Annotated in this window: 62 protein-coding genes and 1 tRNA gene (1 of these 63 running past the window's edge); 42 read left to right on the top strand and 21 right to left on the bottom strand. The window is 76.1% G+C overall.

Going from position 1 to position 54,857, the window contains the following annotated elements; all coding sequences use genetic code 11:
- A protein-coding gene (locus tag ACI79V_RS14090) for an alpha/beta fold hydrolase (RefSeq protein WP_456890243.1) crosses the window boundary here: on the top strand, positions 1–440 show its 3' end. Its footprint begins 790 nt before the window's first position; only the last 440 of its 1,230 coding nucleotides appear in the window; its start codon lies beyond the left edge, outside the window; it ends in the stop codon at positions 438–440.
- A 14-nt stretch (positions 441–454) separates the two neighbouring features.
- Here ACI79V_RS14090 and ACI79V_RS14085 read toward each other — a convergent pair whose 3' ends face one another.
- Positions 455–1,012, bottom strand: a complete 558-nt coding sequence (locus ACI79V_RS14085; RefSeq protein WP_456890242.1) for a TIGR04222 domain-containing membrane protein — start codon at positions 1,010–1,012, stop codon at positions 455–457.
- A 105-nt stretch (positions 1,013–1,117) separates the two neighbouring features.
- On the opposite strand from ACI79V_RS14085, the gene ACI79V_RS14080 reads away from it, so the two are divergent.
- The 7 genes from ACI79V_RS14080 to tsaD are packed head-to-tail and all read left to right on the top strand — an operon-like array spanning position 1,118 to position 5,242.
- The gene (locus ACI79V_RS14080) at positions 1,118–1,747 is read left to right on the top strand and encodes a uracil-DNA glycosylase (RefSeq protein ID WP_456890241.1); all 630 of its coding nucleotides are present in this window, start codon (positions 1,118–1,120) and stop codon (positions 1,745–1,747) included.
- The gene (gene tsaE / locus ACI79V_RS14075; RefSeq protein ID WP_456890239.1) at positions 1,744–2,193 is read left to right on the top strand and encodes a tRNA (adenosine(37)-N6)-threonylcarbamoyltransferase complex ATPase subunit type 1 TsaE; all 450 of its coding nucleotides are present in this window, start codon (positions 1,744–1,746) and stop codon (positions 2,191–2,193) included. Before ACI79V_RS14080 ends, tsaE begins: the two co-directional genes overlap by 4 nt.
- The gene (locus tag ACI79V_RS14070) at positions 2,190–2,699 is read left to right on the top strand and encodes a GNAT family N-acetyltransferase (protein WP_456874263.1); all 510 of its coding nucleotides are present in this window, start codon (positions 2,190–2,192) and stop codon (positions 2,697–2,699) included. The genes tsaE and ACI79V_RS14070 overlap by 4 nt, the downstream gene beginning before the upstream one ends.
- On the top strand, positions 2,696–3,118 hold the full coding sequence (locus ACI79V_RS14065) for an NUDIX domain-containing protein (RefSeq protein ID WP_456890238.1): 423 nt from the start codon (positions 2,696–2,698) through the stop codon (positions 3,116–3,118). Before ACI79V_RS14070 ends, ACI79V_RS14065 begins: the two co-directional genes overlap by 4 nt.
- 11 nt (positions 3,119–3,129) lie before the next feature.
- Positions 3,130–3,768, top strand: a complete 639-nt coding sequence (gene tsaB, locus ACI79V_RS14060; protein WP_456890236.1) for a tRNA (adenosine(37)-N6)-threonylcarbamoyltransferase complex dimerization subunit type 1 TsaB — start codon at positions 3,130–3,132, stop codon at positions 3,766–3,768.
- Positions 3,765–4,211: a ribosomal protein S18-alanine N-acetyltransferase gene (gene rimI, locus ACI79V_RS14055; RefSeq protein WP_456890235.1), complete on the top strand. Its 447-nt coding sequence runs from the start codon at positions 3,765–3,767 to the stop codon at positions 4,209–4,211. The genes tsaB and rimI overlap by 4 nt, the downstream gene beginning before the upstream one ends.
- Positions 4,208–5,242 (top strand): tRNA (adenosine(37)-N6)-threonylcarbamoyltransferase complex transferase subunit TsaD, encoded by a 1,035-nt coding sequence (gene tsaD / locus ACI79V_RS14050; protein WP_456890233.1) that lies wholly within the window; start codon positions 4,208–4,210, stop codon positions 5,240–5,242. The genes rimI and tsaD overlap by 4 nt, the downstream gene beginning before the upstream one ends.
- On the opposite strand, the gene ACI79V_RS14045 is transcribed toward tsaD, so the two are convergent.
- Genes ACI79V_RS14045 through ACI79V_RS14035 form a run of 3 tightly spaced genes read right to left on the bottom strand, consistent with a single transcriptional unit; the run spans position 5,232 to position 7,215 of the window.
- Complete coding sequence (locus tag ACI79V_RS14045; protein WP_456890231.1) at positions 5,232–5,726, bottom strand: Clp protease N-terminal domain-containing protein; 495 nt, start codon at positions 5,724–5,726, stop codon at positions 5,232–5,234. The two genes, tsaD and ACI79V_RS14045, sit on opposite strands and share 11 nt — an antisense overlap.
- On the bottom strand, positions 5,726–5,968 hold the full coding sequence (locus ACI79V_RS14040) for an RNA polymerase subunit sigma-70 (RefSeq protein WP_456890230.1): 243 nt from the start codon (positions 5,966–5,968) through the stop codon (positions 5,726–5,728). Before ACI79V_RS14040 ends, ACI79V_RS14045 begins: the two co-directional genes overlap by 1 nt.
- A gap of 32 nt (positions 5,969–6,000) precedes the next feature.
- Complete coding sequence (locus ACI79V_RS14035; protein ID WP_456890229.1) at positions 6,001–7,215, bottom strand: THUMP-like domain-containing protein; 1,215 nt, start codon at positions 7,213–7,215, stop codon at positions 6,001–6,003.
- Positions 7,216–7,397: 182 nt separating this feature from the next.
- On the opposite strand from ACI79V_RS14035, the gene groES reads away from it, so the two are divergent.
- From groES to ACI79V_RS13960, 15 genes are all read left to right on the top strand, one after another.
- Entirely contained in the window at positions 7,398–7,706 is a 309-nt protein-coding gene (groES, locus tag ACI79V_RS14030; protein ID WP_110005357.1) for a co-chaperone GroES, read from the top strand.
- A gap of 151 nt (positions 7,707–7,857) precedes the next feature.
- On the top strand, positions 7,858–9,501 hold the full coding sequence (gene groL, locus ACI79V_RS14025; protein ID WP_456890227.1) for a chaperonin GroEL: 1,644 nt from the start codon (positions 7,858–7,860) through the stop codon (positions 9,499–9,501).
- 440 nt (positions 9,502–9,941) lie between these two features.
- Positions 9,942–10,631 (top strand): vWA domain-containing protein, encoded by a 690-nt coding sequence (locus ACI79V_RS14020; RefSeq protein WP_456890225.1) that lies wholly within the window; start codon positions 9,942–9,944, stop codon positions 10,629–10,631.
- Positions 10,631–11,245 (top strand): cob(I)yrinic acid a,c-diamide adenosyltransferase, encoded by a 615-nt coding sequence (gene cobO, locus ACI79V_RS14015; protein ID WP_456890224.1) that lies wholly within the window; start codon positions 10,631–10,633, stop codon positions 11,243–11,245. Before ACI79V_RS14020 ends, cobO begins: the two co-directional genes overlap by 1 nt.
- Positions 11,246–11,318: 73 nt before the next feature.
- Entirely contained in the window at positions 11,319–12,701 is a 1,383-nt protein-coding gene (locus tag ACI79V_RS14010) for a cobyrinate a,c-diamide synthase (protein WP_456890222.1), read from the top strand.
- Entirely contained in the window at positions 12,688–13,383 is a 696-nt protein-coding gene (locus ACI79V_RS14005; protein WP_456890220.1) for an energy-coupling factor ABC transporter permease, read from the top strand. The genes ACI79V_RS14010 and ACI79V_RS14005 overlap by 14 nt, the downstream gene beginning before the upstream one ends.
- Positions 13,380–13,688: an energy-coupling factor ABC transporter substrate-binding protein gene (locus ACI79V_RS14000; protein WP_456890218.1), complete on the top strand. Its 309-nt coding sequence runs from the start codon at positions 13,380–13,382 to the stop codon at positions 13,686–13,688. Before ACI79V_RS14005 ends, ACI79V_RS14000 begins: the two co-directional genes overlap by 4 nt.
- Entirely contained in the window at positions 13,685–14,419 is a 735-nt protein-coding gene (cbiQ, locus tag ACI79V_RS13995; protein ID WP_456890215.1) for a cobalt ECF transporter T component CbiQ, read from the top strand. The genes ACI79V_RS14000 and cbiQ overlap by 4 nt, the downstream gene beginning before the upstream one ends.
- Positions 14,416–15,270: an energy-coupling factor ABC transporter ATP-binding protein gene (locus tag ACI79V_RS13990; RefSeq protein ID WP_456890214.1), complete on the top strand. Its 855-nt coding sequence runs from the start codon at positions 14,416–14,418 to the stop codon at positions 15,268–15,270. The genes cbiQ and ACI79V_RS13990 overlap by 4 nt, the downstream gene beginning before the upstream one ends.
- The gene (locus ACI79V_RS13985) at positions 15,261–15,608 is read left to right on the top strand and encodes a cobalamin biosynthesis protein (protein WP_456890213.1); all 348 of its coding nucleotides are present in this window, start codon (positions 15,261–15,263) and stop codon (positions 15,606–15,608) included. The genes ACI79V_RS13990 and ACI79V_RS13985 overlap by 10 nt, the downstream gene beginning before the upstream one ends.
- Positions 15,605–16,705 (top strand): Rv2231c family pyridoxal phosphate-dependent protein CobC, encoded by a 1,101-nt coding sequence (cobC, locus tag ACI79V_RS13980; RefSeq protein ID WP_456890212.1) that lies wholly within the window; start codon positions 15,605–15,607, stop codon positions 16,703–16,705. The genes ACI79V_RS13985 and cobC overlap by 4 nt, the downstream gene beginning before the upstream one ends.
- Positions 16,706–16,715: 10 nt before the next feature.
- Positions 16,716–17,975 carry a uroporphyrinogen-III C-methyltransferase gene (cobA, locus tag ACI79V_RS13975; protein ID WP_456890210.1) on the top strand — a complete coding sequence of 420 codons (1,260 nt, stop codon included), beginning with the start codon at positions 16,716–16,718 and terminating at the stop codon, positions 17,973–17,975.
- Positions 17,976–18,052: 77 nt separating this feature from the next.
- On the top strand, positions 18,053–18,982 hold the full coding sequence (locus tag ACI79V_RS13970; RefSeq protein ID WP_456890208.1) for an ABC transporter ATP-binding protein: 930 nt from the start codon (positions 18,053–18,055) through the stop codon (positions 18,980–18,982).
- On the top strand, positions 18,979–19,833 hold the full coding sequence (locus ACI79V_RS13965) for an ABC transporter permease (protein WP_456890206.1): 855 nt from the start codon (positions 18,979–18,981) through the stop codon (positions 19,831–19,833). The genes ACI79V_RS13970 and ACI79V_RS13965 overlap by 4 nt, the downstream gene beginning before the upstream one ends.
- Entirely contained in the window at positions 19,830–20,105 is a 276-nt protein-coding gene (locus tag ACI79V_RS13960; protein ID WP_456890204.1) for a helix-turn-helix transcriptional regulator, read from the top strand. The genes ACI79V_RS13965 and ACI79V_RS13960 overlap by 4 nt, the downstream gene beginning before the upstream one ends.
- A gap of 115 nt (positions 20,106–20,220) precedes the next feature.
- On the opposite strand, the gene ygiD is transcribed toward ACI79V_RS13960, so the two are convergent.
- Complete coding sequence (ygiD, locus tag ACI79V_RS13955; protein ID WP_456890202.1) at positions 20,221–21,072, bottom strand: 4,5-DOPA-extradiol-dioxygenase; 852 nt, start codon at positions 21,070–21,072, stop codon at positions 20,221–20,223.
- Positions 21,073–21,106: 34 nt separating this feature from the next.
- Positions 21,107–21,613, bottom strand: a complete 507-nt coding sequence (gene soxR / locus ACI79V_RS13950; RefSeq protein WP_456875391.1) for a redox-sensitive transcriptional activator SoxR — start codon at positions 21,611–21,613, stop codon at positions 21,107–21,109.
- 48 nt (positions 21,614–21,661) lie between these two features.
- Here soxR and ACI79V_RS13945 point away from each other — a divergent pair, with 48 nt between their 5' ends.
- Positions 21,662–22,357 carry an SDR family NAD(P)-dependent oxidoreductase gene (locus tag ACI79V_RS13945; protein ID WP_456890200.1) on the top strand — a complete coding sequence of 232 codons (696 nt, stop codon included), beginning with the start codon at positions 21,662–21,664 and terminating at the stop codon, positions 22,355–22,357.
- A complete protein-coding gene (locus ACI79V_RS13940; RefSeq protein WP_456890198.1) occupies positions 22,354–23,379 on the top strand; it encodes an S-adenosylmethionine:tRNA ribosyltransferase-isomerase in 1,026 nt (341 codons plus the stop codon). Before ACI79V_RS13945 ends, ACI79V_RS13940 begins: the two co-directional genes overlap by 4 nt.
- An 8-nt stretch (positions 23,380–23,387) precedes the next feature.
- Here the strand turns inward: ACI79V_RS13940 and ACI79V_RS13935 are convergent, their stop codons facing one another.
- Positions 23,388–24,050 (bottom strand): response regulator, encoded by a 663-nt coding sequence (locus ACI79V_RS13935; RefSeq protein WP_456890196.1) that lies wholly within the window; start codon positions 24,048–24,050, stop codon positions 23,388–23,390.
- Complete coding sequence (locus ACI79V_RS13930; protein WP_456890194.1) at positions 24,047–25,222, bottom strand: sensor histidine kinase; 1,176 nt, start codon at positions 25,220–25,222, stop codon at positions 24,047–24,049. The genes ACI79V_RS13935 and ACI79V_RS13930 overlap by 4 nt, the downstream gene beginning before the upstream one ends.
- A 235-nt stretch (positions 25,223–25,457) precedes the next feature.
- Here ACI79V_RS13930 and ACI79V_RS13925 point away from each other — a divergent pair, with 235 nt between their 5' ends.
- A complete protein-coding gene (locus ACI79V_RS13925) occupies positions 25,458–26,006 on the top strand; it encodes a hypothetical protein (protein WP_456890192.1) in 549 nt (182 codons plus the stop codon).
- Positions 26,007–26,168: 162 nt separating this feature from the next.
- Positions 26,169–27,341, top strand: a complete 1,173-nt coding sequence (hflX, locus tag ACI79V_RS13920; protein WP_456890189.1) for a GTPase HflX — start codon at positions 26,169–26,171, stop codon at positions 27,339–27,341.
- A 7-nt stretch (positions 27,342–27,348) separates the two neighbouring features.
- On the opposite strand, the gene ACI79V_RS13915 is transcribed toward hflX, so the two are convergent.
- A complete protein-coding gene (locus ACI79V_RS13915; RefSeq protein ID WP_456890186.1) occupies positions 27,349–28,053 on the bottom strand; it encodes a (2Fe-2S)-binding protein in 705 nt (234 codons plus the stop codon).
- A gap of 134 nt (positions 28,054–28,187) precedes the next feature.
- Here ACI79V_RS13915 and acs point away from each other — a divergent pair, with 134 nt between their 5' ends.
- The 3 genes from acs to ACI79V_RS13900 all read left to right on the top strand — a co-directional run bounded on the left by acs (position 28,188) and on the right by ACI79V_RS13900 (position 31,796).
- Positions 28,188–30,155: an acetate--CoA ligase gene (gene acs / locus ACI79V_RS13910; protein WP_456890184.1), complete on the top strand. Its 1,968-nt coding sequence runs from the start codon at positions 28,188–28,190 to the stop codon at positions 30,153–30,155.
- Between the two features lie 190 nt (positions 30,156–30,345).
- On the top strand, positions 30,346–30,849 hold the full coding sequence (locus ACI79V_RS13905) for a phage holin family protein (protein ID WP_456875382.1): 504 nt from the start codon (positions 30,346–30,348) through the stop codon (positions 30,847–30,849).
- Positions 30,846–31,796, top strand: coding sequence for an alpha/beta fold hydrolase (locus tag ACI79V_RS13900; RefSeq protein ID WP_456890279.1), 951 nt, complete (start codon positions 30,846–30,848; stop codon positions 31,794–31,796). Before ACI79V_RS13905 ends, ACI79V_RS13900 begins: the two co-directional genes overlap by 4 nt.
- A 98-nt stretch (positions 31,797–31,894) precedes the next feature.
- Here ACI79V_RS13900 and ACI79V_RS13895 read toward each other — a convergent pair whose 3' ends face one another.
- The 5 genes from ACI79V_RS13895 to nth are packed head-to-tail and all read right to left on the bottom strand — an operon-like array spanning position 31,895 to position 35,674.
- Positions 31,895–33,076, bottom strand: a complete 1,182-nt coding sequence (locus ACI79V_RS13895) for a MarP family serine protease (RefSeq protein ID WP_456890182.1) — start codon at positions 33,074–33,076, stop codon at positions 31,895–31,897.
- A gap of 3 nt (positions 33,077–33,079) precedes the next feature.
- Positions 33,080–33,532, bottom strand: coding sequence for a plastocyanin/azurin family copper-binding protein (locus tag ACI79V_RS13890; protein ID WP_456890180.1), 453 nt, complete (start codon positions 33,530–33,532; stop codon positions 33,080–33,082).
- A complete protein-coding gene (locus ACI79V_RS13885) occupies positions 33,529–34,299 on the bottom strand; it encodes an NUDIX hydrolase (protein ID WP_456890178.1) in 771 nt (256 codons plus the stop codon). Before ACI79V_RS13885 ends, ACI79V_RS13890 begins: the two co-directional genes overlap by 4 nt.
- Positions 34,296–34,901 (bottom strand): TlpA family protein disulfide reductase, encoded by a 606-nt coding sequence (locus tag ACI79V_RS13880; RefSeq protein ID WP_456890176.1) that lies wholly within the window; start codon positions 34,899–34,901, stop codon positions 34,296–34,298. The genes ACI79V_RS13885 and ACI79V_RS13880 overlap by 4 nt, the downstream gene beginning before the upstream one ends.
- Positions 34,898–35,674: an endonuclease III gene (nth, locus tag ACI79V_RS13875; protein WP_456890173.1), complete on the bottom strand. Its 777-nt coding sequence runs from the start codon at positions 35,672–35,674 to the stop codon at positions 34,898–34,900. Before nth ends, ACI79V_RS13880 begins: the two co-directional genes overlap by 4 nt.
- A 92-nt stretch (positions 35,675–35,766) precedes the next feature.
- Between nth and ACI79V_RS13870 the strand changes: the two genes are divergently transcribed.
- Both ACI79V_RS13870 and ACI79V_RS13865 read left to right on the top strand, forming a co-directional pair.
- The gene (locus tag ACI79V_RS13870) at positions 35,767–36,006 is read left to right on the top strand and encodes a hypothetical protein (protein ID WP_456875376.1); all 240 of its coding nucleotides are present in this window, start codon (positions 35,767–35,769) and stop codon (positions 36,004–36,006) included.
- A 140-nt stretch (positions 36,007–36,146) separates the two neighbouring features.
- Positions 36,147–36,824: a Crp/Fnr family transcriptional regulator gene (locus tag ACI79V_RS13865; RefSeq protein ID WP_456875375.1), complete on the top strand. Its 678-nt coding sequence runs from the start codon at positions 36,147–36,149 to the stop codon at positions 36,822–36,824.
- Between the two features lie 75 nt (positions 36,825–36,899).
- On the opposite strand, the gene ACI79V_RS13860 is transcribed toward ACI79V_RS13865, so the two are convergent.
- From ACI79V_RS13860 to ACI79V_RS13850, 3 genes are read right to left on the bottom strand one after another with little or no spacing between them, the layout of a single operon-like run.
- Positions 36,900–37,694: an NUDIX hydrolase gene (locus tag ACI79V_RS13860; RefSeq protein WP_456890171.1), complete on the bottom strand. Its 795-nt coding sequence runs from the start codon at positions 37,692–37,694 to the stop codon at positions 36,900–36,902.
- Complete coding sequence (locus ACI79V_RS13855; protein ID WP_456890168.1) at positions 37,691–38,176, bottom strand: RidA family protein; 486 nt, start codon at positions 38,174–38,176, stop codon at positions 37,691–37,693. The genes ACI79V_RS13860 and ACI79V_RS13855 overlap by 4 nt, the downstream gene beginning before the upstream one ends.
- 10 nt (positions 38,177–38,186) lie before the next feature.
- Entirely contained in the window at positions 38,187–38,360 is a 174-nt protein-coding gene (locus ACI79V_RS13850; protein WP_089406007.1) for a hypothetical protein, read from the bottom strand.
- A gap of 115 nt (positions 38,361–38,475) precedes the next feature.
- Between ACI79V_RS13850 and ACI79V_RS13845 the strand changes: the two genes are divergently transcribed.
- Genes ACI79V_RS13845 through ACI79V_RS13835 form a run of 3 tightly spaced genes read left to right on the top strand, consistent with a single transcriptional unit; the run spans position 38,476 to position 42,903 of the window.
- Positions 38,476–39,465, top strand: a complete 990-nt coding sequence (locus tag ACI79V_RS13845; protein WP_456890165.1) for an ArsA-related P-loop ATPase — start codon at positions 38,476–38,478, stop codon at positions 39,463–39,465.
- On the top strand, positions 39,462–40,697 hold the full coding sequence (locus ACI79V_RS13840; protein ID WP_456890162.1) for an ArsA family ATPase: 1,236 nt from the start codon (positions 39,462–39,464) through the stop codon (positions 40,695–40,697). The genes ACI79V_RS13845 and ACI79V_RS13840 overlap by 4 nt, the downstream gene beginning before the upstream one ends.
- Positions 40,698–40,737: 40 nt before the next feature.
- Complete coding sequence (locus ACI79V_RS13835; protein ID WP_456890161.1) at positions 40,738–42,903, top strand: transglycosylase domain-containing protein; 2,166 nt, start codon at positions 40,738–40,740, stop codon at positions 42,901–42,903.
- 15 nt (positions 42,904–42,918) lie between these two features.
- On the opposite strand, the gene ACI79V_RS13830 is transcribed toward ACI79V_RS13835, so the two are convergent.
- On the bottom strand, positions 42,919–43,371 hold the full coding sequence (locus tag ACI79V_RS13830) for a GatB/YqeY domain-containing protein (RefSeq protein ID WP_456875368.1): 453 nt from the start codon (positions 43,369–43,371) through the stop codon (positions 42,919–42,921).
- Positions 43,372–43,442: 71 nt separating this feature from the next.
- On the opposite strand from ACI79V_RS13830, the gene ACI79V_RS13825 reads away from it, so the two are divergent.
- From ACI79V_RS13825 to ACI79V_RS13800, 6 genes are all read left to right on the top strand, one after another.
- Positions 43,443–44,354, top strand: a complete 912-nt coding sequence (locus ACI79V_RS13825; RefSeq protein ID WP_456890159.1) for a metallophosphoesterase — start codon at positions 43,443–43,445, stop codon at positions 44,352–44,354.
- Between the two features lie 50 nt (positions 44,355–44,404).
- Positions 44,405–44,478 (top strand) — tRNA-Pro (locus ACI79V_RS13820).
- 93 nt (positions 44,479–44,571) lie between these two features.
- Positions 44,572–45,924 carry a hemolysin family protein gene (locus ACI79V_RS13815; RefSeq protein WP_456890157.1) on the top strand — a complete coding sequence of 451 codons (1,353 nt, stop codon included), beginning with the start codon at positions 44,572–44,574 and terminating at the stop codon, positions 45,922–45,924.
- Complete coding sequence (locus tag ACI79V_RS13810; RefSeq protein WP_456890155.1) at positions 45,921–47,051, top strand: hemolysin family protein; 1,131 nt, start codon at positions 45,921–45,923, stop codon at positions 47,049–47,051. Before ACI79V_RS13815 ends, ACI79V_RS13810 begins: the two co-directional genes overlap by 4 nt.
- A 92-nt stretch (positions 47,052–47,143) precedes the next feature.
- Positions 47,144–47,995, top strand: coding sequence for a phytanoyl-CoA dioxygenase family protein (locus ACI79V_RS13805; RefSeq protein ID WP_456890154.1), 852 nt, complete (start codon positions 47,144–47,146; stop codon positions 47,993–47,995).
- Between the two features lie 47 nt (positions 47,996–48,042).
- The gene (locus ACI79V_RS13800; protein WP_456890153.1) at positions 48,043–49,836 is read left to right on the top strand and encodes a prolyl oligopeptidase family serine peptidase; all 1,794 of its coding nucleotides are present in this window, start codon (positions 48,043–48,045) and stop codon (positions 49,834–49,836) included.
- Here ACI79V_RS13800 and ACI79V_RS13795 read toward each other — a convergent pair.
- Genes ACI79V_RS13795 through ACI79V_RS13785 form a run of 3 tightly spaced genes read right to left on the bottom strand, consistent with a single transcriptional unit; the run spans position 49,769 to position 53,351 of the window.
- Entirely contained in the window at positions 49,769–51,013 is a 1,245-nt protein-coding gene (locus ACI79V_RS13795) for a glycosyltransferase 87 family protein (RefSeq protein WP_456890152.1), read from the bottom strand. The genes ACI79V_RS13800 and ACI79V_RS13795 overlap by 68 nt on opposite strands.
- A gap of 14 nt (positions 51,014–51,027) precedes the next feature.
- Complete coding sequence (locus ACI79V_RS13790; RefSeq protein ID WP_456890150.1) at positions 51,028–52,086, bottom strand: aspartate-semialdehyde dehydrogenase; 1,059 nt, start codon at positions 52,084–52,086, stop codon at positions 51,028–51,030.
- Positions 52,083–53,351: an aspartate kinase gene (locus tag ACI79V_RS13785; RefSeq protein ID WP_456890148.1), complete on the bottom strand. Its 1,269-nt coding sequence runs from the start codon at positions 53,349–53,351 to the stop codon at positions 52,083–52,085. The genes ACI79V_RS13790 and ACI79V_RS13785 overlap by 4 nt, the downstream gene beginning before the upstream one ends.
- Before the next feature lie 92 nt (positions 53,352–53,443).
- On the opposite strand from ACI79V_RS13785, the gene ACI79V_RS13780 reads away from it, so the two are divergent.
- Positions 53,444–54,847 (top strand): phospholipase D family protein, encoded by a 1,404-nt coding sequence (locus ACI79V_RS13780; RefSeq protein ID WP_456890146.1) that lies wholly within the window; start codon positions 53,444–53,446, stop codon positions 54,845–54,847.
- Positions 54,848–54,857 lie beyond the last annotated feature (10 nt).

Genomic DNA, 54,857 nt, shown 5'->3' with positions numbered 1-54,857 from the left:
GCCGGCCGGCCTTCGCCGAGCGCACCCGCCGGCTGGCCGCCGACGTCGTCTCGGCGGCCACCTGGTCGCTGTCGTTCGCCTCCACCGACGTCGACCCGCGGTTGGGCCGCTACGTCGACGCGATGATCGCCGGCACCCCGGTCGACGTGATCGCCGAGTTCTACCCGGCGCTGGCCGGCCTCGACCACGCCGGCGTGCTCGAGCCGCTGCGCGCGGTACCGACGCTGGTGCTCACCGGGGACGCGGACAAGCTGATCCCGATGGCGCACAGCGACACCCTGGTCGAGCTGCTGGGCGGGGAGGGGCCGGGGGTCGAGTACGTCGTCGTCCCCGAGGCCGGGCACCTGGTGCCGCTGGAGAAGCCCGAGGAGGTGACCCGCGCGCTGGGCCGGCTGGTGCGCCGGGTGGCCGCCGGGGTCGCCGGGCGCGTCCTGGACTGAGGGCCGCTGCCGGCCTACTGGAGGTGTCCGTCGAGGGCCCGCCCGAGCAGCCGGTCGCGGGTCCGCCGGGCGACGTCGCAGCCGTCGGCGTAGGACAGCACCCACGGGGAGACCCCGCTGTCGGGGAGCACCGGCCGCGGCGGCGGCTCCAGGACCGCCTCGCGCAGCGCGGGGTCGGCGATCCGCTCCCGCCCGTCGAGCGCGACGTGCAGCACCGGCCCGACGTCGGCGGCCCGGGCCCGCAGGAGCACCTGGCGTCCGGCGGCGGTGCGGCGGGCCAGCCGCCCGAGCAGCCGCCGGTCGCGCAGCGCCCGGACGATGCCGGTGACCCGCTCGTCGGCCAGCGCGCGCCAGCGCACCGTCTCGACCGAGCGGCGTCCCCGGCCGCCGACGGCGTCGAGGACGGCGGCCTCGACCGGGTGGCGCCGCCGCGGGTCGACCACCTGCAGCTCCCCGGGCGCGACCGCGCGGACCCGGCCGGTCACCAGCAGCGCCACCAGGGCCGTGTCGACGACCCGCTGCGGACCCCCGGCGAGGTAGGCGACGTCGTACACGTCCGGTTGCGACGTCATGGCGGCTCCTCCCGGCGTGGGGTCCCCCGCGGAGAACGGTGACAGGCCGGGCGCGCACGCGGAAGCCCTCGGGCCACGGCGGGACGCCCGCCGTAGGGTCGGTGCGTGGCCGCTCCCCGTCCGCCCCGGTTCGACGCCACGGCCGAGGAGGTCGCCCGCACCGCCGCGGCCGCGGCCGACTGGGACGCGCTCGCCGCGGCCGCCGCCCCCTGCGTGGCCTGCCCGGAGCTGGCCGCCACCCGGCAGCACGTCGTGGTCGGGGACCCGCCGGCGCGCGGCCGGGCCCGCTTCGCCCTGGTCGGCGAGGCGCCCGGCGCGACCGAGGACGACAGCGGCCGGCCGTTCGTCGGGAGGTCGGGGCAGCTGCTGGACCTGCTGCTCGGCGAGGCCGGTCTCGACCGCGCCGAGGCCGCCGTGCTGAACGTCGTGAAGTGCCGCCCGCCGGGCAACCGCACGCCGAAGACGCCGGAGGTGGCCCGCTGCAGCGGCTGGCTGCGCCGCCAGCTCGAGCTGCTCGACCCGCCGGTCGTCGTCGCGCTCGGGCTGTCGTCGGCCAAGTGGTTCCTCGGGCCGAGGACGGTGCTCGCCGAGGCCCGCGGCCGCCCGCACGACGTCGACGGCCGCGCCGTCTGGGCCACCTACCACCCCTCGGCGGCGATCCGGTTCGGCCCGTCCGGGGCGCCGCGCGCCGGGCTGCTGGCCGACCTCACCGCCGTCGCGGCGAGCCTGCGGTGAGGCGCGAGCACGTCCTGCCCACGGTGGACGACACCCGGGGGCTGGGCGCCGCGCTCGCCGCCGTCGTGGCGCCCGGGGACCTGTTGGTGCTCACCGGGCCGCTCGGCGCCGGCAAGACCGCGCTCACCCAGGGCCTGGGCGTCGCGCTCGGCGTGACCGAGCCGGTCACCTCGCCCACGTTCGTCATCGCCCGCGTGCACCGGGGCGGGCGGCTGCCGCTGGTGCACGTCGACGCCTACCGCCTCGGCGGCGTCGCCGACGTCGACGACCTCGACCTCGATGCCTCGACCGAGGAGTCGGTGACCGTCGTCGAGTGGGGCGCCGGGCTGGTCGAGCAACTCGCCGACGAGCACCTGGAGGTGCGCCTGGACCGGCGCGACGACGACGTCCGCACCGCCGTGCTCGTGCCGCGCGGCCCCGGCTGGGAAGCCCGGCTGGACGCGTGACCCCGCAGGTGGAGGTGCTCGCCCTCTCCGGCCCGGTGTTCACCGCCCTGGCCGACGGCGATCTCGCGGCCGCCGGCGCCGCCGCTCCGGTGCCGCTGCCGCCGGCGTTCGCCGACCCCGACTGGGCGCCGGTCTGGCGGATCCGGGCCGCGCAGGTCGCCGCCGACCCCGCCGTGGCGTCCTGGGTGACCGGCGTGATCTGGGACCCCGCCCGGCGCCTCGCCGTGGGCCGGGCCGGGTTCCACGGCCCGCCGGACGCCCAGGGCGTGGTCGAGATCGGCTATGCCGTGCTGCCCGAGCACCGGCGCCGCGGCTACGCGCGGGCGGCGCTGACGGTGCTGCTCGACCGCGCCCGCCGCGAGCCGGCCGTGCGGGTGGTCCGTCTCTCGATCGCCCCGGACAACGCGGCCTCCCTGGCGGTGGCGCGCCCGTTCGGCTTCGTCGAGGTGGGCGAGGAGGTCGACGAGGTCGACGGCCTCGAGATCGTGCACGAGCTCCCGGTGTGAGCGCTGCGGCCCACTCCGTCGTCGCCGGGGTGCTCGTCCGCGGCTCCGCCGTGCTGATGGGGCACCGGTCACCGGGCCGGCGCTGGTACCCGGGCGTGTGGGACTTCCCGGGCGGGCACGTCGAGCCGGGGGAGGACGAGGCGGCCGCGCTGGCCCGGGAGCTGCGCGAGGAGCTCGGCGTGACCCCGCGGGAGACCCACCGGGTCCTGGTCGTCGACGACGGCGACCTGCACCTCGCGCTGTGGGCGGTCCGCGCCTGGGACGGCGAACCGCGCAACCGCCAGCCGCACGAGCACGACGAGCTGCGCTGGGTGACCGCCGCGGACCTCCCGGGTCTCCGCCTGGCCCACCCGGCCTGGGCCGACGTCGTCCGCGGGCTGGCCGGTGCAGCCGGTGGGTCCGGGCGGACACCGGACTAACCTCGGCGGTCGTGCTCGTCCTCGCCCTCGACACCGCGACCCCCACGCTGGTCGCCGGCGTCGCCCGCCACGCGGCCGGCGGGGACGCCGAGGTGCTCGCCGAGCGCGCGGTGCCCTCGGGCAACCGGCACGCCGAGCTGCTCGTCCCGACCGTGCGCGCGGCGCTGGCCGACGCCGGTCTCGCGCTCGCCGACGTGGCCGCCGTCGTCGCCGGGCTCGGTCCCGGGCCGTTCACCGGGCTGCGCGTCGGCGTGGTCACCGCCGCCGCGCTCGCCGACGCCCGCGGCATCCCCGCGGTCGGCGTCTGCTCGCTGGACGCCGTCGGGTCGGGGGCGCGGACGGTGGTCACCGACGCCCGGCGCCGGGAGGTCTACTGGGCCGCCTACGACGCCGCCGGCGCGCGGGTCGACGGGCCCGGCGTCGCCCGCCCCGAGGAGGCCCGGTTCCCCGGCCCGCTCGTCGGCGACCCGCGGTTCGCCGAGCGGCTGGGCGCCGAGGTGACCCCGGCCGAGGTGACCACGGCCGGGCTGCTGCTGGCCGCGTCGTCCCTGCTCGACGACCCGCCGTCCGCCGGACCGCTGGTGCCGCTGTACCTGCGCCGGCCCGACGCGGTCCCGCCGACGTCGTTCAAGCCGGTGACCACGTCGTGACGGTGCGGTTGCGGCCGATGCGGCTGGCTGACCTCGACGCCGTCCTGGCGCTGGAGGAGCAGCTCTTCGCCCCCGACACGTGGACCCGCGCGATGTACCGCGACGAGCTCGCGCGGACCGACACCCGGTACTACCTGGTCGCCGAGGACGGCGACGACGTCGTCGGCTACGCCGGGCTCATCGCCTACGACGACGAGGCGCACGTGGCCACCGTCGGCGTCGCGGGCGCCCGTCAGGGCGAGGGGATCGGCGCGCTGCTGCTCGACGCGCTGCTCGCCGAGGCCGACCGTCGCAGCCCGGTCGTGCTGCTCGAGGTCCGCGCCGACAACGAGCGGGCGCAGGAGCTCTACCGGCGGCGCGGGTTCACCGAGATCGGCCGGCGCCGGGGCTACTACCAGCCCAGCAACACCGACGCGGTCGTCATGAGACGGGAGAAGCGGTGAGCGCCCCCCTGGTCATCGGGTTCGAGACCTCCTGCGACGAGACCGGCGTCGGCGTCGTCCGCGGCCACACGCTGCTGGCCGACGCGCTCGCCACCTCGGTCGCCGAGCACGAGCGCTTCGGCGGCGTCGTGCCGGAGATCGCCTCGCGGGCGCACCTGGAGGCGATGGTCCCGACCGTGCACCGCGCGCTGGCCGACGCCGGGGTGTCGGCGTCCGACGTCGACGCCGTGGCCGTCACCGCCGGCCCCGGCCTGACCGGCGCGCTGCTGGTCGGGCTGGCCGCGGCCAAGGCGTACGCGCTCGCGCTGGACAAGCCGCTGTACGGCGTCAACCACCTCGCCGCGCACGTCGCCGTCGACGAGCTGCAGCACGGTCCGCTGGCCGAGCCGTCGCTGGCGCTGCTGGTCTCCGGCGGGCACAGCTCGCTGCTGCTCGTGCCCGACCTCGCCCGCGAGGTCACCTCGCTGGGCCGCACGATCGACGACGCCGCCGGCGAGGCCTTCGACAAGGTCGCCCGGGTGCTGGGCCTGCCCTTCCCCGGCGGGCCGCCGATCGACCGCGCCGCCCGCGAGGGCGACCCCGCCGCCATCGACTTCCCGCGCGGGCTCACCGGCCCCCGCGACGCGCCCTACGACTTCAGCTTCTCCGGGCTCAAGACCGCCGTCGCCCGCTGGGTGGAGGCCCGCCGCAAGGCCGGTGAGCCGGTGCCCATTGCCGACGTCGCGGCGTCGTTCCAGGAGGCGGTGGCCGACGTGCTGACCGCCAAGGCCGTGCGCGCCTGCCGCGACCACGGCGTCGACCACCTGGTGCTCGGCGGGGGAGTGGCGGCCAACTCGCGGCTGCGGGCGCTGGCCGAGGAGCGCTGCGCCGCGGCCGGGATCGTGCTGCGGGTGCCCAGCCCGAGGCTGTGCACCGACAACGGCGCGATGGTCGCCGCGCTCGGCTCGCGGCTGGTCGCCGCCGGTGTCGCGCCGTCGGCGTCCGACCTCGGTGCCGACAGCTCGCTGCCGATCGACGCCGTCACCGTCTGAGGGCCGCCTCCGCGCGGGCGGCGTCGCGCAGCCGGTCGCGGTCGACGCCGAGCGTGGACAGCGCGCGGACGACGGTGCCGCGCTCGAGGTCGCACACCGCGGCGACGACGTGCGCGCCGCGCAGCGGGGCACGCGCCGCCCTCGCAGCCGTGACCGCTGCCCGGAAGACCTGCTGCGCCTGCGGGGTCGAGCGCATCGGGCCGGTGGCCGGACCGCGCAGGCCCGCGTCCCCGGCGGCGGCGCCGACCCCGACCGACGTGAGCGCGGCCGCGTGCGCGGCCTCGACCGCGCCGCGCAGGCGGGCGGCGTCGACCCCGACGCGGGCGAGTGCGGCGGCGGCCGTGCCGTCGGGCAGGGCGGTGGCCGCGAGCAGCAGGTGCTCGGGTCCGGGGGTCGCCTCCCCGGCGCCGCGCGCCTCGGCCTCGGCGCCGGTGAGCAGCGCCCGCACCGTCCGCAGGTCCCGTACCGCGGTGACGATCCCCATCAGCTCTCTCCTCCTGGTCGGTGCCCGCGCCGCGCGCGGACCTCGGCGGCGAACCTCTTGTGGGCGGCCTGCGCGCTGATCCCGAGCGCCTCGCCGACCTGGGCCCACGTCCACCCCCGGCCGACCGCCTCGAACACCGCCTCGACCTCCAGCCGGCTCGCCAGCTGGCGCAGGGCGACGACGGCGGCGAGCGCCGCCTCCGGGTCCTCGGGGCCCGGGACGTCGACCGGTTCGACCGCCACGCCGTCAACTTAGGTTGATGACGGCGGGCTCGTCAACCTGGGTTGACGACGTCGCACACCAGGGCGGTCGGGGCGCCGGCCACCCGGGTGACGACGACCGTGGCCGTCGCCGAGCCGGGTCCGCGCACCTGGCGGGACAGGGTCTCGGGCTCGATGGGCGAGCCGCGCTTCTTCACCACCACCCGGCCGACCCCGCGCGCCCGCAGCAGCGCCCGCAGCCGCTTGAGGTTGAACGGCAGCACCTCCTCGACCCGGTGGGAGTGCACCCACGGGGAGCCGGCGGCCGCGTCCGAGGTCAGGTAGGCGATCGTCGGGTCGACCAGCGTCGCGCCGAGGTCGGCGGCGACCCGCGACACCAGCCCGGAGCGGATGACGGCGGGGTCGGGCTCGTGCAGCCACCCGCGCACCGGTCCGGTGGGCGCCGGGCCGGGGTCGGCGTCCGCGGTCAGCTCGGACACCGCGCCGTCGCGGACGACGGTCGCCCGCCGCCACACCGTCGAGACCCCGCGGCCCCACAGCAGCGCCTCGACGATCGACCCGCGCACCGACACCCACTCGGCCTCGACGCCCACGGGTACCCGCTCGTAATCCAGCCCGGGCGCCACCTTGACCACCGCGCGCGGCACCCGGTCGAGCAGCTCGGCCACCGTCGACCAGGGCGGCGACCACCGGTCGGGGTCGAGCTGCCGGCGCCCCCCGGACCGCCGGGCGGGGTCGAGGACGGCGGCGCCGCAGCCGGCCACCTCCCCGCCGCGGGCGGCGCCGACCAGCTCCACCACGTCACCGGCGACCACCCACACGTCGCCGTCGACGCCGAGCGCGGCGGCGTTGGCGGCGGTCAGCTCCCGGGCCACCGGGTCGCGGTCGACGGCGAGCACCCGCGCCCCGGCCCGCGCGAGCGCGACCGTGTCGGTGCCCGCGGCGCAGCCGAGGTCGGCCACGGAGTCGGTGCCGTCGGTGAGCAGCCGGGTGGCGCGGCGCGCGGCGAGCTCGGGGCGGCCGGCCTGCTCGAGGGTGTCGGCGGTGAGGAACAGCCGGTCGGCGTCGGCACCGAACACCGGCCGGGCCCGGGCCCGCAACCGGGCCAGCTCCCACGCCGGCCCGGCCAGCTCCGGTCCCACCTCGGCACGCAGCCGGGCCACGCCGGTGAGCACGTCGGCGCCCTCGGCCAGCAGCGCCGCCGCGCGGGCGGTGGCGGCCGCGCCGCCGGGTGCGCGCAGGAGGGCCAGCACCCCGTCGTCGGACACCTCGCCAGCCTCCCGCAGCGCCCGGCCGCCCGGGCGGTGGACCCGGTTGAGTGGCTGGCACTCTCGTGGGTAGAGTGCCAATCGACACGGGCAGGCGCCTGACCCCCGCGACGGCAGGCCCGGCCCCCGTGCCACTGCATGTGAGACCACCAGCCGTCCGATCCCGAAGGGGGCGTCACCTCGTGACGACCGCTACCAAGGTCAACATCAAGCCGCTCGAGGACCGCGTCGTCGTCCAGGCCAACGAGGCCGAGACCACCACCGCCTCCGGCCTGGTCATCCCGGACACCGCCAAGGAGAAGCCGCAGGAGGGCACGGTCATCGCCGTGGGCCCCGGCCGCATCGACGACAACGGCAACCGCGTCCCGCTCGACGTCAACGTCGGCGACGTCGTCATCTACTCGAAGTACGGCGGCACCGAGGTCAAGTACGCCGGCGAGGAGTACCTGGTGCTCTCCGCCCGCGACCTGCTCGCCGTCGTGGAGAAGTAGAAGGACCTCGTCCTCCTCACCCCTCGCACGCTCGGGACGCGCCTCTGGACGAGGCCGTTCCAGCACGGCACCCGACCGCCCCGGCGACCCGAATGACCGGGTCCCGGGGCGGTCGTCGTCTCACCCCTAGCGATCTGATCGGAAGGGCCCCATGGCCAAGATCATCAAGTTCAACGAGGACGCCCGCCGCGCGCTCGAGCGCGGCGTCGACAAGCTCGCCGACGCCGTCAAGGTGACCCTCGGCCCGCGCGGTCGCAACGTCGTCCTCGACAAGAAGTTCGGCGCCCCCACCATCACCAACGACGGCGTCACCATCGCCCGCGAGGTCGAGCTCGAGGACCCCTACGAGAACCTCGGCGCGCAGCTGGCCAAGAACGTCGCCACCAAGACCAACGACGTCGCCGGTGACGGCACCACCACCGCCACGGTGCTGGCCCAGGCGCTGGTCAAGGAGGGCATGCGCAACGTCGCCGCGGGCGCCAACCCGATGGCGCTGGGCCGGGGCATGCGCGCCGCCGTCGACGCGGTGTCGGCGGCCCTCGACGAGGTCGCCACCCCGGTCGAGGAGCAGGCGGCCATCGCCGGCGTCGCCACCATCTCCGCCCAGGACGCCGAGGTCGGTGCCCTGATCGGCGAGGCGATGGAGAAGGTGGGCAAGGACGGTGTCATCACCGTCGAGGAGAGCTCCACCATGTCGACCGACCTCGACGTCACCGAGGGCGTGCAGTTCGACAAGGGCTACCTCTCGCCGTACTTCATCACCGACCAGGAGGCGATGGAGGCCGTCCTCGAGGACGCCCTCGTGCTGCTGGTGCAGGGCAAGGTCGGCGCGCTGGCCGACCTGCTGCCGCTGCTGGAGAAGGTCCTCGGCAACGGCGCCCGCCCGCTGCTGATCGTGGCCGAGGACGTCGAGGGCGAGGCGCTGTCCACCCTCGTCGTCAACTCGATCCGCAGGACGATCCGCGTGGTCGCGGTCAAGTCGCCCTACTTCGGGGACCGCCGCAAGGCCTTCATGACCGACCTCGCCATCGTCACCGGCGGCCAGGTCGTCAGCGAGGACGTCGGCCTCAAGCTCGACCAGGTCGGCCTCGAGGTGCTCGGCACCGCCCGCCGCGTGACGGTCACCAAGGACACCACCACGATCGTCGACGGCGGCGGCACGGCCGGCGCCATCTCCGACCGGGTCGCCCAGATCCGCCGCGAGATCGAGGCCACCGACTCCGACTGGGACCGCGAGAAGCTGCAGGAGCGGCTGGCCAAGCTGGCCGGCGGCATCGGCGTCATCCGGGTCGGCGCGGCCACCGAGGTCGAGCTCAAGGAGCGCAAGCACCGCATCGAGGACGCCATCGCCGCCACCCGCGCCGCGGTGGAGGAGGGCGTCGTCCCCGGCGGCGGCTCCGCGCTGGTGCACGCCGCGGCCGCGGTCGACGCGCTCGGCCTCTCCGGCGACGAACTGACCGGCGCCCGCTCGGTGCAGCGTGCGCTGGAGGCGCCGCTGGCCCGCATCGCCGACAACGCCGGCTTCGAGGGCCGCGTCGTCGTCAGCAAGGTCCGTGACCTCGGCGTGGGCCAGGGCTTCAACGCCGCCACCGGCGAGTACGGCGACCTGGCCGCCCAGGGCGTCATCGACCCGGTCAAGGTCACCAAGGCCGCGCTGGGCAACGCCGCGTCGATCGCGGCGATGGTGCTGACCACCGACTCCGCCGTCGTCGAGGCGCCGGAGGAGGAGCACGAGCACGCGGGGGCCGGGCACCACACCCACGGCCACTCGCACGGTCACGGCCACAGCCACTGAGGTCGCCGCCGCCGGTCGATGATCAGCTGACCTGATCGTGGCGGGGGGGGGCCCCCCCCCCCCCCGCCCCCGGGGCGGCCCGCGCGGGGGGGGGGGGCCGCCCCGGCGGTGGACCCCCCCCCCCCCCCCCGCCCCGGGCCCCCCCCCCCCCCCCCCCCCGCCGGGGCCCGGGCCAGCGCCCGCCCGCCCCGACCACCCCGCCCCCCCCCCCCGGCGACACGCCGGCGCAGGCGCCGAGATCACGTGATCTCGACGAGGGGAACGAGCGCGGGGACGGCGGGTCGGCGCCGGCGGCGGAGCGGGCGGCGGTCGCGCCGGGGGACCCGTTCCGCGCGCGCCGGCTGGAGGTGCCGGGCATCGGCGCCGGTGCGGCCGGACGGCGGTCGCGGGCGCGGGCCGAGCGCGGCCGGGTCGTGGGCTCCACCCGCCCGTCGGGACCGGTGACCCGCCTGCACCTGGTCGACACCGTGCTCGCCGCCGCGCCGCACCAGACCGCGCGCGGCCGCACCGGCCCGGGGTTGCGGGTGCAGCGCGGCGACCTGCGCCAGGCCACGCTCGAGGGCCGCGAGGGCAACCTGGTGCTGTTCGTGGTCGACGCCAGCGGCTCGATGGGCTCGCGCTCGCGGATGGCCGCGGTGAAGGGCGCGGTGCTGTCGCTGCTGCTCGACGCCTACCAGCGGCGCGACAAGGTCGGCCTGGTCACCTTCCGCGGCGCCGACGCCGAGCTCGCGCTGCCGCCCACCTGGTCGGTCGAGGCCGCCGCGGCCCGGCTGCGCGAGCTGCCCACCGGCGGGCGGACCCCGCTGGGCGCGGGCCTGCTGCGCGCCGCCGAGGTGCTGCGCGTCGAGCGGGTGCGCGACCCCCGGCGGCGGCCGCTGCTGGTGGTGGTCACCGACGGGCGGGCCACCGGCGTCCGCGGCTCCGACGCCCTGGGCACGGCGCACGCCGCGGCGCGGCGGCTGGCGGCGGAGGGCACGGCGGCGGTCGTGGTCGACTGCGAGTCCGGGCCGGTGCGGCTGGGCCTGGCCGGCGTCCTCGGCGCGCACCTGGACGCGCGGACGCTGCGGTTGGAGGAGCTGGCCGCCGACGCGCTGGCCGCCACGGTCCGCTCGGTGCGGGAGGCCGCCTGATGCCGCAGGGACGGGTCGCGGTCACCCCGCAGGACGGGCTGACGACGCGCCAGCGCCGCAACCGGCCGCTGCTCGCCGTGCACACCGGCGAGATGAAGGGCAAGTCCACCGCCGCGTTCGGCATGGCGATGCGCGCGTGGAACCAGGGCTGGCCGATCGCGGTCTACCAGTTCGTCAAGAGCGCCAAGTGGCGGGTCGGCGAGGAGAACGCGCTGACCGCACTGGGCCGGCTGCACGAGCAGACCGGCGAGGGCGGCCCGGTGGTCTGGCACAAGATGGGCTCGGGCTGGAGCTGGTCGCGTCGGCAGGGCACCGAGGTCGACCACGCCGCCGACGCCGCCGAGGGCTGGGCGCAGATCAAGCGCGACCTCGCCGCCGAGGCGCACCGCTTCTACGTCCTCGACGAGTTCACCTACCCGCTGAAGTGGGGCTGGGTGGACGTCGACGACGTCGTCGAGACCCTCACCCACCGGCCCGGCACCCAGCACGTCGTCGTCACCGGGCGCGACGCCCCGCAGGCGCTGGTGGACGCCGCCGACCTCGTCGTGGAGATGACCAAGGTCAAGCACCCGATGGACGCCGGCCAGAAGGGCCAGCGGGGGATCGAGTGGTGAGCCCGACCGTGCACTGCCGCGGAAGTGCACGGGGCACTTCCGCGGCAGTGCAGGCAACCGGGGGACGGCGGTGGTGAGCGTCCCGCGCGTCGTGGTGGCGGCGCCGAGCAGCAACGCCGGCAAGACGTCGGTCGCCACCGGGCTGGTCGCCGCGCTCACCGCCCGCGGGCTGGCCGTCTCGCCGCACAAGGTCGGCCCCGACTACATCGACCCCGGCTACACCGGCCTGGCCGCCGGGCGCCCGGGGCGCAACCTCGACCCGGTGCTGGTCGGCGAGGAGCGCGTCGTCCCGCTGTTCCTGCACGGGGCCCGCGGCGCGGACGTCGCCGTCGTCGAGGGGGTCATGGGCCTGTTCGACGGCGCCACGCGGCCGGACCTGGAGCCCGGGTTCGCCTCCACCGCGCACGTCGCCCGGCTGCTGCGCGCACCGGTGGTGCTGGTCGTCGACGCCTCGGCGCAGGCGCAGAGCGTCGCCGCGCTCGTGCACGGCTTCGCCACCTACGACCCGACGGTGCGGCTCGGCGGCGTGGTGCTCAACCGGGTCGGCAGCGACCGGCACGAGGAGATCCTCCGCGACGCGCTCGGCGGCTCCGGCGTGCCCGTGCTCGGGGCGATCCGGCGGCTGGCCGAGCTCGGCACGCCGTCGCGCCACCTCGGACTGGTGCCCGCCGCGGAGCGGTCGGCCGAGGCGCTGGCGACCGTCGGCCGGCTCGGCGAGGTGGTGGCCGGCGCGGTCGACCTGGACGCCGTCCTCCGGCTGGCCCGCACCGCCCCCGCCCTGGACGCCGTCCCGTGGGACCCCGCGGCCGAGGTGTCCCCGGTGGCGGGCCGGCCGCGGATCGCCGTGGCCGGCGGCGCCGCCTTCACCTTCGGCTACGCGGAGAACGCCGAGCTGCTCGAGGCCGCCGGCGCCGAGGTGGTGCCGGTCGACCCGCTGCGCGACGAGGCGCTGCCCGAGGGCACCGCCGGCCTGGTGGTCGGCGGCGGGTTCCCCGAGGTGCACGCCGCGGACCTCTCGGCCAACGGGACGCTGCGCGCGGACATCGCCGCGCTCGCCGCCCGGGGCGGCCCGGTCGCCGCCGAGTGCGCGGGCCTGCTGTACCTGGCCCGCACCCTGGACGGCGTCCCGATGTGCGGGGTCCTGCCCACCGACGCGGTCATGTCCCCGCGGCTGACCCTCGGCTACCGCGAGGCCGTCGCACTGAGCGACTCCGTCCTCGCGCCGGCCGGCACGCGGGTGCGCGGCCACGAGTTCCACCGCACCGTCGCCACCCCGGCCGCCGGGGCCGCACCGGCCTGGCGCTGGGCGGGAGGCGAGCCGGAGGGGTTCGTCTCCCGGGGCGTGCACGCCTCCTACCTGCACCTGAACTGGGCCGGCAGCCCCGCGCTGGCCCAGCGCCTGGTCGCCTCCTGCGCGGCGGCCCGTCCCGAGGAGGCACGGCATGCACATCGCTGAGGGGTTCCTCCCGGCTCCGCACGCGATCGGCTGGACGCTCGCCGCCGCCCCCTTCGTCGTGCACGGCGCCCGGGCGGTGGTGCGGGAGGTGCGCGAGCACCCCGAGTCCACCCTGCTGCTCGGCGCGGCCGGCGCGTTCACCTTCGTGCTCAGCGCGATCAAGCTGCCCTCGGTCACCGGCAGCTCCAGCCACCCGACGGGCACCGGTCCCGGCGCGATCCTGTTCCGGCCACCGGTGATGGCGCTGCTGGGCACCGTCGTCCTGCTGTTCCAGGCGCTGCTGCTGGCGCACGGCGGGCTGACCACGCTGGGCGCCAACGCCGTCGCCTTCGCCGTCGTGGGTCCGTGGGCCGGCTACGGCGCCTACCGGCTGGCCCGCGCCGCCGGCAGCGGCCTGCTGCCCGCGGTGTTCGCCGGCGTCGCCCTCGCCGACCTGGCCACCTACGTCACGACGTCGCTGCAGCTGGCGCTGGCCTTCCCCGACGCGGCCACCGGGTTCGCCGGCGCGCTGGTCAAGTTCCTCGGCGTCTTCGCGCTCACCCAGGTCCCGCTGGCGGTCGGCGAGGGCCTGCTCGGCGTGCTGCTGTTCCGGGTGCTCACCGTCAACGCCCGGCCGGAGCTGGAGCGCCTCGGCCTGCTGCGCCCGGCGGCTGCGGAGGAGACGGTGGAGGAGGCCCGGTGACCCGCCGTCGGCTGGTCACCGCGCTGCTGGTGCTCGCGGTGGTCGCGCTGTTCGCGCTGCCGCTGCTGCTCGACGGCGGGGCCTCCGACTACGCCGGCACCGACGGCCGGGCCACCGCGGCGATCGAGGAGTCGGGCTACGAACCGTGGTTCGAGTCGGTCTTCTCCCCGTCGTCGGGTGAGGTCGAGTCCGGGCTGTTCGCGCTGCAGGCGGCGCTGGGCGGCGGCGTGCTCGGGTACGTGCTCGGCCGGCTGCGCGGCCGCCGCGCCGCACGGGAGACGACCTCGCCTCCCGAGCAGCCGTGACCGGCCTGGCGGTCGACGACGCCGCCTGGGCCAGCGCCTGGCGCACCCGCTCGCCGCTGGACAAGCTGCTGCTCTGCGTCGGCCTGGTCGTGTGCGCGCTGGTGCTGCCGGCCTGGCCGGGATCGGTGCTGGTCGGTCTCACCGCCGTCGTCCTCGCCCTCGGCCCGGCCCGGGTGCCGGCCCGCACGTTCGGCCGCGCGGTGCGCTGGCCGTCGGCCTTCGTCGCCGTCGGCGCGCTGACCGCCGTCGTCTCGGTCGACGGCGGCGGGCTCGGCTGGGCGCCCGGAGCCGCCGCCCGGGCCGGGGAGCTGGTCGGGCACTCGGTGGCCGGCGGTGCCGCGGTGCTGCTGCTGGCCACCACCACGCCGGTGAGCGACCTGCTGCCCGCGCTGCGCCGGCTGCGGGTGCCGGCCGCCGTCCTCGAGGTGGCCGGGGTGACCTACCGGATGCTGTTCGTGCTGCTGGAGAGCCTGCGCACCATCCGGGAGGCGCAGACCGCGCGGATGGGCCACTCGTCGCTGCGCCGCTCCTACCGGTCCTCGGGGGTGCTGGCCGCCGCGGTGCTGACCCGCTCCTGGGAGCGCGCCCGCCGGATGCAGGAGGGCCTGGCCGGCCGCGGCATGGAGACCGGGCTGCAGGTGCTGCCCGAGTCGCGGCCGTCCTCGCCGGCGTTCCTCGCCGCGACCGCGGCCGGCCTGGCCGCGCTGGTGGCCGTGGGCGGGCTGGCATGAGCCACCGCACGCTGACCGCCGAGCGCCTGGTCGTCGGCTACGGGCGCGGCTCCCGGGTCCTGGACGGCGCGTCGCTCACCGTCCCCGCCGGGCGCCGGCTCGCGCTGCTGGGCGCCAACGGCTCGGGCAAGACCACGCTGCTGCGCTGCCTGTCCGGCGCGCTGCGGCCCGACGCCGGCGCGGTCGCCGTCGACGGGCAGCTGCTGCGGCACAGCCGCGGCGGCCTGCGGGCGCACCGGCAGGAGGTCCAGCTCGTGCTGCAGGACCCCGACGACCAGCTGTTCAGCGCCTCGGTGGCCCAGGACGTCTCCTTCGGCCCGCTCAACCTGGGCCTGCCCGAGGACGCGGTGCGCGAGCGGGCCGCCGAGGCGCTCGCGCTGCTCGCCGTCGACGCGCTGGCCGCGCGGCCGACCCACCAGCTCTCCTACGGCGAGCGCAAGCGCGTGGCGATCGCCGGCGCGGTCGCGATGCGCCCGTGCGTGCTGCTCCTCGACGAGCCCACCGCCGGCCTCGACCCGTCCGCCGTCGCCGAGGCCATGGCCGCACTCGAGCGCCTGCAGGCGTCGGGCTCGACGGTCGTCATGAGCACCCACGACGTCGACCTCGCGCTGCGCTGGGCCGACGAGGTCGCCGTCGTCGTCGACCGGCGGGTGGTCCAGGGTGCCCCCGCCGACCTCCTCGCTGACGACGACCTGCTCGCCCGCGCCCGGCTCCACCGGCCCTGGGCGCTCACCGTCGGCGCCCGGCTGCGCGGGCTCGGGCTGCTCCCCGACGACGGCCCGCTGCCCCGCGACGCCATCGAGCTGCTGGCCGCGCTCCCCGACCGCCCCGGCGTCGCGCCGTGGACGTGACCGTCGGCGTCGGCGCGGTCTCCGGGGTGTCGGCGGAGGAGGTGCTGGCCGCCGTCGACGCGGTGCTGCCCGCCGGCGCCCGGGTGGCGCGCCTGGCCACCCTCGACGCCCGGGCCGCCGAGCCGGGGCTGGCCGGGGCGGCGGCCGCCCGCCGCTGGCCGCTGACCGGGCACCCCGCCGCGCTCCTGGCCGGCGTCGCGGTGCCCTCGCCGTCGGCCCGGGTGGCCGCGGCGGTGGGCACGCCGTCGGTGGCCGAGGCCGCGGCGCTGCTCGGTGGCACGCGGCTGGTGGTGGCGAGGACCGTGCACGGCCGGGTGACGGTCGCGGTGGCGGCGTGACCCGGGACATCGACGACGACGTCGACCTGGACCACCACGGCGACCTCGACCTCGCGCCGGGCCTGGTCGACCTCGCCGTCAACGTCCGCGCCGGCACCCCGCCGCCGTGGCTGCGGCGGGTGCTGTCCGCGGCCCTCGACGACGTCGCCGGCTATCCCGACCTCCGCCCGGCCCGCGCCGCGGTGGCCGCCGCGCACGGCCGCGACCCGGCCGAGGTGCTGCCCACCTCCGGGGCCGCCGAGGCCTTCGTGCTGCTCGCGCGGGCGCTGCGGCCGCGGCGGGCGGTCGTGGTGCACCCCTCCTTCACCGAGCCGGAGGCGGCGCTGCGGGCGGCCGGGCACCCGGTCGAGCGGCTGCTGCTCGAGCCGCCCGGGTACCGGCTGCGGGCGGTCCCGGAGGACGCCGACCTCGTCGTCCTGGGCAACCCCACCAACCCCACGTCGGTGCTGCACGCGGCCGGCGACGTCGCCGCGCTGGCCCGCCCCGGCCGGGTGCTGCTGGTCGACGAGGCCTTCGCCGACACCGTGCCGGGCGAGCCGGGGTCGCTGGCCGCCCGCGCCGACCTGCCCGGCCTGGTCGTCGTCCGCAGCCTGACCAAGACCTGGGGCCTGGCCGGCCTGCGCGTGGGCTACGCCCTCGGGCCGGCGGACGTGGTCGCCGCGATGGCCGCCGCCCAGCCGCACTGGCCGCTGTCGACCCCGGCGCTGGCCGCCCTCGTCGCCTGCACCACCCCGCGGGCCCGCGCGGAGGCCGAAACGGCGGCGCACGAGCTGGCCGCGCACCGCGCCGCCCTGCTCACCGCGCTGCCGCCCGGCGTCGTCGTCGGCGAGCCGCGGTCGTCGTTCGTGCTGCTGCGCGTCCCCGGTGGCGAGCGGGTGCGCGCCGCGCTGCGCGGGCGGGGCTGGGCGGTGCGCCGCGGGGACACCTTCCCCGGCCTGTCGACCGACCACCTCCGGGTCGCCGTGCGGGACCCGGCGACCTCGCGTGCGTTCGCCACCGACCTCGCTGGGATCCTCGACGGGAACGACCGCCGTCCCGGAGGAGCACCGCTGACCACCCGCCCCATCCCGTCCGCGCCCCGCGGAGCGGGCCTGTGAGAGAGACCTCGTGAACGCCACCCCTGTCGACCCGGCGAGCGGTGTCGTCTACCCCGTCGGCCTGCGGCTGCTCGACCGCCGCGTCGTCGTGGTCGGCGGCGGCTCGGTCGCCCACCGCCGGGTGGCCGGGCTGCTCGAGGCCCGGGCGCGGGTGACCGTGGTCAGCCCCGAGGTCACCCCCGCGCTCGAGGCGCTCGTCGAGCCCGGCTCGCTGTCGTGGGTGCGCCGCCGGTACCGGCCCGGCGACCTCGACGGCGCCTGGTACGCGGTGGCCGCCACCGACGACCCCGCCGTCAACGCCGCGGTGGCCGAGGAGGCCGAGCGGCTGCGGGTGTTCTGCGCCCGCGCCGACGACCGCTCCGCCTCCAGCGTCTGGACGCCCGCGGTGGGCCGCCAGGGCGACCTGGTGGTCGGCGTGCACGGCGGCGGTGACCCGCAGCGGGCGGTCGGCGTCCGCGACGCCGTCGTCGCCGGGCTCACCGACGGCAGCATCCGCGACCGCGCGGCCCGCGCCCCCGAGGGCGCCCGCACCGGCAGCGTCGTGCTGGTCGGCGGCGGCCCCGGCGACCCGGGGCTGATCACCGTCCGGGGGCAGCAGGCGGTCGCGCAGGCCGACGTCGTGGTGGCCGACCACCTCGCGCCGCAGTCGCTGCTGGCCTCGCTGCCGCCGGAGGTCGAGGTCATCGACGCCTCGAAGCTGCCGCGCGGGCGGTCGATGGCGCAGGAGCAGATCAACGCGCTGCTCGTCGAGCACGCGCTGGCCGGCCGGCGTGTGGTGCGGCTCAAGGGCGGCGACCCGTTCGTGTTCGGCCGCGGCATGGAGGAGCTCGAGGCGTGCGTGGCCGCGGGCGTGCCGGTCGAGGTCGTCCCCGGGGTGACCAGCGCGATCGGCGTCCCCGGCCTGGCCGGCATCCCGGTCACCCACCGCGGGCTGACCCACGAGTTCGTCGTCGTCTCCGGGCACGTGCCGCCCGGGCACCCGCAGTCGCTGGTCGACTGGCCGGCGCTGGGCCGACTGCGCGGCACGGTCGTCGTCCTCATGGGCGTCGACACCGCGGGGCCGATCGCGGCGGCGCTGGTCGAGCACGGCCGGTCGCCGGGGACCCCGGTCGCCGTCGTCGCGGACGGCTCCACCCCGACCCAGCGCGTCGTCCGCACGACGCTGGCCGACCTGGCGCGGACCCTCGCCGACGAGGGGATCCGGCCGCCCGCGGTGTGGGTCGTCGGTGAGGTCGTCGGCCTGGCGCCCGCGCTGGACCGGCCCCGCTGACAGCTCCGCCGGAGTAGTTGTGCTCCGGATGTAGCACTTCTACTATCAGCCGCACCCCGATGTCCGAGGGAGCGGCGATGAGCCAGCACGGATCCGAGCACCCCGTCGTCCGGGTGCGGGACCTGCGGATGAGCTACGGCAGCACCGAGGTGCTCACGGGGGTGGACCTCGACGTCCACGCCGGTGAGGTGGTCTGCCTGCTGGGCCCCAACGGGGCCGGCAAGACGACCACGATCGAGGTGCTCGAGGGCTTCCGGGTGCCCTCCGGCGGCGAGGTGGAGGTGCTCGGCGCGGACCCGGCGCGGGCCGGGGACGCCTGGCGGGCCCGCGTGGGCGTGGTGCTGCAGTCGTGGCGCGACCACGCCCGCTGGACCCCGCGCCGGCTGCTCGAGCAGCTCGGCGGCTACTACGCCCCGTACGGCACCCCCGAGCGGCCGCGCCCCTACGACGTCGGCCGGCTGCTCGACGTCGTCGGGATGGCCGAGCTCGCCGACCGCAGGATCGGCACCCTCTCCGGTGGCCAGCGGCGCCGTCTGGACGTGGCCGTCGGCATCGTCGGCCGCCCGGAGCTGCTCTTCCTCGACGAGCCGACGGCCGGCTTCGACCCGCAGGCCCGCCGGGACTTCCACGACCTGGTGCACCGGCTCTCGGACCTGGAGGGCACCAGCATCCTGCTCACCACCCACGACCTGGCCGAGGCCGAGCGGCTGGCCGACCGCATCCTGGTCCTGGCCGACGGCCGCATCGTCGCCGACGGCAGTCCCGACGCGCTGACCCGGCAGGTGGCCGGCACCTCGGAGGTGCGCTGGGCGTGCGGCGCGGAGCGGTTCGTGCACGGCACCGACGACGTCGTCGCGTTCGTCCGCGGGCTGTTCGACCAGCACGGCGACGCGCTGACCGACCTCGAGGTCCGCCACGCCAGCCTCGAGGACACCTACCTGGCCATGGTGCAGCGGTTCGAGGCCGGCGCCCGGTCCGCGCCGGTCCTCGCGGAGGTGACCCGGTGAACGCCACCCGCAACGCACTCACCCTCGGCGTCCGGCGCGGCTGGACGGAGTTCCTGCTCAGCCTCCGCAGTCCGCAGGACCAGGGCTTCTACCTGTTCGTGGGCGTCAGCACGCTGCTCTACCTGTGGTTCAACCGCGACGAGCAGCTCGAGGGCACCGACGTCTCGCTGGTCGCGTACAGCCTGCCGAGCATCCTCGCGGCGCTGCTGGCCTTCGGCGTGGTCATCGGCCCGGCGTTCTCCCTGGCGATGGAGCGGGAGGACGGCACCCTGCTGCGGCACAAGGCGGTGCCGCACGGCATGCAGGGCTACGTCACCGGCCAGGTGGTGTACCACTCGCTGGGGCTGCTGCCCATGCTGCTGGTCATCCTGGTGCCGAGCTTCCTGCTCTTCGACGGGGTGGTGGAGCGCGGCGCGGCGGGCTGGCTGACCGTCGCCTGGGTGGTCGTGCTCGGGCTGCTGGCCACCCTGCCGCTGGGCATGGTGCTGGGCTCGGTGGTCCCGAGCACGCAGAAGGTGAGCACCTGGGGGATGCTGCCGGTCTTCGTGGTCACCGCGATCTCCGGGATCTTCTTCCCCGTCCAGGCGCTGTGGGGCTGGGTGCAGGCCGTCGCGCAGGTCTTCCCGACCTACTGGATCGGCCTGGGCATGCGCTCGGCGTTCCTCCCCGACGCCGCGGCCGCCGTGGAGCTCGGCGACTCGTGGCGCACGGGCACGACCGTGCTCGTCCTGGCGGCGTGGGCGGTGGCCGGCCTGCTGGTCACGCCGCGGGTGCTGCGGCGGATGGCCCGCCGGCAGTCCGGCTCGTCGGTGGCGGCGGCCCGGGAGTCCGCGGCCCAGTGGGTGCGGTGAGCGGCGACCGCGACGCCGTCTACAACCGGATCGCGCTGCTGCGCGCGGAGCAGGGCGTGACCCGGCGGGAGCTGGCCGACGCCCTGGGGGTGCACTACCAGACGGTCGGCTACCTCGAGCGCGGCGAGTACAACCCCAGCCTGCACCTGGCGCTGCGGATCGCGGAGTTCTTCCAGGTGCCGGTCGAGGTGGTGTTCTCGACGCGGCCCTTCCCGCGGATCAGCGACGCCGCCCGCCCGGCACCGGGCGATCCCCCCGCCGCCACCGGGTGAGGTGGTGGAACGGCCCCCTTCCAGGGACCCGCCCTGAGCCTCGTGACGGACTGGAACGGCCACCGTTCAGGGACCCGCGCCGAGCATGCGAGGCGTGGGGGGAAGGGTGGTCCTCCTAGATGTTGGCGCCGTCCGGAGGCGGGCCCTCGGGCAGCGGCGCGGCGAACCCGTTGCCGTCGGCCGCGGGCGGCGGCATGCCGACGGTGTAGCTGGTCATCGACAGCGAGCCGTAGGCGTACCCGTCGACCAGCACCTCCGCCGTCGTCCCCGTCGCGCCGGCCATCCCGGCGATGTAGAGCAGCGGCAGGAAGTGGTCGGGCGTGGGGACGGCGAGGTCGAAGTCGCGGTGCCCGTCGAGGCGGGCGATCGCGGCCGGGTCGCTGAGCATGACGTCGCGGGCGGCCTCGTCGAACCGCTGTGCCCAGTCGAACCCGGCGTCGGGCATCGCCCGGCTGACCCCGCCCAGGTTGTGCACCACGTTGCCGCTGCCGACCACCAGGACGCCGTCCTCGCGCAGCGGGGCCAGCGCCGCGCCCATCTGCAGGTGGTAGTCGGCGCTCTTGAGCGCGTTGATCGACAGCTGCGCCACCGGCACGTCGGCGTCGGGGAAGGCGTGCAGCAGCACCGACCAGGCACCGTGGTCGATGCCCCAGCTGTCGAGGTCGGCGCCGACCCAGGTCGGGGAGACGACGTCGGCCACCTGCTCGGCCAGCTCCGGCAGCCCGGGGGCGGCGTACTCCACGTCGAACAGCTCGGGCGGGAAGCCGAAGAAGTCGTGGATGGTGCGCGGCCGGGGCATCGCGGTCACCGCGGTGGCGTGCACGTACCAGTGCGCCGAGACGACGAGGACGGCCCGCGGTCGGGGCACGGCGCGGCCGAACGCCCGCCACGCCTCGGTGTAGCGGTTGCGCTCGAGGGCGTTCATCGGGTTGCCGTGGCCGATGAAGGCGGCGGGCATGACGGTCATCCGGCTCTCCTCCCCGGGTGCGGTCCCGTCCGGATCATCGCCTCCCCGGCGCGGGGGCGCGAGGTGCGGCGGAGACCCCGGCCCGGCCACCCGGGGGCAGCCGGCGCAGCACCGGGGACAGCCGGCGGGCTCCGGGACCCTCCGCGCCGGCGACGTCGCCGGGGTTGGACAGGCCGCACGAGGTCAGCGACAGGCAGCCGCAGCCGATGCAGGACGACAGCCCGTCGCGCAGCTGCACGAGGGCGGCGATCTGCTCGTCGAGCCGGTCCCGCCACGAGCGGGAGAGCCGCTCCCAGTCGCGGGCCGAGGGCGTGCGCCCCTCGGGCAGCGAGGCCAGCGCCTCGCGGATCTCCGGCAGCGACAGGCCGACGTTCTGCGCCGCGCGCACGAAGGCCAGCCGCCGGAGCACCGAGCGCGGGTAGCGGCGGGCGCCACCCGGCGTGCGCTCGGCCGACACCAGCCCCTCGGCCTCGTAGAACCGCAGGGCCGACGGCGCCAGCCCCGAGCGGGCCGCCACCTCCCCGATCGCGAGCAGCTCCACGGGCAGCCCCCTTGACCTCAACTCGACTTCAGGTCGCAGCGTAGCGCCATGACACCCACCGTCCTCGTCACCGGCGCCTCCCGCGGCCTCGGTCTCGCCCTCGCCACCGAGCTGGCCCGCCGCGGCTGGCGGCTCGTCGTCGACGCCCGCGACGCCACCCGGCTCGCCGCCGCCGTCGCGACCCTCCCCCGCCCCGACCTGGTCACCGCCCTGCCCGGCGACGTCGCCGACCCGGTCCACCGCGCCGCGCTGGCCGCCGCGGCCGGCGACTCCCTGGACCTGCTCGTGGCCAACGCCTCCGCGCTCGGGCCGGCGCCGCTGCCCCGGCTGGCCGACCTCGCGCCCGGCGACCTCGAGGACCTGCTGCGGGTCAACACCGTGGCCCCGCTGGCGCTGGTCCAGGCGGTGCTGCCCGCGCTCGAGCGGGCCGGCGGCACCGTCGTCACGGTCACCAGCGACGCCGCCGTCGAGGCCTACGAGGGCTGGGGCGGCTACGGCGCGAGCAAGGCGGCGCTGGACCTGCTGACCGCCGTCCTCGCCGTCGAGCACCCGCGGCTGCGCGTCCTCGCCGTCGACCCCGGCGACATGGCCACCGACATGCACGCGGCCGCCGACCCCGGCGCCGACCCGGCCGACCTCGCCGCACCGGAGGACGTCGCGCCCGCGCTGCTGCGCGTGCTCGACGGCGACGTCGCCGGCCCGCGCGTCCGCGTGGCCGACGTCGCCGCGGCGGTGCGCCGGTGACCGCCCCTGCCCTGCCGATGGGGGCACTGGCCACCGTCCCGCCGGAGCGCCGGGGCCTGACCCGCGACGGCGTCCGGCTCCTGGCCGTCGGCCCGGGCCGCACCACCTCCGCCCGCTTCTCCGACCTGCCCGAGCTGCTCGAGCCCGGCGACCTGCTGGTGGTCAACACCTCCGCGACGCTGCCCGCCCGCCTCCCTGCGCGGCGCGCCGACGGCACGACCACCCCGGTCCACGTCTCGACGACGCTCGACGACGGCTCGTGGGTGGTGGAGGTGCGCCGCCCCACCGACGACGGCCCCGAGACCGGCCTCGAACCCGGCACCGCGCTCGACCTGCCCGGCGGGGTGCGCCTGGTCCTGCGCGACGGCTTCCCCGACCCGGCGGCGCCCGGGCGGCTGTGGCGGGCGCACGCCGGCCCGGCGGTGTCGGTGCCGGCCTTCCTCGCCCGGTACGGCCGGCCGGTGCACTACGGGTACCTCCAGGCGCCGGTGTCGCTGGCCGACGTCCGCAACGTCTACGCGACCGAACCCGGCAGCGCGGAGAACGCCAGCGCCGGGCGGCCGTTCACCGACCGGCTGCTCGTGCGGCTCCTGGCCCGCGGCGTCCCGGTCGTCCCGCTGGTGCTGCACGCGGGCGTCTCCAGCCCCGAGGTGCACGAGCCGCCGGCGCCCGAGCGCTACCGCGTCCCCGAGGTCACCGCCCGGCTGGTCACCGCGACCCGGGCGGCCGGGCGGCGGGTGGTCGCCGTCGGCACCACGGTCACCCGGGCCCTGGAGACGGTGACCGGCGAGGACGGCGTCACCCGGCCCGGCGAGGGCTGGACCGACCTCGTGCTGGGTCCCGACCGCCCGGCCCGGACCGTGACCGGGCTGGTCACCGGCCTGCACGCCCCCGAGGCCAGCCACGTGCTGCTGCTCGAGGCGGTCGCCGGGGCCGATCTCGTGGCCCGCGCCTACCGGGCCGCGGTCGACGGCGGGTACCTGTGGCACGAGTTCGGCGACTCGCTGCTGTTCCTGCCCTGACGCCTGCCTCACCCCGGCCGGGCCGGGGGGCCGACGAGGCCGGCCTCGTGGGCGAGGACGACCAGCCGGATCCGGTCGCGTGCACCGAGCTTCTCGAGCAGCCTCGCCACGTGGGTCTTGACCGTCGCCTCGCCGATCCCGAGCTCGACGGCGATCTCGGCGTTGGTGGCTCCCCGGGCGACCACGCCCAGCACCTCCCCCTCCCGCGGGGTGAGCCGGCCCAGGAGCCGCCGCGCGGCCGGGGTGGCCGGTCCGCGCAGGTGGCGGTCGACCAGGCGGCGGGTGACCCCGGGGTCGAGGAGGACGTCCCCCTCCGCGACGGCGCGGACCGCGGCCAGCAGCGAGGGGCGCGGCGTGTCCTTGAGCAGGTAGCCGCTCGCACCGGACGCGAGCGCGTCGAGGACGTGCTCGTCGAGGTCGTAGGTGGTCAGCACGAGGACGCGGCACCCCGGCGCCGCGGCCTGGATCCGCCGGGTGGCCTGGATGCCGTCGAGCCGCGGCATCCGCACGTCCATCAGGACGACGTCGGGCGCGAGCTGCCGGGCCAGGGCGACCGCCTCGACGCCGTCGGAGGCGGTCCCGACGACGTCGACGTCGGGCTGGGCGCCGAGGATGAGGGCCAGCCCCTCGCGCACCAGCTCCTGGTCGTCGGCGACCAGGACGCGGATCACCCGGCACCGCCCGCCCTGGCGGGCAGCGGGAGCTCCGCCGCCACGGTGAAACCGCCTGCGGCGTCCGGCCCCGCGGCGACGGTGCCGCCGGCGGCCGTGACCCGCTCCCGCATCCCGCGCAGGCCGTGCCCGCGGCCACCGGGGCGGTGCCGCACGGGCGGGGCGCCGGGCTCGTTGTGCACCTGCACGGCGAGCCGGCCGTCGGCCACCGTCAGCCGGACCTCGGTCGTCGGCCGCCCGGCGTGCCGCAGCACGTTGGTCAGCGCCTCCTGGACCACCCGGACGGCGACCGCTCCGGTCCCCGGGTCCAGCCCGTCCGCCGCACCGGTCACGACGAGGGAGACCGGCACGCCGGCCGCGCGGACGGCGGCCACGACGGTCCCGATCTGCTCGACGGCCGACCCGGAGGGGCCCTCGCCGCGCGGGTCCACCGGCCCGCGCAGGGCCTCCAGCACCCCGCGGACGTCCTGCATGGCCGAGCGGCCGGTGTCCTGGACGTGGGCGAGCGCCCGGTGGGCGCGGTCCGGGTCGGACTCGAGCAGCTCGTCGGCGACCCCGGCCTGCACGAGCATCACGACCAGGTCGTGGGCGAGCACGTCGTGCACCTCGCGCGCGAGGCGCACGCGGTGCTCGGCAGCGGCCGCCGCCGCCCGGGCCTCGACCTCCGCCCGCGTCCGCTCGACCGCACCGGCCTGCTGGCGCACCCACGCCCCCGCGGCGTAGATCCAGACGGGGTGGAGCGCCCAGACCCAGGAGGAGGCCACGCTGCCGAGCGGGTCCCAGGCCAGGTGCAGCAGCACCGCCGCCGACCCGACGGGTACGCCGACCAGGGCCCCGGGCCGGTGCCCGTGGCGGCCGCAGGCGTAGACCCCGGCGGCGATCACCGCCGCCTGGGCCCCTGACTGGGAGGCGCCGTCGAGCGCGGCCGGCAGGAGGAGCACGGCGCAGGCGACGAGCAGGACGGTGACCGGCGCCCGGCGGCGCGCCGCCAGCACGAGCGCCGCGGACGCCCCGGCGACCGCGTCCGCGGCCGGGTGACGGGACGCCGACCCCAGGAGTGCCTCGGCGACGCACAGCCCGGCCATCGCCACGGCGGGGAGCCACTCCCCGAGGGACGTCCCGGGCAGTCCCGTCCCCGCCCGCCGGCGGTCCAGCACCCGTTGCCGGGTCACGGGGGAACGGTAGCCGCCCGCGCCCCCCGGCTGGTCCGTCCGCGGAGCGATCCGGGTCCACCGGCAGGCGGAGGCGGACCCACCTGCCGCCCGATGTGCCGGCCCACCGCCGCCCGAGAGGCTCGGACCGTCCACCGACCCACACCTGGAGGTCCTCATGGACACCCGCTCGCAGCCGCGGCGCCGTGGACCGGCAGCTCCCGACCGGACCGGTGCCGAGCACTCCCCTCCCCGGGTGCGCCCCCGCCGCCGACGGCGGCCCGCGCTGGTCGCCGCGCTCGCCGCGGCCGGGGTGGCGCTCCCCTCCGCCGCCTGGGCCGGGCCGCCGTCCACCCACTACGTCGTGACGGTCCCCGTCCAGGAGACCCACCAGGCCACCGGCGCGGACGGGGACACCGGGGTGTGCACCCCGCAGGAGACCGCCCACTTCACCGGCACGCAGACGATCCGACTGCGGTCGACGGTCGCCGGCCTGACCGACGCGCAGGTGGTCGCCCTGACCGAGAGCCCCGAGGTCGATGCCAGCGTGCTCGACGCACGCTCCGAGACGCGGGGGACCCTGGTGGTCCGCTCCGGCGCGCACACGTACACCACCCGGTACACCGACCGGTGGGCCGTGCGCCCGCGCGAGGGCGTCGTGACGATCACCAGCAGGTTCCTCGCGGTCGGCCGGTCGGAGCAGGGGACCCCGTTCACGATCTCGGCGACCGGACTGCTCGTCCAGGCCGGTGACCGGACCCTGGCCGACCGGGAGGACCAGTCCGTGCGCGGCTGCCTCCCCTGACCCCCGGCCGCGGCCACCGGCGTCACACCCGGTACCGGTCCGGCGACCCGCTGCTCCTCCGTCCCGGTGGCGGGACGGGAGCCGACCGGCGAGGCTGGCGGAGCCGGGACGACCGGGCCAGCACGGCCCTCCTCCCCGGCCACGGCGGCCGGGGAGGCCGGGATGCCAGGCACGTGGCTGCTCGGAGCACGACAGGAGGGGACGGCGGCCGGGGACGGCGCGGAGCCGCCCCGCGCGGTGCTGCTGGGGCTCCGGCCCGACGACGCCCGTGGGGACGGTGAGGGGGACGGGCACGCCGTCGACCCGCTGGACGAGCTGGAGCGGCTGGCCGACACCGACGGCGTGGCCGTGGTGGGCCGCATGGTGCAGCCGCGCCAGCACCCCGACCCGGCCACCTACCTCGGCTCGGGCAAGGTCGCCGAGCTGTCGGAGCTGGTGGCGGAGAAGGGGGCCGGGCTGGTCATCGCCGACGGCGACCTCTCGCCGGGACAGGTGCGCAACCTGGAGGACCGGGTCGGCGCCCGGGTCGTCGACCGGACCGCGCTCATCCTCGACGTCTTCGCCCAGCACGCACGCAGCAGCGAGGGCCGGGCGCAGGTGGAGCTGGCCCAGCTGGCCTACCAGCTGCCGCGGCTGCGCGGGCAGGGCACGGCGCTCTCGCGGATCGGCGGCGGGCGCACCGCCGGCGGCGCGGGGACCGGCGTCCGCGGACCGGGCGAGCAGCGCCTGGAGAGCGAGCGTCGCCACCTGCGCCGCCGGATCACCCTGCTGCGGCGACAGGTGCAGCAGACCGCCGCCCGCCGGCAGCGCACCCGCAGCCGCCGCCGGTCCAACCGGGTCCCCGCGGTGGCCCTCACCGGCTACACCAACGCCGGGAAGTCCGCCCTGCTCAACCGGCTGACCGGCGCCGACGTGCTGGTGCAGGACGCGCTGTTCGCCACCCTGGACCCCACGGTCCGCCAGGGCCGCACCCCGGACGGCCGGCACTACACGCTCACCGACACGGTGGGCTTCGTCCGCCACCTCCCCCACCAGCTGGTCGACGCCTTCCGCGGCACGCTGGAGGAGGTGGTCGAGGCCGACCTGGTCCTGCACGTCGTCGACGCCTCCGCGCCCGACGCCATGGCGCAGGTGACGGCGGTGCGCGGCGTCCTCTACGAGATCGGCGCGCGCGACCACCCGGAGCTGCTGGCCCTCAACAAGGTCGACGTTGCGCCGGACGGGTGGCTCGCCGGGCTCCGGGCGGCGTACCCGGACGCGGTGCCGGTCTCCGCGGTGACCGGTGAGGGCATCGACGACCTCCGGGCGGCGATCGCCCGCGCGCTGGCCCGGTGAGCTCGCCTCACCACAGACCCGCGGCGGCCTCGAGCAGCACCCGCCGGTGCTCCGGCGGGCGGCCCGGGCAGGCGGTGCACGTCGGCTGCCCGGGCAGCCGCAGGAGCAGGCAGCAGGAGACCCGGCGGACGAACCGGGTCCCGCCGACGTCGGTGTAGCGCGGCGCCGGCAGCGGTGGGCCGACCGCGGCGGCCACCGGCGCGGCCAGCGCGGTCACCGCCGCGACGTCGCCCAGGGCCCGGCCCAGCGCCAGCAGCCGGCCGGCCAGCGCGTCGGTGGCCACCGCCCACAGCGGGCGCTCGCGCACCCCGCCCGCCGCGGCGACGGCGGCGACGGCCGCGGCGAGCGACTCCCGCAGGTCCCCCGCCGGGTCCGGCCCGGCCGGCGCCGCGGACACCCCGGCCAGCAGCGTGCCGCCGACCTCGTACAGCGTGGTGTCGGCCAGCCGCGCCGACAGCGGGCGCCCGGTGGCCAGCCCCGCCGCCACGGGGGTCACCAGCACCGCCGACGCCGAGTACCACCACACCGTGGCCAGCGCCCGGCGGTCGCCGCTGCGGTACCGGCGGCCCAGCGCACCGACCCGCTCCGCCGTCCAGCCGGCGTCGGCCAGGAGCACCGCCGGCAGCGGCCGGGCCGCGGGCGGGGCGAGCAGACCGAGCGCGGCGGCCCCGGGCACCCGGGCCGCCACGGCCCCCTGCGGTCCGCCGTCCACCGGGCCAGTCTCCGGCAGGCCACCGCGGGGTGGTCGCGACGGGCCCTGCCCCGGCGTCCTCCGGGCCCTACGGTGTGTGCTGGGACACGCCGCCCGCCGGCGGCGCGCGACACCTGACACGGAGGGAGCCCCACGTGAGCGAGTCGACCGGGCCGGAGGGCCGCCGCTTCCCCGCGCCGGAGGCACTGGCTGCCGAGGCGAACGTCGGCCCGGACGTCTACGCCGAGGCCAAGCGCGACCGGCTGGCGTTCTGGGAGGAGGCCGCCCGCCGGCTGAGCTGGTCGCAGGACTGGGACCAGGTGCTGGACTGGAGCAACCCGCCCTTCGCGAAGTGGTTCGTCGGCGGGAAGCTCAACGTCGCCTACAACTGCCTCGACCGGCACGTCGAGGCCGGCCACGGGGACCAGGTCGCCTACCACTGGGAGGGCGAGCCGGGCGACACCCGCACGATCACCTACGCCCAGCTCACCGAGGACGTGTGCCGGGCGGCCAACGCGCTGGTCGAGCTCGGCGTCCAGGCCGGTGACCGGGTCGCCATCTACATGCCGATGATCCCCGAGACGATCGTCGCGATGCTCGCCTGCGCCCGCATCGGCGCGGTGCACATGGTCGTCTTCGGCGGCTTCTCCGCCGACGCCCTGGCCAGCCGGATCACCGACGCCGGCGCCGTCGTCGTCGTCACCGCCGACGGCGGCTACCGGCGCGGGGCCCCCAGCGCCCTCAAGCCCGCCGTCGACGACGCCCTGACCCGCACCGAGGGCGTCCGCAACGTGCTGGTCGTCCGGCGCACCGAGCAGGACGTCGACTGGACCGAGGGCCGCGACCTGTGGTGGCACGACGTCGTCGACCGGCAGTCGCCGCAGCACACGCCCGAGGCGTTCGACGCCGAGCACCCGCTCTACATCATGTACACGTCGGGGACGACGGCGAAGCCGAAAGGGATCCTGCACACCTCCGGCGGCTACCTGACCCAGGTCGCCTACACGCACTGGGCGACGTTCGACCTCAAGCCCGACAGCGACGTCTACTGGACCGCGGCCGACGTCGGCTGGGTCACCGGCCACAGCTACATCGTCTACGGCCCGCTGGCCAACCGGGCGACGTCGGTGATGTACGAGGGGACGCCGGAGACGCCGCACCGCGGCCGCTGGTTCGAGCTGATCGAGAAGTACCGCGTCACGATCCTCTACACCGCGCCCACGGTGATCCGGACGTTCATGAAGTGGGGCGAGGACATCCCGGCCGGCTTCGAGCTCTCGTCGCTGCGGGTCCTGGGCTCGGTCGGCGAGCCGATCAACCCCGAGGCGTGGCTCTGGTACCACCAGAACATCGGCGGGGGCCGCTGCCCGATCGTCGACACCTGGTGGCAGACCGAGACCGGCGCCCACATGATCACCCCGCTGCCCGGGGTCACGCGGCTCAAGCCGGGCTCGGCGCAGACCCCCTTCCCCGGCATCAGCGCCAAGGTGGTCGACGACGAGGGCAACGAGCTCGGTGACGACTCCACCGGCCTGCTGGTGCTCACCGCACCGTGGCCGTCGATGCTGCGCACCATCTGGGGCGACGACGACCGCTACGTCGACACCTACTGGTCGCGGTTCGGCAAGGAGGTCTACTTCGCCGGCGACGGTGCCAAGAAGGACGAGGACGGCGACATCTGGCTGCTCGGCCGGGTCGACGACGTCATGAACGTGTCGGGGCACCGCATCTCCACCACCGAGGTGGAGTCCTCGCTGGTCGCCCACCCGGCGGTGGCCGAGGCCGCCGTCGTCGGCGCCAGCGACCCGACCACCGGGCAGGGCATCGTCGCGTTCGTCATCCTCCGCGGCAGCGCCGAGCAGCAGGGCGAGGGCGCCACCGGCGACGACCTGGTGCAGCAGCTGCGCACGCACGTGTCCAAGGACATCGGCCCGATCGCCAAGCCGCGCCAGATCATGGTCGTGCAGGAGCTGCCCAAGACCCGCTCCGGCAAGATCATGCGGCGGCTGCTGCGCGACGTCGCGGAGAACCGCGAGCTCGGCGACGTCACCACGCTGACCGACTCGTCGGTGATGAACCTGATCAAGGAGAAGCTGCCGGCGTCCAGCGGCTCCGACGACTGAACCAGGCATTGGAAGCTCTCCCCACGTCCTGGCGCCCGGGACGTGGGGAGAGCTTCCAATGCCCGGGCCCACCCCTGCCGGACGCACCTGCGAGGGACGCCGGGGCGCGGCGGACGCGATCATGAGGGACGATCACCGTCAGGCCGTCTCCGGCGGCCGGTCCGACGAGCCCGACCAGGGAGGAGCCCCCGTGGCCCACAGCGCGTCGTCCACCCAGTCCACCGGGCGGCATGCCGTCAGCGCCGAGCCCTCGGTGGGGTCGCTGGTGCAGAGCGCCATGGCCGACGTGTCCACGCTCGTCCGCGCGGAGATCGAGCTGGCCAAGGCCGAGGTCAGCCGTTCGGCGAAGAAGGCCGGCGTGAGCGTCGGGCTGTTCGCCGTCGCGGGCGTCCTGCTGGCCTTCGCCGGCCTGTTCCTGTTCATCATGCTCGCCGAGCTGTTCACCTGGCTGGGTCTGCCCCGTTGGGTGTCCTACCTGATCGTCACGGTCGGCCTGCTGCTGGTCGCGGCCGTGGCCGGGCTGGTCGGCCAGCGGATCCTCAAGAAGATCGACAAGCCCGAGCGGACGATGGAGTCGCTGCGTGAGCTGCCCGAGGTGATGCACCGCGAGGCTCCCGGCACCCGCCGCCGCGCCCTGCCGACGGTGAGCAACGGGCGCGTCGAGCGGCGCTCCCCCGACACCTACCTGGTCTGAGCGGCGCGAGCGGGCGACCCGGGGGCGCCCCCGCCGACGAGCGGCCCGACGCGACCAGCGTCCTGCTGCCCGGCCCCTGGCTGCACCGGGACGCGTCGGCCAACGGCGTCCGGCTGCACCTCGCCGAGGCCGGGGAGGGCCCGCTGGTCCTGCTGCTGCACGGGTTCCCGCAGTACTGGTGGACCTGGCGCGCCCAGCTGCCGGTCCTCGCCGAGGCGGGCTTCCGCGCCGTCGCCCCCGACCTGCGCGGCTACGGCGCCAGCGACAAGCCGCCGCGCGGCTACGACCTGCCGACGGCGGCCAGCGACGTCGCCGCGCTGGTACGCGCCCTCGGTGAGCAGGACGCCGTCGTCGTCGGGCACGACTGGGGCGGGCTGGTCGCCTGGACGATGGCCGCGCTGCACCCGCGCAGCGTCCGCCGTCTCGTCGTCGTCTCGATGGCCCACCCGAGGCTGCTGCGCGCGGGGCTGCGCGACCGCGCCCAACGGCGGGCGCTGCGCCACGTGCTGGGCTTCCAGGTCCCCCGGCTGCCCGAGCGGCGGCTGACCCGGGCCGACGACGACCCGGTCGCCGACTTCCTGCGCCGCTGGGCCGGGCCGGACTGGACGCACACCGCCGACTTCGCCGAGGCGGTCGAGCGCTACCGCTCCGCCGCGCGGATCCCGCAGGCGGCCTACGGGTCGATGGAGTACTTCCGCTGGGCCGGCCGCTCGCAGGTGCGGCCCGACGGGCTGCGCTTCGCCCGCCGGATGGCCGCCCCGGTCACCGCGCCCACCCTGCAACTGCACGGCGCGCTGGACCCGCTGGTCCTGCCGCGGACCGCGCGCGGCTCGGGCCGCTACGTGGCCGGCGCCTACGAGTGGCGCGAGCTGCCCGGCGTCGGGCACTTCCCGCCCGAGGAGGGCGCCGCCGAGGTCAGCGCCGCCATCGCCACCTGGGCGAGGTGACGTGCGGCCCCTCGCAGGGGCCTGGTGACGTGCTGGAACGGCCTGCCCGCAGGGGCCCGCCACGAGCGGAGCGAGTGGTGGGGGGCGGGGAGGTCCTTTCACTCGCAGGGGCCGGTGTCGGCCGCGGCGGTCGCGGTGGCGCCCGCCTGGGCGGCCGCGGCCACCTGCTGCGCGGTCAGCGCGTACCCGGTGGCCGGGTCGTCGATCGCCGAGGCGAACACCACCCCGAGCACCTGGCCGGTGGGGTCGAACAGCGGCCCACCGGAGTTGCCGGCACGCACCTCGCCGCGGAGGGCGTAGACGTCCCGCTGCACGGTCCCGGTGTCGCGGAAGTCCGGGCCGCTGATCGGGAGCCGGTCGCGGACGCGGGCGGGCCCGACGAACAGGGGGCCGCCGCCGGGATAGCCCATGATGATCGCGTCGTCGCCGGTGTCCGACACCTCCGCGGCGAAGCTGAGCGGCACCTGCGGCAGGTCCGGGACGGCGAGCACGGCGACGTCGAGCTGCTCGTCGACGTACACCGCCGTCGCCTCGTACTCCTCACCCTCGGCCTCGACCACGGGCTCGGCCACCCCGGCGAGCACGTGGGCGTTGGTCATCACGCGACCGGGCGCGTAGACGAAACCCGACCCGTCGATCTGCCGCGAGCACGACGGCGCGATACCGCTGATCTTCACCACCGACCCGCTCACCTGGCCGACGACGGGGCTGCTGGCCAGCGCCTGGTCCGGTGTGTCGACCTCGCGCGCCTCGGTGGGGGTCAACGGGTCGAGGACGTCGGGCAGCCCGCGCCGGTCGATCGCCTCCCGCAGCGAGTCGTAGACCGCCCGCACGCTGCCGGGCACCGTCTGGTCGACGGCCTGCACGAGGGCGGACTTGCGGACCTGGCCGGCCAGCTGCGGGAACGGTGCGAGGGCCAGCGGCGTGGCCACCATCCAGGCGACCAGCAGCACGGCCACCGCCGACAGCACGGCGCCCGCGACGGAGTCGAGCACCTCCGCCGGCTCCCAGGTGACCCGGCGGCGGACCGCCCGGCCGACGGCCCCGGCGACCAGCTGCCCGAGCAGGGCCCCGGCGAGGACGACGACGAGGGCGGCGAAGACGCGGGTGACCGGTGTGCTGTCCAGCCGGTCGGCGACGGGCCCGGACAGCTGCGCGCCGAGGACCGCGCCGCCGAGGAAGCCGAGGAAGGACGTGGCCGAGACCAGCAGGCCCTGCCGGAAGCCGGAGTAGGCGAAGACGAGCGCGAGCCCGATGAGGACGACGTCCACCAGCGACATGGCTCAGCCGCGCACCGTCATGACGCCGACCTGGCCGAGCTGGATGTGGAAGGTGCAGTCGAACGGGTGGTCGCCGGGTGCGGTCACCTCGAACTCGATGGTCTCGCTCTCCCCCGGCGCGAGCAGCGGGATCTCCTCGGTGATCTCCTCCGGACCGGCGCCGGGGCGGAACCGCAGGTTGTGGGTCATCTGCTCGGCGGTGCTGGTGAGGGTCAGCCGCACCCGCCCGGGGTCGACGGTGAACGTCTCGGGCACGAACACGTAGTCGTCGGGGGTCTCGATGGTGACCTCCTGGACGCCGTCCTCGGCCACGGTCACCCGGCCCAGCGACGGGTCGGTCGACGGCGCCGCCGCGGCCCCGCCGTCGTCGCCGGAGCCGCAGCCGGCCAGCGTCCCGGCCGCCAGCACCGCACCGGTCAGCGCCACCGGGAGGCGGCGCGTCCACATCGCGCTCATCGCCGCGGAACCGTACGCGCCGCGGGGGCGCCCGGGGCGCCGTCGGCGACCGTCGGCGCGGCGGCGTCCTCGGCGCCGCCCTCGCCGAGGGAGCCCGGGGCCGCGGCCGGCCGCACCCCGGCGGAGGCCAGCGGCCGCACGTCGCGGGCGTTCCACGGCCGGGCGAGGCCCGCGGCCTCGAGCAGCGCGTCGAGCAGGCCCGCGGTGAAGCCCCACACGACCATCCCGGCGACGCCGAACGCCGGGCCGACGTAGCCGGCCGGGTGGCGGACGCGGAACCGGTTCGCGGGGTCGGTGAGCTCGGCCAGCGGCACCCGGGCCACCCGCGCCACCTCCGCCGGGTCGCCGACCGCGACGTCGGCGGGGTCGTCCCACCACGCCACCACGGGGACGACGAGGTTGTCCGACGGGCCGAGGAACAGCTCGGGCAGCGTCGCGAGCACGCGCACGCCGGCCGGGTCGACGCCGGCCTCCTCGTGCGCCTCCCGCAGCGCCGTCGCCACCGGGTAGTCCTCGCCGGGGTCGGCGCCGCCGCCGGGGAACGCCGGCTGGCCGGCGTGCGTGCGCAGCCGGGCGGACTTCTCGATGAGCAGGACGTCGGCGCCGCGCGGGCCCTCGCCGAAGAGGACCAGCACCGCCGAGCGGCGGGCGGTGTCGCTGGGGGCGCCCAGCCGGTGCCGCAGCGGCAGGTCGGCGGAGGCGGTCAGCAGCCGCTGCAGGTACTCGGGCAGGTCGGCGGTGTCGACGCCGGGCAGCACGCCGGTCACAGCTGCACCCCGAGGTGCTCGGCGACCAGCGTGCGCAACTCGTCGACCGAGGCCACCGGGCCGACCTTGGTGTGCACGAGCGCGCCGTCGGCGTCGACGAAGTAGGTGAACGGCAGGACGTTGAGCCCGAGGGCGTCCATCAGCGCGCCGTCGCCGTCGAAGGCGCTGGGGAAGGTGACGCCGGCGTCGGTGGCGAAGGAGTCGGCCTGCGGCACGCCGTCCTTGCTGATGACGCCGACCACGGCGACCCGGCCGGCGGCGGTGTCGGCGAGGTCCTGCACCAGCGGGAGCTCCTCGCGGCAGGGGGTGCACCAGCTCGCCCACAGGTTGACCACGGTGGGCACGCCCGGGGCGCGGCCGAGATCGAGGGTGCCCCCGCCCGGGCAGGGCAGCTCCACCGCGGGCAGGGTCGCCGCCCCGCGGGCCGGCGCGTCGGGCTGCTCGGCACAGGCCTGGAGCGGCGCGCTCCAGGTCGGGGAGACGGCCGGGGGCTGCCCCGCGTCGGCGTCCTCCGCCGCCGTGCACGCCGACAGGGTGGCGGCCAGCCCGAGCAGGAAGGCGGCCGCCCGCCGTGCCGCGCTCCCCCGGGACCCGGCGCTCACTCGGTGTCCGAGGCCGCGGGCGTCTTGACCAGCTTCACGGCGGCCTCGGGGTCCGTGGGGCCGATGCCGTAGGACGGGCACCAGCGGGCGAGCCCGCACGCGCCGCAGGCGGCCTTCTTGGCGTGGCAGACCCGGCGGCCGTGGAAGATCACGCGGTGGCTGAACATGGTCCAGTCGCGCTTGGGGACGAGCTCGGCGACCTCGGCCTCGACCTTGACCGGGTCCTCCTCGGCGGTCCACCCGAAGCGGCGGACCAGCCGGCCGAAGTGGGTGTCGACGGTGAGCCCGGGGACGTCGAAGGCGTTGCCCAGGACGACGTTCGCCGTCTTGCGGCCGACCCCGGGCAGCGTGACGAGGTCGGCCATCCGGCCGGGCACCTCGCCGTCGAACCGCTCGACCAGGGCCTGTGCGAGGCCCAGCACGGAGGTGGCCTTGGCGCGGAAGAAGCCGGTGGGCTTGAGGATCTCCTCGAGGTGGGCCCGGTCGGCACCGGCCAGCGCCACGGCGTCGGGGTACGTGGCGAAGAGCGCGGGGGTGACCTTGTTCACCGTCTTGTCGGTGGTCTGCGCCGAGAGCACCGTGGCCACGAGCAGCTCGAAGGCGCTGGTGAAGTCGAGCTCGCAGTGCGCGTCGGGGTGGAGGACGGCCAGCTCACGGGCCATGCGGCGGGCACGGCGGGTGCGGGCCAGCGGCGTCTCGTCCGGGTCGAACGGAGAGGCCGGGCGGGCGGGAGCGCGGCGCCGCGAGGGGCGCGCGTAGGCCGGCGTGGACACGCGGTCGAGGGTATGCGTCACCGGCGACAGCACCGGGGCCGTGCCACCATGGCGGTGGAGGCCCGCGTGCAGCGACGGAACCAGGAGGTGACGTGGTCGCGCTCATCGTCATCCTCTTCCCGCCGATGGTCATCGCCTTCCTGCTCGTCATGGAGCGCGTCGAGGAGCCCCTGCGCCGGCCGACGTCGCCGCGCGAGGTGGCCGAGTTCCTCCAGTCGGCGACCCCGGGCGAGGTCGACACGCTGGCCGCCTCGGGCATCCGCCGGGCCATGGCGCGGTGGCGCCGCCGGCGTCGCTCGCGGGTGCAGCGCAGCACCGAACCGATCGTCTGAGCGAGGACCACCACCTCACCAGTCCGGGGGGCCCTCCCGTACCGATCGGGTGACGGCGGGCACAGCCGCCTAGACTCCCTACGGATGCGGGCGGCTCCGTCCGCAGGGAGACGCGACGCGAACGGTGGGTGGAGAGACACGTGGTGGACGAGGTGCTGGCCCAGTCCGGGCTCTTCCAGGGGCTCTCGGAGGAGGCCGTCGACCCGGTCGCCAGCCGTCTGGAGACGATCACCCTCCCGCGGGGCCGGGTGGTGTTCAACGAGGGTGAGCCCGGCGACAGCCTGTACATCGTCCTGACCGGGAAGATCAAGCTGTCCCGCCGCTCCCCCGACGGCCGCGAGAACGTCCTCGCCGTCATGGGGCCCTCCGACCAGTTCGGCGAGCTGTCGGTGTTCGACCCCGGCCCGCGCACGGCGACCGCCACCGCGGTCACCGACGTCAAGCTGGCGAAGATGCCCCAGTCGGTGCTGCGCCCGTGGATCGAGGCGCACCCGGAGGTCGGCGAGCGGCTGCTGCACGTGCTGGCCCGCCGGCTGCGCCGCACGAACGACTCCGTCGCCGACCTGATCTTCACCGACGTCCCGGGCCGCGTCGCGAAGGCGCTGCTGCAGATGGCCGACCGCTTCGGCAGCCGCGAGACCGACGGCCTGCGGGTCAAGCACGACCTCACGCAGGAGGAGCTGGCCCAGCTCGTGGGCGCTTCCCGCGAGACGGTGAACAAGGCGCTGGCCGACTTCGTGCACCGCGGCTGGATCCAGCTGCAGGGCAAGTCGGTCGTCGTCCTCGACGAGGACCGACTCCGCCGCCGCGCGCGCTGACCGACTCGACGCCAGAGGCCCAGGACCCGTCGGGTCCTGGGCCTCTGGCACCTGGTGGCGGTGTGACCCGGAGGGTCACGAGGGGAGCGGCACCACGAGGCCGATGCGGGTGCCGTCGGGGAGCTCGGCGTAGCGGCCCTCGGGGGTCGTCCGCAGCTCCGGCATGATCGGCGTCAGCGGCTCCGGCGGGCTGCCGGCCAGCGCCGAGGCCACGTCGGGGAAGGCCGCCAGCTGGCCGAGCGTGTGGATGGTCGGCGGCAGCATGGGCCGCGCGCCCGTGCGCATCTCGGCGAGCGCGGCGTCCGGCGTCAGCCAGCTGGCCTCGTCGGCCTCCCCGGAGACGTCGCGGGCCTCCTGCCCGGCGGGCAGGGCCGCGGCGAAGAACCGGGTGTCGTAGCGCCGGGTCTCCTGGGGCGGGGTCACCCAGTGCGCGAAGGGCCGCAGCAGGTCCGCCCGCAGCGCCAGGCCGCGGCGGGCGAGCAGCTCGGCCAGGGACAGCTCCCGGGTGAGCAGCGCCTGCCGCTCGGCCTCCCAGTCGTCGCCGGAGACGTCCGGGACGACGTCGCGGCCGTCGGGCGACCCGGCCAGCAGCACGCCGGCCTCCTCGAACGTCTCCCGGACCGCGGCGCAGACCAGCTCCCGGGCGACCCGCTCGTCGCACCCCAGCGACGCCGCCCACTGCGCCGGTGGCGGTCCGGCCCACGCGACGTCGGTGTCGCCGTCGCGGGGGTCGACCCCGCCGCCGGGGTAGGCGGTCATCCCCCCGGCGAACGGCATCCCGCGGGTACGCCTCAGCAGGTGGACCTCGAGGCCCGCCGCGCCGTCGCGCAGCAGCAGGACCGTGGCCGCCGGGCGGATCTCCGCCGTCATCCCCTCAGCTCGACGGTCAGCTCGACCTCCACCGGCGCGCCCAGCGGCAGCTCGGCGACGCCCACGGCGCTGCGGGCGTGCTGGCCGGCGTCGCCGAAGATCTTGCCCAGCAGCTCGCTGGCGCCGTTGACCACCCGCGGCTGGCCGCTGAAGCCCTCGGCGCTGGCCACGTAGCCGACCACCCGCACCACACGGGCGACCTGGTCGAGGCCGACGAGCTCGTCGACGGCGGCCAGCGCGTTCAGCGCGCACAGCTTGGCGTCGGCGGCGGCGTCCTCGGGGTCGACCGAGCCACCGACCTTGCCGGTGCGCCGCAGCCCGCCGTCGACGAAGGGCAGCTGGCCGCTGGTGAACACCAGCTGCCCGGAGCGCACGGCCGGCACGTAGGAGGCGACCGGCGCAGCGACCGGGGGCAGCCGGATGCCCAGCTGCGCCAGCCGGGCGTGCCAGCTCTGGGTCCGGGGGTCCTGGGCGGAGGTCATCGCGGGCGCCTCAGCCGATCGGGCGCTTGAGGTAGGCGACCGGCTGCTCGGACCCCGCCGGGCCGGGCAGCACCGTCACGAGCTCCCACCCGTCGGTGCCCCACGAGTCGAGGATCGCCTTGGTGTTGTGGATCAGCAGCGGGATGGTGGCGTACTCCCACCTGCGGCGGGCCGGTTCGCTCATGGGCCACGACGCTAGCGCAGGACCACGGCCCCGTCCCGGCCCTCCTGCAGGGCCCCGCCGTGAGCTCGGGGAGGGTGGGGAGCAGGAGGGTCCTCCGACTCCTAGGCTGGGCCGGGTGAGCCCCGACCTGCCCGTGCGCTGCCACTTCGTGACCGGGAAGGGCGGCACCGGCAAGACCACGGTCGCCGCGGCCCTGGCCCTGGCCCTGGCCGCCGAGGGGCACACCGTCCTGCTGGTCGAGTGCGAGGGCCGCCAGGGCATCGCGCAGCTCTTCGACACCCCGCCGCTGCCCTACGAGGAGCGCCGGGTGGCCGTCACCCGCGGCGGCGGGGAGGTGCGGGCCCTCGCGATCGACGTCGAGGAGGCCCTGCTCGAGTACCTCGAGATGTTCTACAACCTCCGCCGCGCCGGCCGGGCGCTGCGCAGGATGGGCGCGGTCGACTTCGCGACCACGATCGCCCCGGGCCTGCGCGACGTCCTGATCACCGGGAAGGTCAAGGAGGCGGTCACCCGCCGCAAGGACGGCCGTCGCGTGTACGACGCCGTCGTCGTCGACGCCCCGCCCACCGGGCGGATCACCCGCTTCCTCAACGTCACCAGCGAGATGGCCGGCCTCGCCCGCTCCGGCCCGATCAAGACCCAGAGCGACGGCGTCATGGCGGTGCTGCGCTCCCCGCAGACGGCGGTCCACCTGGTCACCCTGCTCGAGGACATGCCGGTGCAGGAGACCGCCGACGCCATCGCCGAGCTGACCGCGGTCGGCCTGCCGGTCGGGACGGTGATCGTCAACATGGCCACCGAGCCGGCGCTCCCGGCCGACGACCTCCGCCGCGCCGCCGAGGGCCGGCTCGCCGGCTCCGACCTCGCGCCGGGCCTGACGGCGGCGGGCCTGCCCCAGGACGGCGAGCTGGCCGACGCGCTGGCCGCCGAGGTCGTCGAGCACGCCCAGCGCTGGGCCGCCCAGGACGCGCTGCGCGCCCGCGTGGAGTCCCTGGGCCGCCCGACGGTGGAGCTGCCGCTGCTGCCCGGGCCGATGGACCTCGGCTGCCTGTTCGAGCTGGCCGGCCGGCTCGAGGACGCGCTCGGCGCGGAGGTGGCGGCGTGAGCGCGGCCGCCGCTGACGACGCCGCCGCCCGCCCGGGCCGCGCGGCGGGCTCGCCCCGGCAGGCACCGCCCATGGACCTCGCCGCGCTCATCACCGACCCCGCCACTCGCATCGTGGTGTGCTGCGGCTCCGGCGGGGTGGGCAAGACGACGACGTCGGCCGCGCTCGCGCTGGCCGCCGCGGAGGCCGGCCGCCGGGTCGTCGTCCTGACCATCGACCCCGCGCGCCGGCTGGCCCAGTCGCTGGGCCTCGAGGAGCTCGACAACGAGCCACGGCGGGTCGAGGTCCCGGGGATCCCCGGCGACCTCAACGCGATGATGCTGGACATGAAGCGCACGTTCGACGACATCGTCGTGGCGCACTCGACCCCCGAGCGGGCCGAGCAGATCCTGGCCAACCCCTTCTACCAGACCCTCTCCTCGTCCTTCGCCGGCACGCAGGAGTACATGGCGATGGAGAAGCTGGGCCAGCTGCGGGCGGCCGACACGTGGGACCTCATCGTCGTCGACACGCCCCCGTCGCGGTCGGCGCTGGACTTCCTCGACGCCCCCAACCGGATGAGCCGCTTCCTCGACGGCACGATGATCCGGCTGCTCATGGCGCCCAGCCGGGCCGGGTTCCGGTTCGCCAGCGCCGGCTTCCTCTTCTTCAGCCGGATCATCAGCAAGGTCCTCGGCGGCCAGCTGCTCCGCGACATCTCCGCGTTCGTGTCCGCCCTGGACACCATGTTCGGCGGGTTCCGCGAGCGGGCCACCGCCACCTACGAGCTGCTGCACCGGCCGGGTACGTGGTTCGTCGTCGTCGCAACCCCCGAGCCCGACGCGCTGCGCGAGGCCTCCTACTTCGTCGACCGGCTCTCCGCCGAGGGCATGCCGCTGGCCGGCCTGGTGCTCAACCGGACCCACCCGCCGGCGAGCACCCGGCTGTCGGCCACCCGTGCCGAGGCCGCCGCCGAGGCGGTCGGTGACGGCGACGGCGCCCCCGCCGCCCTCGTCGCCGGGGCGCTCCGGGTGCACGCCGAGCGGATGGCGCTGGCCACGCGCGAGCAGCGACTGGCCGACCGGTTCACCAGCGCCCACCCCGAGGTGGGCATGCGGGCGGTGCCGGCCGCTGCCGGCGACGTCCACGACATCGAGGGGCTGCGGGCGATGGCCGAGGCGCTGACCGGCCCCGACGACGACACGCCGACCGGCGTGCCCCGCACCCGGGTGCTGCCCGCGCGCCGCGGCTGAGGGAGCGCCACGGGGGGTCACGCACCGTACATTGGCGGTGATGTCTGCTGCCTCCCGCGCCAGGGTCCTGGCCAAGCTCGCCGCGATGATCGTCGTGGCCGGCGCGCTCGTCGCCGGCATGTTGCTGCCCGTGGTCGGAGGCGCGGGAGTGGCGGCGCGCAACTCGGCGTCGCTGCTCGACGCACTGCCGGTGGAGCTCACCGACGCCACCCCCGCGGGCAACTCCCGGGTGCTGGCGGCCGACGGCTCGCTGATCACGAACTTCTACACCAACAACCGCACGGTGGTGACCTCCGACCAGATCTCGGAGGTCATGAAGCAGGCGCTGGTCGCCATCGAGGACTCGCGCTTCTACGACCACAACGGCCTCGACGTGCAGGGCACGCTGCGCGCCGCGGTGACCAACCTGTCGGCCGGATCGGTGCAGGAGGGCGGCTCGACGATCACCCAGCAGCTGGTCAAGCAGACCCTGCTGGAGACCGCCGACACCCCGGAGGAGCGGACGGCGGCCACCGAGCAGGACGGCGTCGAGGGCCTGTCCCGCAAGCTGCGCGAGGCCCGGCTGGCCCTCGCCCTGGAGGAGACCTACTCCAAGGACGAGATCCTGACCCGCTACCTCAACATCGTGTACTTCGGGCGCGGCGCCTACGGCATCCAGGCCGCCGCCCAGCGCTACTTCAGCGTCAACGCGATCGACCTGACCCTCCCCCAGGCCGCGATGCTGGCCGGGCTGGTGCAGAGCCCGGCCAACGACGACCCGATCACCAACCCGGAGAACGGCCAGACGCGGCGCAACCAGGTGCTGCAGCGGATGTTCGACCTCGGCCTGGTCAGCGAGGCCGAGCTGACCGAGATCTCCGCCCAGCCGGTGCAGGTGGCCGAGGGCCTCAGCCCGCCCAACGGCTGCATCGACGCCGTCGTCGGCGGCTTCTTCTGCTCCTACATGCAGGGCTACCTGACCGGCGTCCTCGGCATCACCCAGGAGCAGCTGGACAACGGCGGGCTGACCATCCAGACGACGCTGGACCCGCAGCTGCAGACCCTCGGCGACCAGGCCGTCCTCAACACCTTGCCGATGGGCGCCGAGCTGGCCGGCGTGTTCACCGCCGTCAAGCCGGGCACCGGCGATGTGCTGGCGATGAGCGTCAACCGGCGCTTCGGCTGCTCGGACCCCGACTGCGAGTCCGTCGTGCTCCACGCGGCGGCCAGCAAGGGCGCCGGCTCGACCTACAAGACGTTCACCGCCGCGGCAGCACTCGAAGCGGGCATCGGGGCCGGCACCGTGATCACCACGCCGGGCAACCAGTACACGTCCCGCGTCTTCCGCGGCCCCTCCTGCGGGGGCGACCGCGAGCAGTCCGACGGGATGTACTGCGTCCGCAACGTCGGCAACTACCCCGACACGCTCGACATGGTGGGGGCGCTCGTCCGCTCCTCCAACACCTACTTCCTCGCGCTGGAGGACCGCCTCGGCAGCGTGGAGGGCCCGGTGCGCATGGCCGAGCGGATGGGCATGACCTTCGACCAGCCCACGCAGAACTCCGCCGACACGATCATCGACGGCGAGTTCGGGTCGTTCACCCTGGGCGCGGAGGCCACCAGCCCGCTGGACCTGGCCAACGCCTACGCCACCCTGGGGGCCCAGGGCACGATGTGCCGGCCGATGCCGCTGGTGCAGGTCCTCGACCGCAACGGCCAGCCCCTCACCGGCGACGACGGCCAGCCCCTCGTCACGGACGACAACTGCACCCCGGAGTCGATCCCGGCCAACATCGCCAACACGCTGGCCACCATCCTCGTCGGTGACACCGCCCTGCCGGAGGGCACCGGCACTCGGGCGGCGATCCCCGGGCACGTGATCGCCGGCAAGACCGGTACCGCTCAGGGCCGCGACTCGGTGGCCTTCGTCGGGGTCATGCCCGAGTACGCCGGCAGCGTCATGGTCTTCAACCCCAAGACCAAGCAGGACGTCGGCGGCTACGGCGGCAACATGCCTGCGACCATCTGGCGGGACGCCTTCGCGCCCTACCTCGCCGACAAGCCCACGTCGGCCTTCCCGCCGGCCGACCCGGCACTGATGGGTGGCGGCCCGGCTCCCGGCCCGCCCGGTGGCGGCGGCAACGGCGGCGGCAACGACGGCGGCAACGGCGGTGGAGGAGACGGCGGCCGGGGCGGCTGGAACGGCGGCGGGCGGAACGGCGGCTAGACGAGAGCGCGCGGCTCATCCCAGCTGACGGCGGACCTCCGCGGCGACGCGGCCGCCCTCGGCCCGGCCGGCGGCGGCCGCGTTGGCCGCGCCCATGACCCGGCCCATGTCCTTCATGCCGGTGGCGCCGGTGCGGGTGATCGCGTCGGCCACCAGCGCGGCGAGGTCGGCGTCGTCGAGCTGCGCCGGCAGGTAGTCGGCCACGACCTCGCCCTCGGCACGCTCGCGGCCGGCCTGCTCGCCGCGGCCGGCGGCGTCGAACGCCTCGGCCGCCTCGCGGCGCCGCTTGGCCTCCCGCCGCAGCACCCCGAGCACCTCGTCGTCGGACAGCTCGCGGGCCTCCTTGCCGGCGACCTCCTCCGCGCTCACCGCCGCGAGCACCATCCGCAGCGTCGCGGTGCGCAGTTCGTCGCGCGACTTCATGGCGGAGGTCAGGTCGGCGCGCAGGCGATCCTTGAGGTCGGACACGCCTCCAGCCTGGCACGACGCCGCAAGCACGCCCGCGCCGGCGGCAGGGCCGGCCCGTAGGCTCGGGCACCGTGCGCTGGTACACCGCCCTGCCCACGGCCGCCGTCGCCACCGGCACCGCGACCGTGGCCTACGCCTCGCTGTACGAGCGCACCCGCTGGACCCTGCGCCGCTTCGACGTCCCCGTCCTCGCCCCGGGCTCGGCGCCGCTGACCGTGCTGCACCTCTCGGACCTGCACATGACCGCCGGGCAGCGCTCCAAGCAGGACTGGGTGGCCGCGCTCGACGGGCTCGAGCCCGACCTGGTGGTCGACACCGGCGACAACCTCGCCGGCACCGACGCCGTCCCCGCCGTGCTGCGCTCGCTGGACCCGCTGCTGGACCGCCCGGGCGTCTTCGTCACCTCGTCCAACGACTACTACGCCCCGCGACCGAAGAACCCGGTGAGCTACCTCACGCGCAGCGAGAAGCGGGTGCACGGCGACGAGCTGCCCTGGCGCGACATGCGCGACGCGTTCACCGGCCGCGGCTGGCTGGACCTCACCAACGCCCGCGGCGAGCTCACCGTCGCCGGCCGGCGGCTGTCCTTCGCCGGCCTCGACGACCCCCACCTGGAGCGGGACCGCTACGACGAGGTCGCCGGGCGCGCGGACCCCACCGCCGACCTGCGGATCGGCGTCGTGCACTCCCCCGAGCCCCGGGTGCTCGACCGGTTCGTCGCCGACGGCTACGACCTGCTGCTGTGCGGCCACACGCACGGCGGCCAGTTGCGGGTGCCCTTCTACGGCGCGCTGGTGACCAACTGCGGCATCGACCGCGAGCGCGCCCGCTGGCTGCACCGGTGGGCCGGACCGTCGCCGGAGCGGCCCGCCGGCACCTGGCTGCACGTCTCCGCGGGCCTGGGCACCAGCCCGTTCGCGCCGGCCCGCTTCGCCTGCCCGCCGGAGGCGACGCTGCTCACGCTGACCGCGCGACCCGCATGACCCGGCGCCGGGCCGGCTCCGCAGCTCGGTTACAGTGGTCGAGGCACACCCGGGGTGTGGCGCAGCTTGGTAGCGCGCGTCGTTCGGGACGACGAGGCCGCAGGTTCAAATCCTGTCACCCCGACCCACCGCTCAGGGGCCGCCGGAAGGCGGCCCCTGAGCGCGTTCCGGGCCCGTTCCGGTTGGACTCCCCCCGTGGCGGGCACCGAGGAGCCCGATGACCGAGTGGTTGCTCCTCCTCGCCGCCGTGGTGCTCACGGCCTGCACCGGCTTCTTCGTCGCGGCCGAGTTCTCCCTGACGACGGTCGACCGCGGCCGCGTCGAGGACGCCGCCCGCGCCGGCGACGCGGGTGCGGGCAGCGTCGTGGCCGCGCTGCGGTCGCTGTCGACCCAGCTGTCCGCGGCCCAGCTGGGCATCACGCTGACCACGCTGGTCGTCGGCTACCTGGCCGAGCCCGCCATCGGCCAGCTGCTGCACGGCCCGCTGGAGACCCTGGGCCTGTCCGCGGGGGCGGCCACGGGCGTCTCCTACGGCCTCGCGCTGGCCCTGGCGACGACGCTCCAGATGCTGCTGGGCGAGCTCGGGCCCAAGAACCTCGCCATCGCCAACCCGCTCGGGGTGGCCCGCTGGGTGGCGCCGGGGATGCGCGCGTTCACCGCCGTGTTCGGCGTCGTCGTCCGGTCGCTGCAGCGGCTGGCCAACGCCATCGTGCGGCGGCTGGGCTTCGAGCCGAAGGAGGAGCTGGACTCCGCGCGCGGCGCCGAGGAGCTGGCCTCCGTCGCCCGCCGCTCGGCCGCCGAGGGCGACCTCTCCCCCGTCGCGGCCCGGCTGCTCGAGCGGTCGCTGGGCCTGCGCGCCAAGTACGCCACCGACGTCATGACCCCGCGGACCCGGCTGTGGACGCTGCGGGCCAGCGCGACCGCCGCCGACGTCATCACCGCGGCCACCGAGTCGGGCAACTCGCGCTTCCCCGTCTACGGCTCCGACCTCGACGAGGTCACCGGCGTCGTGCACGTCAAGCGGGCGGTCGCCGTGCCGGAGGCCGAGCGCACCCGGCGCACCGCCGCGGAGCTGGCCGACCCGGTGCTGGCGGTACCGTCGTCGTTGCGGCTGGAGCGGCTGCTGGACCTGCTGCGCGAGCAGGGCCTGCAGATCGCCCTGGTCGTCGACGAGTGGGGCGCCACCCACGGGGTGGTGACGCTGGAGGACATCGTCGAGGAGCTGGTCGGCGAGATCACCGACGAGACCGACCGCCCGCTGCGGACGCTGCGCCGCCTGGGGGAGAACCAGTGGGTGGTGTCGGGGCTGCTGCGGCCCGACGAGGTGCTCGAGCGCACCGGGGTCGCGGTGCCCGAGGGCCGGTACGAGACGCTGTCGGGGTTCCTCGCCGAGCGGCTGCAGCGGCTCCCCGAGGTGGGCGACACCGTCGAGCTGGAGGGTGCCCGGCTGACCGTGGAGTCCCTCGACGGCCGGCGGGTCGCGCGGGTGCGGGCCGAGCGGACGGTCGTCCTGCCGGCCGGGGCGACCGCGTCGGCCCGGCAGCGCGCCGAGCGGGCGGTGGCGGCATGAGCGACGCCGTCAGCCTGCTGGTCCTGGTCGCCCTGCTGCTGGGCAACGCGTTCTTCGTCGCCGCGGAGTTCGCGCTGGTGTCGGCCCGGGTCGACCAGATCGAGCCGCGCGCCGAGGCGGGCTCCCCGCGGGCGGCGAAGACGCTGGCCGCGATGCGCAACGTCTCGCAGAACATGGCCGGCGCGCAGCTGGGCATCACGCTGTGCTCGCTGGGCCTGGGCGCCGTCGGCGAGCCCGCCGTCGCCCACCTCATCGAGGCACCGCTGCACGCCCTCCACGTCCCCGACGCGCTGCTGCACCCGATCGCGCTGGTCATCGCGCTGTCGCTGGTGACGGTGCTGCACATGGTGCTCGGGGAGATGGTGCCCAAGAACATCACCATCGCCGGGCCCGACCGCGCGGCGATCGTGCTGGGCCCCGCGCTGGCCGCCTTCACCCGACTGCTCAAGCCGGTCATCTGGTTCTTCAACACCACGGCCAACGTGTTCGTGCGGCTGTTCGGCGCCACCCCGACCGACGAGGTGGCGGCCAGCTTCGACGAGGCCGAGATCCGGTCGATGATCACCCAGTCGCGGCGGGAGGGGCTGCTGGGCACCGAGGTCAGCGAGCTGGCCGCCGGGGCGCTGCAGTTCGAGCAGCACACGGTCGAGGACGTGCTGCTGCCGATGGACACCGTGGTCACCGTGCCGCGCTCGGTCACGCCGCGGCAGCTGGAGGCCGTCGTCGCCGAGCACGGGTTCAGCCGCTACCCGGTCACCGGCGGGGACGGCGCCCTGCTGGGCTTCGTGCACGTCAAGGACGCCCTGCGCATCGCCGGCGGCGACCGCGACCGGCCGGTGCCCGACGAGCTCCTGACGCCGCTGGTGCCCATCGCGCCGGGCACGAAGCTGCCCGAGGTGCTCTCGGAGATGCGCGCGCAGGGCGCCCACCTGGGCGGCGTGGTGGCCGCCGACGGCGGGGAGCGGCGCACCGTCGGCCTCGTGGCGCTCGAGGACGTGCTCGAGCTGCTCATCGGCGACGTCCGCGACGCCGCCGCCGAGCACACCCGCGCGATGGCCGACCGGGCCACCCGCGGCGGCCGGAACCGCAGCGAGTACCCGGCCGGTGCCGGCGCCGGAGGCCGCTGACCGCAGGTCCCGCTGCCCCTCCCGGGGCGCGGGCACAGGTCCCACGTCGCATCATCGGGGTGACCGACGCCACACCGACGAGGGGCACGGGCATGAGCACCGACGCAGGCACCGATACCGGGGGTCCCGCCCCCGTCGACGGCTACGACGCCGCCGCCATCCGCGAGGCGCTGTACACCGAGGGCATCACCGCGCTCAAGGGCGCCTTCCCGCGCTCCTGGGTCGAGCAGCTGCGCGAGGACGTCGACGCCGCGTTCGAGGAGGCCCGCGGCCGCGAGGGCGGCGCCGTCGGACGGGGTCCCAACCGCTGGTACGTGGAGATCCACCCGCAGGCGCTGCGCGGCTTCGTCGACCTGGTCGACCACCCCTGGGTCCGGACCGCGTGCGAGACCGTCCTCGGGCCGGACTACACGATCGTCGAGGTGGGCTTCGACGTCCCGTTCCCCGGTGCGATGGACCAGCCGTGGCACCGGGACTTCCCCAGCCCGCGGGAGACGCGGGAGGAGCGGCGGCTGACCTCCCTGGCCTTCAACGTGACCACGGTCGACACGGTCGACGAGATGGGGCCCTTCGAGGTCGCCCCGGGGACGCAGTGGGAGACCGGCGAGGACTTCGACCACGGGATGTTCCCGCCGGAGAGCGAGTACCCGCGCTACGAGGCACTGGCCGTCCGGAAGTACCCGCAGATGGGCGACATCTCGGTCCGCTCCGCCCTGACGCTGCACCGCGGGACGCGGAACCGCTCCCAGCTCTCCCGCCCGGTGCTGGTCCTGGGCGTCGACGCGCCCGGAGCCGGCAACGACGAGCACCACGACCTCGCGGTGACCCACCACTACTGGGCGGAGCTGCCCCAGCGGGTGCGGGACCACCTGCGCTGCCCCGTCGTCGACGAGCTCCGCCCGATCGTCCAGAAGCACACGATCGAGGGCCTGGTGATGGGCTGAGCCCGACACCCCGACGGCGCGCTCGGGGGTGCGGGCACGATGGACCGGTGACTGCCGAGCCGACCGCGTCCACCCTCCCGCCCGACGTCACCACCCGGTGGCAGGCCCGCTTCCGCGCCCCGCGGGTCAGCCTGCCCGACTGGGCGCTGCACGCCCCGCAGCGCAGCCTGTACGCCTCCGACGTCAGCGGCGTGGTCGAGCAGTACGCCTGGGACCGCACCACCGACGCCCACCGGCAGGTCACCGACCGGGCCAACGGCACGCTGATCGGCACGCTCTCCCCCGACGGGGAGCAGATCTGGTGGTTCGCCGACACCGACGGCGACGAGTTCGGCGTCTGGATGGTGCAGCCCTTCGCCGGGGGCGAGGACCGGGTCGCCGTCCCCGAGGTCGGGCCGGCCTACCCCGCGGGGCTGGAGATCGGCTCCTCGCTGGTCGCGGTCGGCCGGTCCACCGACGACGGCAGCGAGCTGTGGCTGGCCCCCGCCGGCGGGACGCCGCGGGTGGTCTACCGGCACGAGGACCCCGCGTCGGTGGACGCGCTCACCCTCGACGACGAGCTGCTGGTGATCTCGCACTCCGAGCACGGCGACCCGCGCTACCCGGCGCTGCGCGTGCTGCGCACCGACGACGACTCGGTCGTCGCCGAGAAGTGGGACGGCGAGGGCCGCGGCCTGCACGCCCTGGAGTTCGCCCCCCTGCCCGGCGACCGGCGGCTGCTGGTCGGCCACGAGCGCCGCGGCCGCGAGGAGCTGCTGGTCTGGGACGTCGCCGCCGACACCGAGACCGAGATCGTGCTCGACCTGCCCGGCGACGTGACCGCCGGCTGGTACCCCGACGGGTCGGCGCTGCTGGTGGGCCACGACCACGCCGCCCGCAGCGAGCTGTACCGCTACGACCTCGGCAGCGGGACGCTGGAGCGGCTGGACACCCCGCGCGGCGTCGTCCGCGGCGCCACCGCCCGGCCCGACGGCACCGTCGAACTGGCCTGGTCGAACTCCGAGCGCCCGCCGGTGATCCGCCGCGCCGACGGGCCGGTGGTGCTGGCCGCGCCCGGGGAGGAGCCGCCGGCCGCCTACCCGGTCGAGGACCGCTGGGTGCCCGGCCCGGGCGGTGACGTCCACGCGCTGGTGGTGCGTCCGGCCGGCGAGCCCCCGTACGCCACGGCGTTCCTCGTCCACGGCGGCCCGGAGTCGGCCGACGACGACAGCTACCGCGCCCGGCGCGCGGCCTACGTGGACGCCGGGTACGCGGTCGTGCACGTCAACTACCGCGGCTCCACCGGCTACGGCAGCGCCTGGCGCGACGCCCTGACCGGCCGGCCCGGGCCCACCGAGCTCGAGGACGTCGCCGCCGTCTACGACGCGCTGGTCGCCGAGGGCTTCCTCGACCCGGAACGGGCGCTGATCACCGGCGGGTCGTGGGGCGGGTTCCTCACCCTGCTGGGCCTGGGCACCCAGCCCGAGCGCTGGGCGGCCGGGATCGCCGAGGTGCCGGTGGCCGACTACCTGGCCGCCTACGAGGACGAGATGGAGGGGCTGCGGGCCTACGACCGCGCGCTGTTCGGCGGCTCTCCGGAGGAGGTGCGCGACCGGTACGTGCGCTCCTCGCCGATCACCCACGTCGAGTCGGTGCGGGCGCCGGTGCTGGTGGTGGCCGGGGCCAACGACCCGCGGTGCCCGATCCGGCAGATCGAGAACTACCTGGCCCGGTTGGACGAGCTCGGCAAGCCGCACGAGGTGTACCGCTTCGACGCCGGGCACGGCTCGCTGGTCATCGAGGAGACGATCCGCCAGGTCGAGACGGCGCTGTCGTTCGCGCTGGAGCACGTGCGACCGTGACCCGGGCGGGCAGGAGCGCGACGACGGCGAGGGTGGCCAGCAGGTAGAGGTCCTCGACCACGATCCCCGTGACGCCGCGGTCGTGGTGGTGGCCGGCGCGGGCGTTGGCGAACCAGATCGCCGACGACGCGAGCACCGCGGCGGTGACGGCGGCCAGCGACCCGGCCAGCGCCCGTGAGCGGTCCCGCCACCACCGCGGCGTGCCGGCCGCGGGCGGCGTGCCGAGGGCGAGGTCGACCAGCACGACCAGGGCCGGCACCAGCCAGACGAAGTGGTGCGACCAGGAGACGGGGCTGACCAGGCAGGCGGCCAGCCCGGTGAGCGCCACACCGGCCAGGTCGTCACCGGCCCGGGTCACCCGGACCGCGCGGGTCAGGACGAGGACGAGCGCGGCGGCGGCCAGCACGGCCCACACCGCCCGCGGCGGCTCCGCGGGGTCGGTCAGCCGGGCCAGCGCGCCGAGCAGCGACTGGTTGGAGGTCTTGTCCAGCGCGCCGACCCGCTCGGTCTGCCACAGCGTCTCGGTCCAGAACCGCCACGACGTCGCCGGGGCCACCGCGAGGGCCAGCAGCGTGGCGGCGGCCGCCGTCGCCACCGCGACCCCGGCGGGCCGCCACCGGCGGGTGAGCAGCAGCCAGACGACGAACAGGCCCGGGGTCAGCTTCACCGCCGCGGCCAGCCCGATGCCCACGCCGGCCCAGCGCGAGCCGCGGCGCAGCGCCGCGACGTCGGCCAGCACCAGCGCCATCAGCATCAGGTTCACCTGGCCGAAGCCGATGGTCTCCCGCACCGGCTCGACCACGAACAGCAGCGGCAGCGCGAACAGCCAGGCCCACGGCAGTGGCCAGCCGTGCCGGCGGGCCAGCGGCGTCACCAGCCACCAGGCCAGCCCGACGAGGACGGCGGTGTTGAGCAGCACGTGCACGGTCGCCACCACCGGATAGGGCAGCAGCCCCATCGGGAGCACCAGCAGCGCGGCGAACGGCGGGTAGGTGAAGCCGTAGGGGCTGGGGCCGTAGGTGTAGTCGTAGAGGGGCTGCCCGTCGAGCCACGAGGCGACCGCGCCGCGGTATACCCGCAGGTCGAAGAAGTCGTGCCACGGGTCGTTGGGGACGACCACCGACACGACCGCGGCGACCGCGACCAGGGCGAGGAACACCCCGACCCGGACGGCCACCCGAGTCGCCCCGTCTAGCGGCCGCGGCGGGCGAGCAGCAGCTCGGCGATCTGCACGGTGTTGAGGGCCGCACCCTTGCGCAGGTTGTCGTTGCTGACGAACAGCACCAGGCCGCGGTCGTCGTCGACGCTCCGGTCCTGCCGGATGCGCCCGACGAAGCTCGGGTCCTGGCCGGCCGCCTGCAGCGGGGTCGGGACGTCGCTCAGCTCCACGCCCGGGGCGTCGGTGAGCAGCTCGGCGGCCCGTGCCGCGGTCAGCGGCCGGGCGAACTCGACGTTGAGCGACAGCGAGTGCCCGGTGAAGACCGGCACGCGCACGCAGGTCCCGGACACCCGCAGGTCGGGGATGCCGAGGATCTTGCGGCTCTCGTTGCGGAGCTTCTGCTCCTCGTCGGTCTCGAGCGAGCCGTCGTCGACGACGCTGCCGGCCATGGGGAGCACGTTGTAGGCGATGGGCCGGACGTACTTCCGCGGCTCCGGGAAGGCCACCGCCGACCCGTCGTGGGTCAGCTCGGCGGCCTTGTCGACCACGGCCCTGACCTGCCCGTCGAGCTCCTCGACGCCGGCCAGCCCGCTGCCGGAGACCGCCTGGTAGGTGCTGGCCACGAGCCGGACGAGCTGGGCCTCGTCGTGCAGCGGCTTGAGCACCGGCATCGCGGCCATGGTGGTGCAGTTGGGGTTGGCGACGATGCCGCGCGGGATCTCGTCGAGCGCCTGCGGGTTGACCTCGGCGACGACCAGCGGCACGTCGGGGTCGCGGCGGAAGGCCGAGCTGTTGTCGACGACGGTGACCCCGGCCTCGGCGAACCGCGGCGCCTGGACGCGGGAGGTGCTCGCGCCGGCGGAGAAGAGCGCGACGTCGAGGCCCGTGGGGTCGGCGGTCGCGGCGTCCTCGACGGTGATCTCGCCGTCGCCCCACGGCAGGGCGCTGCCGGCGCTGCGGGCGGAGGCGAAGAAGCGCAGCTCGCTCACCGGGAAGCGGCGCTCGGCGAGCACCTGGCGCATGACGGCGCCCACCTGGCCGGTGGCGCCGACGATCCCGACCCGCAGGCCGTCACTGGAGAAGGTGGTCATCGTCCGGTCCCTCCGTAGACCACGGCCTGCTCCTCCTCGGTCCCGAGGTCGAAGGCGTCGTGCACCGCGCGGACGGCGAGGTCGACGTCGGTGTCGCGGCAGACCACGGAGATGCGGATCTCCGAGGTGCTGATGAGCTCGAGGTTGACGCCGGCGTCGGCGAGCGCCCCGAAGAAGCGGGCCGAGACACCGGGGTGGCTGCGCATGCCGGCACCGACCAGGCTGACCTTGCCGATGTGCTGGTCGAAGCGGACGTCGCTGAAGCCGACGGTGTTCTTGACCGCCTCCAGCGCGGCGAGCGCCGTGGGGCCGTCGCTCTTCGGCAGCGTGAAGGAGATGTCGGCGATCTTGCTGCCCTCAGCCGACACGTTCTGCACGATCATGTCGATGTTGATCTCCGCGTCGGCGAGAACGCGGAAGATCTGCGCGGCCTCGCCCGGCCGGTCCGGGACGCCGTAGACGGTGATCTTGCCCTCGCTGCGGTCGTGCGCGACGCCGGTGATGATCGCCTGTTCCACGCTGAGGTCCTCCATCGAGCCGGTCACCACGGTGCCGGGGAGCTGTGAGTAGGAGCTGCGGACGTGCACCGGGATGCCGTAGCGGCGGGCGTACTCGACGCAGCGGAGCATGAGCACCTTCGCGCCGGAGGCGGCCAGCTCGAGCATCTCCTCGTAGGTGATCGTCTCCAGCCGGCGGGCGTTGGGGACGATCCGCGGGTCGGCGGTGAACACGCCGTCGACGTCGGTGTAGATCTCGCACACGTCGGCCCGCAGCGCCGCGGCGACGGCGACGGCGGTGGTGTCCGAGCCGCCGCGGCCGAGCGTGGTGACGTCCTTGGTGTCCTGGCTGACGCCCTGGAAGCCGGCGACGATGACGATCGAGCCCTCGTCGAGCGCCGAGCGCAGCCGACCGGGGGTGACGTCGATGATCCGCGCCTTGCCGTGGCTGCTGGTGGTGATCACCCCGGCCTGGGAGCCGGTGAAGGACCGGGCCTCGTAGCCGTGGGTGTTGATCGCGATGGCGAGCAGGGCCATGGAGATGCGCTCACCGGCGGTGAGCAGCATGTCGAGCTCGCGGCCGGGCGGCTCGTCGGTGATCTGCGCGGCCTGGTCGAGCAGCTCGTCGGTCGTGTCGCCCATCGCCGAGACGACCACGACGACGTCGTTGCCGGCCTTCTTCTCCGCGACGATGCGTTCGGCCACGCGCTTGATGTGGGCGGCGGAGGCCACGGAGGAGCCACCGTACTTCTGCACGACGAGGGCCACGGGTCCACAGGCTACCGATGCCGGGGTCCGGGGCCGGGATCGAGGCAGGCCCGCGCCTTGCGTGCCCTCCCCCGGCGCGATGTGATCACCGGGTGACCGATCCCGCGGAGTGGCTGCTCGGCCCCGAGGAGCGGGGCAACGCGGCCACCGACCTGCCGGCCTGGACCGAGGGCAACCTCGCCGTGCCGCTGGTGCACGGAACCACCTACTTCGACGCGCTGGTGTCGGCCGTCGAGGTCCTCGACGAGAACGACCACCTGTTTTTCACAGACTGGCGCGGCGACCCCGACGAGGAGCTGCGGCCGGGCGGGCCGACGGTCGCGGAGCTGTTCACCGAGGCGGTGCGCCGCGGGGTGACGGTGCGCGGGCTGGTGTGGCGCTCGCACGTGGACTGGCTGTCGTTCAGCGGCCGCGAGAACCGGGCGCTGGACCGCGAGGTGGAGGACGGCGGCGGCCTGGTCGTGCTCGACCAGCGGGTGCGCCGGATGGGCAGCCACCACCAGAAGCTCGTCGTCTGCCGGCACGACCAGGACCCGACGCAGGACGTCGCCTTCGTCGGCGGCATCGACCTGTGCCACAGCCGCCGGGACGACGCCGAGCACCGCGGCGACCCGCAGTCGATCCCCATGGCCGCGGCCTACGGGCGGACACCGCCGTGGCACGACGTGCAGCTCATGGTCCGCGGTCCCGCCGTCGCGGCGCTGGACACGGTGTTCCGCGAGCGGTGGGACGACCCGACCGACCCCGACGAGGGGAACCCGATCGCACACGTGGTCGACCGGCTGCGGCGGAGCCGGATGTACGCCGACCGGCTGCCTCCCCGGCTGCCGCCCCCGCCGCCCTGCGGCCCGCACCTGGTGCAGAACCTGCGGACCTATCCCGCCATCCGCCCGCGGTACGACTTCGCCCCCGACGGCGAGCGCTCGATCGCCCGGGGCTACTCCAAGGCGATCAAGCGGGCGCGGCGGCTGATCTACCTCGAGGACCAGTACATGTGGTCGGGCGAGGTCGCCCAGCTGTTCGCCGACGCGCTGACCGAGCACCCCGACCTGCACCTGGTCGTCGTCGTGCCCCGCGTCCCCGACCAGGACGGCGCGCTGGGGTCGCGGCCGCAGTACGTGGGGCGGTGGCAGGCCCTGGAGATGTGCCGGCGGGCCGGGCGGGACCGGGTGCACGTGTTCGACGTCGAGAACCACGAGGGCACGCCCGTGTACGTGCACGCCAAGGTGTGCGTGGTCGACGACGTGTGGGCCAGCGTCGGCAGCGACAACTTCAACCGGCGGTCCTGGACGCACGACAGCGAGCTCTCCAGCGCGGTCCTCGACACCACGCTCGACCCGCGGGAGCCGCGCGACCCCGCCGGCACCGGCGACGGCGCGCGCACCTTCGCCCGCGACCTGCGCCTGGTGGGGGGGGGCGCGGGCACCCCCCCGGCCCACGTCGTCCCCCCGCCCCCCAAAAACCCACAACCCACCACCAACTACGCAACCAACTAAGCCCCGCCCC

The organism is Geodermatophilus sp. SYSU D00700 (assembly GCF_054050255.1).
Note: the sequence above shows the minus strand (reverse complement) of the source record. Positions and strands in the feature narration are given on the sequence as shown.

Coding starts and splice junctions, on each gene's coding strand:
- ACI79V_RS13805 (WP_456890154.1), top strand. CDS start 47,144: ATGAGCACCGACGCAGGCACCGATACCGGGGGTCCCGCCCCCGTCGAC.
- cobO (WP_456890224.1), top strand. CDS start 10,631: ATGCCGCAGGGACGGGTCGCGGTCACCCCGCAGGACGGGCTGACGACG.
- ACI79V_RS13815 (WP_456890157.1), top strand. CDS start 44,572: ATGACCGAGTGGTTGCTCCTCCTCGCCGCCGTGGTGCTCACGGCCTGC.
- ACI79V_RS13835 (WP_456890161.1), top strand. CDS start 40,738: ATGTCTGCTGCCTCCCGCGCCAGGGTCCTGGCCAAGCTCGCCGCGATG.
- ACI79V_RS14085 (WP_456890242.1), bottom strand. CDS start 1,012: ATGACGTCGCAACCGGACGTGTACGACGTCGCCTACCTCGCCGGGGGT.
- ACI79V_RS13945 (WP_456890200.1), top strand. CDS start 21,662: ATGACACCCACCGTCCTCGTCACCGGCGCCTCCCGCGGCCTCGGTCTC.
- ACI79V_RS13850 (WP_089406007.1), bottom strand. CDS start 38,360: ATGAGCGAACCGGCCCGCCGCAGGTGGGAGTACGCCACCATCCCGCTG.
- ACI79V_RS13990 (WP_456890214.1), top strand. CDS start 14,416: ATGAGCCACCGCACGCTGACCGCCGAGCGCCTGGTCGTCGGCTACGGG.
- ACI79V_RS13790 (WP_456890150.1), bottom strand. CDS start 52,086: ATGACCACCTTCTCCAGTGACGGCCTGCGGGTCGGGATCGTCGGCGCC.
- ACI79V_RS13890 (WP_456890180.1), bottom strand. CDS start 33,532: ATGAGCGCGATGTGGACGCGCCGCCTCCCGGTGGCGCTGACCGGTGCG.
- ygiD (WP_456890202.1), bottom strand. CDS start 21,072: ATGACCGTCATGCCCGCCGCCTTCATCGGCCACGGCAACCCGATGAAC.
- ACI79V_RS13895 (WP_456890182.1), bottom strand. CDS start 33,076: ATGTCGCTGGTGGACGTCGTCCTCATCGGGCTCGCGCTCGTCTTCGCC.
- hflX (WP_456890189.1), top strand. CDS start 26,169: ATGCCAGGCACGTGGCTGCTCGGAGCACGACAGGAGGGGACGGCGGCC.
- ACI79V_RS13970 (WP_456890208.1), top strand. CDS start 18,053: ATGAGCCAGCACGGATCCGAGCACCCCGTCGTCCGGGTGCGGGACCTG.
- ACI79V_RS13855 (WP_456890168.1), bottom strand. CDS start 38,176: ATGACCTCCGCCCAGGACCCCCGGACCCAGAGCTGGCACGCCCGGCTG.
- ACI79V_RS14005 (WP_456890220.1), top strand. CDS start 12,688: ATGCACATCGCTGAGGGGTTCCTCCCGGCTCCGCACGCGATCGGCTGG.
- ACI79V_RS13860 (WP_456890171.1), bottom strand. CDS start 37,694: ATGACGGCGGAGATCCGCCCGGCGGCCACGGTCCTGCTGCTGCGCGAC.
- ACI79V_RS14045 (WP_456890231.1), bottom strand. CDS start 5,726: ATGGGGATCGTCACCGCGGTACGGGACCTGCGGACGGTGCGGGCGCTG.
- ACI79V_RS13810 (WP_456890155.1), top strand. CDS start 45,921: ATGAGCGACGCCGTCAGCCTGCTGGTCCTGGTCGCCCTGCTGCTGGGC.
- groL (WP_456890227.1), top strand. CDS start 7,858: ATGGCCAAGATCATCAAGTTCAACGAGGACGCCCGCCGCGCGCTCGAG.